Below are 41,924 nucleotides of genomic sequence, written 5' to 3'. Positions count from 1 at the left end.
CACCTCGATTGCACCTGACACACCGCATGCGCAGGTTTTGTTGCCGCTGCGCGCCAAATCGCGAGCAAGCTGCGCTCCTACGGCCTCCGGCCAGAATCAAAAGCGATGCGTGGCGCACAATGCCGCGTCTGCCGCCAGAATCAACGGCGATTCGTTGCGCCGAGATGCTGATCGTTCCCACGCTCCGCGTGGTAATGAATCCCCTGACGCTCCGCGTCATTCACAGGACGCGGAGCGTCCAGACCGGCGCTACCACGCGGAGCGTGGGAGCGATCACTGTGGCCGCCACAATGCCGCTTCTGCCCGGAGGGCGTAGGAGTCCGGCTTGCCGACGATGGGGCGCGAAGCGGCCCTCAAACCAAACACCTCGATTGCACCTGACACACCGCATGCGCAGGTTTTGTTGCCGCTGCGCGCCAAATCGCGAGCAAGCTGCGCTCCTACGGCCTCCGGCCAGAAACCGGCGATGCGTGCCGCTTGGATTTCAAACCACCAACGTCAACCACGCCGACACCAGCAGCAACATAGCCATCACTTGATTGAAGCGCTTCATGCTTGTCGCCGAGCGGCAGAATTTTGCGGCGCCGATGCCCAGGTATGCCCAGGCGGTCATGCACGGGATGGAAATCAGGAAGAACGCCAACGACAGCCACATCACCCGGACCATGCGGTCTGCGTCGGTGCCGGCAAATACGCTGATCACCGCTAACGCCATCATCCAGGTCTTGGGATTGACCAACTGCAAGGCCGCAGCCCCTAATGCCCCCATTCGCGGGCCTTTGGGCCGATTGTTGGGATCAATGGCCTCGGCGGGCGCGCTGAAGATCTGCCACGCCATCCACGTCAGCCACGCGATGCCGATCCATGACATGAGCGTCTGAACCTGGGCATGCCGCGCGAGCACATCGCCAAGTCCGGTGCCCACCAGCAGCACCAGCAACGCAGCGGCAGCACAGGCGCCAAACACAATCGGCAATGTAGTGAGCAGGCCATGCCGCGAGCTGTTGGTCAGCACCAGAATATTGGTCGGGCCGGGGGTGATGGAGGCGACAAAAGCGAACAGCATAAAGGGCAACATCTGGTCCATGAAACGACTCGGCAGTGATTGATCGTGCCCCGATCTTCGCCGCCGCGCGGGCCTCAGTCTGGAAGATTTGAGCAGCGCCTGCGGTAGTCCGCCGGGGTCATGCGATAGGCCCGCTGGAACCACCTGCCCAAATGGCTTTGATCGGCAAACCCCAACGCAGCTGCCACCGACACCGGCCATTCACCTCGGGCCAATAATTGCCGCGCCTTGGCCAGCCGCAACTGAATGAGATACGCGTGTGGGGCGATGCCGAATGCGGCCTTGAACGCCCGTGTCAGGCGGAAGCGATCGACACCGGTTTCCCGCGCCAGATCATCAAGGCCGATGTCCTGAGTCATATGGCTGTGCAAATAATCCCGCGCCCGTTGTGCAACCAGCGGCAAGCGCGGGTCCGGGGTGATCAGCGTGCGCCAGCGCAAATGGCTGGTCAGGCTCGACAGCAGCGTGTCGAGCGCGGTCTGACGCACGATGCGGATCTCCTCATCGTGCAGTGTCTGAAACGCGTTGGCGGTGGCCGTTGCCAGACGCGCATCGTCCGCCAGTGTCGCGGCAAAACTCAATTGCGTGGAAGCCGGTGTCTGTTCGAACAGGCTGCGCAGTTCCCGATCCAGCCAGTGCGGGTCCAGATACAGCGTGCGATAGGTAAAGCCCTCGGCATGGGGCGCGTCGCCGTCATGAATTTCGCCCGGCTCCAGCATGAACACCTTGCCCGGCGTGCTCAGATGTTTGCGCCGGCGACAGTTAAATTGCTGAACGCCTTGTTCAGTGACGCCTACCAGATAACTGTCGTGCCAGTGAGGATCGTAAGCGTGACCCTCAAAATGCGCGCGCATGGTCTCGATGCCAGACAAGGCGTCCTGCTTGAGATCAATCCAGTTTGGGGTCGGCATAGCGTCCTCAATCGAATAACAGCCGGTGCACTTTTGCATACCGTGCTCTGGGAAGAGCCTGACTTTGCGTTTCAGCTTAAAGCCAAGTCTGGAAGATTTGTGCAGTCGCCGACCAGTCGCATCGCCGCGTCATTCGGCCAGATCAAAACCGCAACGACCCAGGCATTGCCCATTGATCAACACATCCACCTCATGCCGACCGGCGTAATGCACGCGGGTGGTGAAGTTGCGAATCTGCTGCTCTCGGGTGATGGTCACCGACTGCCCGGCGGCCAGTTCCAGCGTCTTGAGCTTGAACACCTTGGCGGACGTGCCGCCGGATTTTTTCACGTAGTGGATCGCGTAATCGATGATCAGCCGCTGATGGGTATCGGCCGTCGAGGTCAGGGTGAAGGACAGGCTGATTCGCTCGCCGAGATGGATTGCGTTCGGCGTGACACTCAACCCGTCGATGCGCACTTGGGCCTGCTCGCCAGCACCCATGATCGTCAAGGCGCGGGGATCGCCTTTTTTGATCAGCGAGCGCAGTGCATGGCGGGCGATCCACGCGGTGTGAGGATTATCCAGCGGCCAGGCTTCGATCTGTTCAAGCACCCAGTCTGGGTTGTCCTTGGTGATGTCGTTCAGGTGATTGGCCACCGACTTGCGCACATAAAGGCTGTCGTCGGCTTTGAGGTTGTCGAGAATGTCCAGCACCGGCGAAGGATCGGCGACCAGCTTTTCCAGGCGAAACGACCACGGCAGGCGAGGGCGGCAGCCTTCACTGGCCAGCCGCCGCACGTGCGGGTCGTCGTCCAGCGACCATGCGTGCATCAGCGCCAGTCCTTGATTCAGGTCGTTGCGCAGAAAGTGCCGCACGGCGAACTCCGAGGAGCCGAATGCGGTGAAAAACTTCAGCGCCTGCATCGAGCGCTGAAAGTCGTGTTGCCCGTACAGCGCAACGTATTCGGGGAGGATCAGGGTGACGAATCCGCTGTTCAGGCGCGGTGCCAACTGAAAGAGGATGTTCAGCGCGGCGGTGTAGTCCTGGGGCAAGCCAGCGTGCAGGCTTTGGCTGACGCGGTTCAGGCGCTGCATCAATGACAGGCCGTCCAGGTCTTTAGCGGCGCGGGCCATGAAGGCTTTACTGTCGAACGCCGGATACACGGCCAGGGTTTGTTCGGCGATGTTGCGCAGGCGCTCGCGATTGAAGATTTCCTTCAGGGCGGGTGCTGGCGGGTTGGCGTCGGACATGGAGGGCGGTTCCTGACAGGGTGGGCGGTTGCAGGGTACACCACAGGCTGTAGGAGCGAATGGGCGGGGTCCGGCCTGGCCATAATTCTGTTGGAGCGAGGCTTGTCCGCGAAGCTGAAGATGAGGCGTGTCAGGTTAAACCGGGTGTTAGCTTCGCGGGCAAGCCTCGCTCCAACAGGGTTTTGCTTCGCATCGATGTCTGTGGCGAGTCAGGACCAAAGTGGGAGCAGACCTGTCCGCGAATGCGGTCTTTCAGGCGATAAAAGTTGTGTCAGGTTCAGGGTCCCCTTCGCGGGCAAGCCTCGCTCCAACAGGGTTTTGCTTCGCATCGATGTCTGTGGCGAGTCAGGACCAAAGTGGGAGCGGACCTGTCCGCGAATACGGTCTTTCAGGCGATAAAAGTTGTGTCAGGTGCAGGGTCCCCTTCGCGGGCAAGCCTCGCTCCAACAGGGTTTTGCCTCGCATCGATGTGTGGCGAGTCAGGACCAAAGTGGGAGCGGACCTGTCCGCGAATACGGTCTTTCAGGCGACAAAGTTGTGTCAGGCTCAGGGTCCCCTTCTCGGGCAAGCCTCGCTCCAAAAGGGTTTTGCCTCGCATCGATGTCTGTGGCGAGTCAGGACCAAAGTGGGAGCGGACCTGTCCGCGAATACGGTCTTTCAGGCGACAACGTTGTGTCAGGCTCACTGGCCCCTTCGCGGACAGGTCCGCTCCCACGGGTATCCTGCGTATTTGGACGATCCTTGTTACAAAGGGAATCGTCCTACAGTTGCTCATCCGCCCGGCCTACGCGAACCTAGTTGACCAATCGCCATCCAACACACCAATCGTTACCCAATCTCTTGAGGTAGTAATGAACAGTGTTCTGCGAAGTCTTGCGACCCTGGCCCTCGGCAGTTTGCTGAGTGTCGGCCCAGCCTATGCCGGTGATCCTCCCGTCCCGAATGTCACCTCCGGGCAAGCGGCCTTGACCCTCGCCGCCGCTACTTACCCTAACGGCGCCGCCCGCAACAATACCCCCGACAACGGCGCCATCCGCCGCGCCAATCCCAACAGCCGCCAAGGCACGCAGTCGATCAGCCCACCCGTCAACGGCCCGGCGACTGGCGTTAATCCGCGCCCGCCGACACTGGAAAACGGCGGCATCCGCAACGGCTATCCGACTCGCCAGCAAGCACCGACTCCATCCGGTAGCAGCCAGCGCGGTAATACTCGTTGAGCCGTAAGCGTCAGAAAATTCTTTCCCTCGATAAGGAATCGTCCATGCGCAAAACGACCCTCTGCCACACGATCAGCCGCAAAACCCTGATCGCAACCCTGTGTGCCAGCGTTTGGCTTGGCCTGCCCCTCGGCGCGTCAGCCGCCACCACCACTTACAAATCCGAAGAAGGCACGCTCACCGTCGATGAGGTCGCCGCCGGCCTGCAACACCCGTGGGCGCTGGCGTTTCTGCCGGATAAAAAGGGCATGCTGGTGACCGAGCGGCCGGGCAACCTGCGCATCGTGTCCGCTGACGGCAAGCTGTCGGCCCCTCTGGGCGGCGTGCCGAAAGTCTGGGCGCAAGGGCAGGGTGGACTGCTCGACGTGGTGCTGTCTCCGGACTTCAAAAAAGACCGGATGGTTTACCTGACCTACGCCGAAGACAGCGGCGATGGCAAAACCGGTGGCACCGCAGCAGGCCGGGGTCGGTTGTCAGAAGACATGACGAAGCTGGAAAACTTCACGCGGATCTTCCAGCAGCAACCCAAGCTGTCGGTGGGTAATCACTTCGGTTCGCGCATCGTGTTCGACCGCGACGGTTATCTGTTCATCGCCTTGGGCGAGAACAACAATCGTCCCACCGCGCAGGACCTCGACAAGCTGCAGGGCAAGATCGTGCGCCTGTATCCGGATGGCACCATCCCCAAGGACAACCCCTTCGTAGGGCAGAAAAACGTCCGTCCGGAAATCTGGAGTTTTGGCCACCGCAACCAACAGGGCGCAGCGCTCAATCCGTGGACCGGCACCTTGTGGACCAATGAACATGGGCCTATGGGCGGTGACGAGATCAACATCATCGAACGCGGCGGCAACTACGGCTGGCCGATCGCGACCTTCGGCATCGACTACACCGGGCAGCCGATTTCCGAGGCCAAGGGCAAAGTGGTCGAGGGGATGAAGACGCCTTTCCATGTGTGGCAAAAATCACCGGCCATCAGCGGCATGGCGTTTTACGATTCCAGCACGTTCAAACAGTGGGACCACAACATCTTTATCGGCGCCTTGTCGTCTCAGGATCTGATTCGTCTGGAGCTCAAAGACGACAAAGTGGTGCACGAAGAACGCTTGCTCGGCGACCTGAAATCCCGCATCCGCGACGTGCGCCAAGGCCCTGACGGGTATCTGTATGTGTTGACCGACGAGGATGACGGCAAGTTGTTGAAAGTCGGTTTGGCGCAGTAAATGCGCTCTCTGTAGGAGCCAACTTGTTGGCGAGAGGCACGGCGCGGTGTGCCAGATACGCCGCCTCGCGAACAAGTTCGCTCCCACAGAAGCTCTGCGTCTATGCCGTGTTTTCCGAAAACCTGTAGGAACCAACTTGTTGGCGAGGCTGAGATGGAGGTGTATCAGACACACCGCTTCGCAGCCTCGCGTTGCTCGTCAGCTTTTACAAGGGATGGGTGTCTGGCGTGCGGAATCCGGCACACCAAACACCCCATCAAACCCCCACTGAAACACCAGCGCGTAGACAAAGAAAAACACGAACAGCCCCAGATTGGTCGCCAGCGCCGCCAGCCACGAAATCTCCAGCCACCAGGCAACCAGGGGCAGCAGCAGAATCGTCAGCCCCCCCTCGAACCCCAACGAATGCAGCAACCGCCGCAGCAGCGTGCGGGTGCGTTTGAGCCGGCGCGCTTCCCACCATTCAAAACCTGCGTTGTAGAGCACGTTCCACAAAAGCGCACTGGCCGAAAGCATCACCGACAGCGCGCCGGAATAGCCCAAACTCTCGTCGTACGTCAACGCCAACACCGGCGACAGAAAACAGATCGCGATCGTCTCGTACAAAATCGCTTGAACCACCTTGCGAGCGGTGCCTTGCATGTTGCGCCTCCAATCGATTAACCCGAATTGAAGGCCACGCTACCGGCCGCTCCGCCGTGAGAAAAATGAGATAAATTGAGCGCCACTCAATTCAATTCACCTGGAGCCGCCTTGTGTTTTCCAACCTACCGCTGACGGCCCTGCGCACTTTCGAGGCGGCGGCCAGGCTGGGCAGTTTCAAGGCTGCCGCCGATGAGCTGTCAGTGACGCCGGCTGCGATCTCCCATCAGGTCAAAACCCTGGAAGCATGGCTCGGCGCATTGTTGTTCGACCGTTCGGGGCAGGGCGTGAAGCTGACCGAGGATGGTGAAAAACTCTACCGTCAGACCCACCGCGCGTTGCTGGACATCAGCCAGAGCCTGGAGAGTTTCTGTCCCGAATCGGCTTCGCAAACCCTGACCCTTTCCACAACCCCAGGCTTGGCGGCGTCCTGGTTGATCCCCCGGCTGGGAGGCTTTCATCGCGCCTGGCCGCAGTTCAACGTGCGCATCGACACGCGCAATGAAACCGTCGATCTGCTGCGCGATTCGAGCATCGATCTGGCCATCCGCACCACTCACCGCCATGACCCGAATCTGCTGCATGTCGAGCTGATGCGCGAACATTTTGCCGTTTACGCAGCGCCCGGCCTGGGGGATGTGGATGGTGACAACCTTGAGCTGATCGACCTCAGCTGGCAGATCCCCGGCACCGATGTGGTGAACTGGAAAAGCTGGTGCGCGGCGGCAGGCGAACACTCCTGGCTGGCCAACGCGCGCTTTCGGGAATATGACGACGAGCACTACGCGCTGAGCGCGGCGATTGCCGGTCATGGTCTGGTATTGGCGAGCAATGTGTTGGTGGCCGACAGCGTCGCCAAGGGTTTGCTGGTGGCGTACCGGCCTGACATTACGTTGCCAGGGCCGCGTTATGTGGCGGTATGTACGCCGGGACGCGAGCGGCAATCGCCAGTGAGGGAGTTCCTGGCGTGGCTAGAAAAAGAAGCGTCTGCCACGCCGTTCGGATGATCCGCTATCAAGGGCGACGGGGCAGCAGGCCGGGCACTGCATGCACCAGTGCATTGATGGCGAAGCCGATGAACATCACCCCGCAGATGCGTGTGATGGTCAGTTCGTGACGCTGGTACAGGGTACGCACATGGCGCGCGCCGACCACGCCGACGATGATTGTGTAAGCGAAGATCCCGCCCAGGGTGCTGACCAGAATCAACAGCGGCAGCATCGACCAGTTCAGGAGTTCTGCGCGGCTTGATAGCAACGCGGTGAAGGTCGCGACCGCCACCGGGTAGGCTTTTGGATTGGTCAGGCCAAACACGATGCCGTGCCAGAGCGGGTTGCGCACCGAGACGTTCTGATCGTCGCCGTTGCTGCGTTTGGCGGTGATCGCGCGAAAGCCCAGCCAGAACAAGAACAATCCGCTCATCACCCCGAGAATGTTGAACGTCGTGCTGCCAAACACCTTGGCGCCGATGATTGCGGCCAGGGCTACGCTGCACCAGATCACATCCCCCAGCAGATGCCCGCACAGAAACAGCGCCCCGGCCCGACGCCCCCGCGAGGCGCCAATGCCGAACACCGCCAGCACGCCAGGACCCGGCGATATCCCGTAGATAAAGCCCGAAGCAATTACGGCCATGAACAGCGAAAGGGTCATCGGGACTTCCTTGTGGGGGCTCTATAGGCGCCAATGTGTTGGCGAAAAATGTAACGCAGTGTGCCGAGGTTGTAAAAAACCGGCAACAAACGTAAAAGATGCGCCGCGCTGGTTGGTGTTGAACCCATTGGATTCTTGGCCGGATGCAAGTCCCGTGGGAGCGGACCTGTCCGCGAATGCAGCAGGTCAGGCGCTGAACGTATGTTGGATGTACCGACCACTTCGCGGACGGGTCCGCTCCCACGGTTTCATTCGTCATCCCGGTTTTGGAAACATCTCAGGAGTTTTATCGAAATGCCCACGCCTCGCCGCCCCGCAACCGGCTTCACCCGACGCCTCCTGCCCCTGAGCATCGCCTTCGCTTCGCCGTTGTTCGCAGCCCAAGAGTCGGAGCCGTTGACGCTGGACGCGGTGCGGGTATCGGGCGAGCAGGCGTCGGTGTATCAGGCCAATAGCGCATCGGTGGGAGGTTTCGGTGAAGCGCCATTGCTCGACACCCCTGCCTCGATCAGCGTCTTCAGCAGCGAAATGCTCAAAAACCAGCAATCGAAACTGCTCAGCGACGTGCTGAAAAACGACGCCTCGGTGGGCGACAGCTACGCCCCGGTCGGCTATTACGAAAACTTCGTGGTGCGCGGGTTCTCGCTGAACGCAGCCAGCAGTTATCGCATCAATGGCCGGACCATCACCGGCGAGCAGAACGTTGCGCTGGAAAACAAAGAACAGGTCGAATTGCTCAAGGGGCTGTCCGGCCTGCAAAGCGGCGTATCCGAGCCCGGCGGCCTGATCAATTACAAGACCAAGCGCCCGGAAGACGTGCGCTCGGTGACGGTTTCGACCAACGAGCACGGCGAGCGCTATTTGGCCACTGACGTCGGAGGCTGGTTCGGCAGCGAGAAACAATTCGGCCTGCGGATCAACCTGGCCCACGAGGACATTCGCTCCTATGTTGAGCACGCCGACGGCCAGCGCGACTTCGGCTCCGTGGCGTTTGACTGGAACATCAACGAGCAATCGACCCTGCAACTGGACGTCGAATACCAGAACAAAGAGCAGCGCTCGGTCCCCGGTTACCAATTGCTCAACGGCACAGAACTGCCCCACGACGCCTCGCCGCGCAAACTGTTGGGCTATCAAAGCTGGTCCAATCCGGTGGGCATTCAATCGCTGAACATCAATGGCCGTTACGAATACCGTTTCAGCGACGACTGGAAAGGCAGCTTCAGTGCCTCGCGCAGTCGTGTGGTGATCGATGACTACAGCGCGTTCGCCTACGGTTGCTATTACCAGGCCGCCAACTGCTCGGCCGAACCGCTCACCGGACATTTCGGCTCGGACGGCAATTACGACATCTACGACTTCCGCAGCCCCGACGACACCAAGCGTAACGATGAGGTCGAGGCTGCCATGACCGGGCTGTTCGACACCGGTTGGCTCAAGCATGAGCTGACCTTCGGCACCAGCGTGTTCCGGCGCACGGTGGACACGCGGCCGTATTTCAGCGAATACGTTGGCTCCGGCAACATTCATCAGCCGGTCGAGACGTTTGCGCCGTCCGATCTATCGGTTGGGCATACGGAGCGGCGTCTGGACAGTCGGCAGTACGGGCTGTTCGCCACCGACCGCATCAGCTTCAACGAGCACTGGCAAACCGTCATCGGTGGGCGTCAGGTGCGTCTTGATGAAAAGGCCTACAACGAAGACGGCAGCGACAATCGCCACACCCAGCGCTCGATTTTCCTGCCTCAGGCGGCGCTGATCTACAAGCCGGTGGACAATGTCTCGCTCTACACAAGCTACAGCAAAGGCCTGTCGCTGGGCGGCACGGCGTCGGTGTTCGACAGCAACATCGGTGAGATTCTGGCGCCGACCATCTCCCGTCAGTTGGAGGCCGGGGTCAAGTACGACTGGCGGCGCATGAGTTTTGCGGCGGCGTTGTTCCAGACGCGGCAGGCGTATCAGTATTCCAAACCCAATGACGATGGCTCGCTGACCTACGTGCAACAGGGACAGCAGAAGAACACAGGGATCGAGCTGAGCGCCAACGGCTGGCTGACCTCGCAGTTGCAGATTTCTGCCAGCGCGGCAGCGATTCGTGCGCGGGTCGAAGACAGCGGCACGGCGGCGTACGAAGATCATCAGCCGATCAACGTGCCGAAATTCCGCGCCAGTCTGTATGCCGACTACAGCCTGCCGATCCCGGGCCTGGCGTTGCTCGGCGGCATGCAATACAGCGCCAGCAAATACGCCAACCGCGAAGGGACTCAGAAAGTGGATGACTACGCCGTATTCAACGCCGGCAGCCGATACAGCACGCGGCTGGACGGGTATGACACGGTGTTCCGCTTCACCATCGACAACCTGTTCGACAAACGCTACTGGCGCGATGCCGGGGAATACCTGGGCGACGACTACCTGTTCCTCGGCGCACCGCGCACCGCACGCGTGACCGCGACCGTGAGTTTTTAAAACGGTCGCTTCTGCCAAACGCACTGGGGTCTCGTTTTGGCTTCTGCCGAAGCCCTATGGGGTTAGCTCTTGCTTCTGCCAAATCGCGTATCCGGATTCAGGACTGCTTCGCAGCCCATCGCCTGCAAGCAGGGCTCCTACGCCCCTCGGGCAGAAGCGGATATGCGCTCCGATCAGAGCATTTAGCCCTCCGGCCAGAAGCAACCGAGCCGACCGCGTGAAGGTAGCGGCGAGACGCTTCCCATCGCCAACCGCAAAAGCGCATCCTAGGTGTCTTTGTTTTCCACGTCAGGAGCGCATATCCATGAAAATCGGTTTCGTCGGACTCGGCAACATGGGGCAGGCCATGGCTGCCAATTTGTTGAAAGGAGGACACCAACTGGTGGTCTGGAACCGTTCACCAGATCCGGTGCAAACGCTGGTCGAACAAGGCGCTGTGGCAGCGACCGAACCTGCGCAAGCTTTTGCCGTGGACGTGGTGTTCAGCATGCTCGCCGACGACAAGGCGCTGCGCCAAGTGCTGTTGGAATCCGGCCTGCTGGACAGCCTCAAAGCGCCGCTGATCCACGTCAACATGGCGACCATCGCCGTGGCCTTCGCCGATGACCTGGCGGCTCGGCATCAGGAAAAAGGCGTCCGCTACATTGCCGCTCCGGTGCTCGGCAGGCCCAACGTCGCCGCCACTGGCGATCTGAATATCCTCGCCGCCGGGCCGAGCGATGCCATCGACACCGTACAACCGCTGTTCGACCTGATCGGGCGTAAAACCTGGCGCATGGGCGACAAAGCGTCTCAGGCCAATGTGATGAAAGTGGCGGTCAATTTCATGATCGCCAGCGCCATTGAATCCATGGCCGAAGCGTCGGTACTGGTGGGCGCCTACGGCCTGGAGTCCGGGCAGTTGATCGACCTGATCTCCAACAGCATCTTCCCAGGCCCGGTTTATGCCGGTTACGGCAAAATGATCGCCGAACGCAGCTACGAGCCGGCCGCCTTCAAAGCCTCTCTGGGACTCAAAGACGTCGGGCTGGCGCTGGCGGCTGCAGAACAGGTGCAAGTGCCAATGCCGCTGGGCGATCTGGTACGCGGCAACCTGCTGGACGCCACCGCCCACGACGAAGGGCACATGGACCTTGCAGTATTGGGTCGCGTGGCCGAGCGCAATGCCGGACGCAATTGACACCTTGATGCAGTGCGCGCACAGGGCCGTGCGCGCGTAACGGAGGGAGCAACAACAATATGATCGAACTCAAACCGGCCGTCATTGGCGACATCCCCGCGCTCTGGGCACTGAGAACCCGCGCGGTCAGATTAACGTGCGCCAGTCATTATTCGGCCGAACAGATCGAAGTCTGGAGCGCATCGCCTGCGCCAGAATCCTACCTGCGCCTGATCGTCACCCAAGGCGCGTTGATGGCGCAGGAAGACGGCCAGTTGCTGGGCTACGGGATTCTGGATCGCCAGACCGGTGAAGTGATCGCCGTCTTCGTCGAGCCCGGGCAGGACGGCAAAGGCATCGGCAAGCTGTTGATGCAGGGCCTTGAGGCGATAGCGGCTCAAGAACATTTCACCCGCTTGCACCTGTTCTCGTCGCTCAATGCGGCGGACTTCTATCGCGCGATGGGCTTTGCCGCCATTCGGGACGAAGCGTACGAGCACTCAAGCGGGATCACGCTGCGCAGTCTTTACATGGAGAAGGGGTTGGCGGGGCGTGAATTGCATTGAAGCCATCGCAACCCTGTAGGAGCGAATTTATTCGCGAGGCGGCGGACCTGACCCATCGCACCGTCTGGCTCGCCAACAAGTTGGCTCCTACAGAGGTCGCACGCATTGCTTTGTTACGCCTTGGCGCGCTAACGTCGAGCCGCCACCCAACAGGGAAATCGGGCCATGCCAGGACAGTACGCGCTCCAACGCCGCATTCAAGACGGCCGCCCGTTACTGGTTCAAACCGGTGCCTTGAGCCATCGCAATGAAGACAGCCTGCACGCCCACCGCGAAGGTCAGCTCTGGGCGGTCGAACAAGGCGTGATCACCGCCGAACTCGACGGCGGCAGTTGGGTAGTCCCGCCCCGGCGTATCGGTTGGATTCCACCGGGCGTTGCGCATGCGGCAAGGGTGCACGCGGCCACCACTGGATGGATGATGTACCTGCGCCCCGATCAAGGTCCGCTGTTCCCTACCGTGCCGACCGTGTTCGATTTGACGAGCCTGTCCCGATCATTGCTTGAGCGCATTGGCGCCTGGAACACCAATGGCGCTGAACTTGCGCCCGAGCAGGATCGCATGCTGCAAGTGCTGTTCGACGAACTAAAGGTGTCCCCGGCAACGCCTCTGTTTCTGCCGATGCCCAGCAGCCCGCATCTGGTGGGCATGACCCTGACCATCGTCGCCGACCCCTCCAACAAACTGACCCTGGACGATTGGGCGCGGCGGGTCGGCATGTCCAAGCGCGGCCTCACGCGGCACTTTCGACTGGAAACCGGCATGTCGCTGGTGCAATGGCGCATCGTTGCCCGCATGAAGCGCGCACTGGAATTGCTCGCCCAGGGCGACAACGTCGGACGGGTCGCCACGACCTTGGGCTACGACAGCGTCAGCACCTTCATCTCTGCCTTCAGCGCCCAGTTTGGAGAAACGCCCGGCGCGTATGCCGTGTGATTGTAGGAGCGCCATTGCAGTAGAAATCCTGCCCTGCAGGCCAGGAGATTGTGGGAGGGAGCTTGTTCGCGATGGGATGTCTGGACTCAATAAAAGGTGGCGGATGTGCCAGCCTCATCGCGAGCAAGCTTCCTCCCACAAATACCTTCTACCGATAGTAGTCAGCCCGACCGTTGAAGAGCGTGCACTACTACCGGTGCAAACCGATCGTCTTCTCGCCTGTTTCTGCAGCCCAGCTTTGCTATTCTTCGCGCCCTGCGACCTGGGGTCGCACTTTAACTGCCGATTTACTCGCGACTTGGGGTCTCCCATGACAGCCATTCTTCGACCACGTCCTCAGCCGATCACCCGCGCTGACTACAAGACCTTGGGCCTTGCGGCACTGGGCGGGGCGCTGGAAATCTACGACTTCATCATCTTCGTCTTCTTCGCGCTGACCCTCAGCCAATTGTTCTTCCCCCCCGAAATGCCGGAATGGCTGCGCCTGCTGCAAAGCTTCGGGATCTTCGTTACCGGTTATCTGGCCCGCCCACTGGGCGGCATTCTGATGGCGCACTTCGCCGACAAACTGGGTCGAAAACGCGTATTCAGCCTCAGCATTCTGATGATGGCGCTGCCGTGCCTGTTGATTGGCGTGATGCCGACCTACGCCGACATCGGCTACTGGGCGCCGCTGATCCTGCTGGCGCTGCGCATTCTGCAAGGCGCGGCGGTGGGCGGTGAAGTGCCCAGCGCCTGGGTCTTCGTTGCCGAACACGCGCCCAAAGGCCATCGCGGCTATGCCTTGGGCGTGCTGCAAGCGGGTCTGACCTTCGGCTATCTGATTGGCGCGCTGACCGCGACCTGGCTGGCGAGCGTGTTCAGCCATGCCGAAATCCTCGACTTTGCCTGGCGTATCCCGTTTCTGCTGGGCGGCGTGTTTGGCGTGATCGGCGTCTGGCTGCGTCGCTGGTTGAGCGAAACCCCTGTTTTCATGGCGCTGCATGCGCAGCGTGAACAGATGACCGAACTGCCGCTGCGCACCGTACTGCGTGAACATCGCCAGTCGCTGCTGCCGGCTGCATTGCTGACCTGCGTCCTGACTTCTGCGGTGGTGGTGTTGGTGGTGATCACGCCAACGGTCATGCAACAACGTTTCGGCATGAGCCCCAGCGACACCTTCGCCCTGAGCAGCATCGGCATCGTCTTCCTCAACATCGGCTGCGTGTTGGCCGGCATGCTGGTGGATCGTATCGGCGCATGGCGCGGGGTCGTGCTGTACAGCCTGCTGCTGCCAATCGGCATCGCGGTGTTGTACGCCAGTCTGGTCGTTCAATGGCTGCCAACGGGCGTTGCCTACGCCATCGCCGGACTTGCCTGTGGGATTGTCGGCGTCGTGCCGTCGGTCATGATCGGACTGTTCCCGGCGAACATTCGGGTGTCGGGCATCTCCTTTACCTACAACATCAGCTATGCGCTGTGGGCGAGTACCACGCCGTTGATCCTGATCGCCCTGATGCCATGGAGCCCGTGGGTGTGCGTCGGCTACTGCGTGATCATGGGCAGCGTCGGCCTGCTGACAGCGATGTTTTTCGGCGTGCGGCGCGGCATGCAGGTTGACGACACCGGTACGGCGCCCGCCTGCCGCTAACAGCCGGGCGTCGTTGAGCGACGCCCGATCACCGACTACGCTTAATTGACAGCTGTTCCTCCAGCCATGCGAGGGCGTAGTCATGGGCGACAACCACAGTAAGAACACTCCAGGCGATCCCCCGATCAGCCCCGCCCAAGCGCAAATCCGCGTTTTGCTGACAGGGTGGTCCGTCGCCGTCCGGGAAAAAAACCTCGATCAACTGATGGCGTATTACGCACCGGACATCGTCGCTTACGACGCCATCATGCAGCTGCAATTCAAGGGCGCCGATGCCTACCGCAAGCACTGGGAGTTTTGCCTGGGGCTATGCGAGAGCGGCATGCTGTTCGAGCAGCACGAAGTGACGGTGTATGCCGACGAGCACATGGCATTCGCCCACTGGCTCAATCGCTGCGGCGCAACCGATGACCAAGGCCAAGTCAACGCATCCTGGATGCGTGCCAGCGCCGGATATCGCAACACCGACGAAGGTTGGAAGGCAGTCCATGAGCATTTTTCGGCGCCTTTCGACATGGCCACCGCCAAGGCCTTGCTGGACCTGCAACCCTGACCGCGCGCTGTCTTGATCGTTAACAACCAGCACCGAAAGGAGCACCCTCATGAGCGTTAAAACAATTCCGGACGGTCAGCACAGCCTGACGGTCTACATGGGCGTCTCGCCCGCCGCCCAAGCCATCGAGTTCTACAAAGCAGCCTTCGGCGCCATTGAGATGTTTCGCCTCGACGCGCCGGACGGACGTGTGGGGCACGCCGAACTGCAAATCGGCGACTCACGGCTGATGCTTGCCGAGCCCTGCGAAATGGGCGGTTTCGCAAGCCCCGTAAGCGGGCAGAAAACCTCGTTCGGCATGCACCTGTACGTCAACGACGTCGATGCCCAATTCGCTCGCGCCATTGATGCCGGCGCGACGGTGGTAGACGAGGTCAAAGATCAGTTTTACGGCGACCGCACGGGCAGCCTCAAAGACCCGTTCGGACATTTGTGGTTCGTCGCCACCCACAAGGAAGACCTGAGCCCCGAGCAGATCCGCCAGCGCGCCATGGAGATGTTTGCCAAGGCCCCGGCTTGAAAAATGCACCCCCGGCATGGACGTTGATGCGACCTGCACGCAGTGGAGCGTAGGTCGCCTCGCAACCAAAATTCAGACAAAAAATAAATAACGAACATCGAGTTGATGATTTGTAACAACTGATTGTAAATCGCCGTCATCACGTTTATCTTGCCTGTCTATACAACCTCTACTTGAAAATAATGCTGCTGCAGGACTTTATCGTCTGCGGCGTTTTTTTTGTGTGGTTTTGTGGGCGTTGTATTTGGATTAAACGGAAGTCTCTCTTTTGAATGTAGGACGTTTCACATCTAAGGTGCGGATATTCGTTATTTGATGTGATCGTTTTTAAACCGTTATTTCTTCACGGTGACAGCTAAAAAAACGGTTGTTGCTGCCGATGCTGGTATTGCAGTTAGCAATGATAAATATAAAAAGGATCTGGATATTCATGTTGGAGTCACAGGGCAAAAAGCTGCGGGCAGCAAGGCTTACCCAGCGAGAGCGTGAGGTGTTGCAGCTGGTTATTCAGGGTTGTACCAACAAGGATATCGCCCAGCGCCTGGGCATCAGCGACTATACGTCACGGGATCATGTGTCGGCGCTGCTGCGAAAAACCGGGGTAAAGAACCGCGCTCAACTGATAGCCACTTACCTGCCTGCACCGCGCAAGAATCTGAAAATCTGATCCCCTACATCTGACGGATTGTATTGTTGGAAGAGTGGTTGATAATGGCGTTATTCATTCATCTGATAGATGAGACTTGCGATCAAAAGACCGTATTGCGTTTGCCGGTATAAATGTTGGCGTGCATCGGGATGTGTCATGGATGAGCATAAAAATAATGAAAAAAATAATGGGCGCCCAGTCGTCCGACTTGATTGTCATGCGCGGTGTTTGTCAGCGTTACTTCAAAAGTGGCCAAAATATAAGTGTACTCACCGACGTAAGCTTTATTTTGCGCCGTGGGAGCACTTGCGCAATTGTCGGTGGCTCTGGGTCAGGCAAAAGCACGCTGCTTAATATCTTGGGGCTGTTGGAGCGTCCTGCCTGTGGGGGGCTGAATCCGCCGATGCTTTTCAATAAAACAACTAAAAAGGACGCTAGATGACCACGAACACGCGCTGGACTGAATACTCGTTTCGCCTGCTCAACGCGCTCTCGGCGCACCGGGTAGAGGCAGGTATTCAGGTCAAATTTCTCAATCTGGCCGAACAACAAACAGCGCTGTCCAGTGATCGGCTCTATCAGCGTCAAAATGAGCTGTTCGGTCCTGATGGACTCTTTGCCAGCTTTTCCACACAGGTCGCCCGCGAAGGACGGCAGGCAGCGGTGTTCAACGATGTTTCACAGATCCAAGACCAACATCGTCTGACGGTCGTTGAGCAGGCAGTGGGTTTTGCGTTGTCCAGGCACGATCGGTGCGGTGCAGTTGCCAACCCCTTTCGAGATAAACCCAGAGAAGCCCTGTGCTGCATGGTCTGCGACGAAACCACATTATTCACAATGGCGGAGCGTTACGCGGCGTATGAGGCAATTCGTCAGCTGGACAGCACTTTTTTTACCAAGCTCATCGCCACAACACGCGGCGTTGTCGAGCGGCGCATCGTGTTTCACGGGCTGCTTGAGCACTTCGACCGTCTGCTGCCCGTCGAGCAAAGCATTTATCCAGATAACTATCGCGCTGTTCAACAACGTCATCTGGATCGGGAGGAAGCGCTCTACGGCACGCTGGAACTGAACAAGCCGCTCAGCGAACTGCTCAGGGAAATGTCCCCCTTGCTGCTGCTTGAAAAAATACAGGGCCAGACGAGTTTGGCTGAATGATGTTGACCAGGAGCATTGCCAGCCAGCGCCGAACTTTTCTTGAAGAAAATGGCTATCGACCTTGGCACGCCGGCTATGCGACAGCCTTTCAGGAGATTTGATCATGCGCGTGGATCACACATCGAATACTCGTCCTGCTAACGACATCCCTGCAGTAAAGCCTGCCAAGACCGAGGAACTAACGGACGTTCCTGTAGAGCGCGCTACCCCTGCATCCACCTTGGCTATCAACGGCCAAACGCTGCTCAGGCAACGGCTGTTTTTCAGTGCTCCGGATGTTGAGCCAACCATGGTGCGGGATAAAAAGCTGATGAATGTATCTACTCCGGCTGCACTTTTTCTGACCTCGGATGATAGGCAACTGCTTGGCGATATTTACGAGTTTGCTCAGGCTGAAGGTATTGATCTGGTTTACGCAGATAGACTGGGGCATTCCTTGGCAGACTACCGTCATGCCGACGAAGGAAAGCTTATATTGCCGCACAATCGAGGTAAGGCGTATGACGTAGAAGGGCACCGCGTGTCATACAGCTTCACCGACGCCAATGCAGCCATCGCCAAACGAATCAGGGAAAGCCCGTCATTACCAACCACGCGGCTGGATAAAGGCTTCATCGCTTTCGAAACGGATCACGATTACTCCGTGTTGTCCCACAGTCACTTTGGCTTTCTCGAATTGGTGGTCAACAAATTCTCTGCCTCCACCAATTCCCTGACTATCAACGACAGTTTCAAGCAGCATCACTACGTCAAGAAAGATTACGTAGAACACCTTTCAAAAGAGATTTACGACGTCGGCATCAGCAAGAAGAATAAGGGCGCGGCTCCAAGTGCCGAGGCTAAAAGCAAGGGCTCTGACAGTGCCCCGCGGCCTGATGATCTGCAAACTGCCTTGCGCAAAATCATGGCCAAATACCTGGAAAAAAGCGGGCTCCCCACCCTTTTTGAAACCATTGCCAGATTGCGCCGGTAACTCATTGAGCACTCGCCGATTCAAACAGCTTTGATCCGGGCACCGCCGAAGTAACGCGGTTGCGCCCGGTGGATTTGGCATCGTAAAGCGCCATGTCCGCTTCGTGCAGCCACATGCTGGCGTCGGGCAAATGCGGGCCATATGCGGCGATGCCGATACTCAAACTGAGTTTCATGCCGGGCAGACGAGCGTCGTAGTGTTCGTTGACGGTGCAGCGCAGGCGCTCGAGGATTTCCGTGGCCTGGGCGAGGGTGGCGTCAGGCAGGATCACGCAGAACTCATCACCGCCGTAGCGTCCTGCGATGTCGGTCTCCCGCAGGCTTGATATAAGCGTGCTGCTCAATTGCTTGAGCACGCTGTCGCCAATGATGTGGCCGTAGGTGTCATTGATGGTCTTGAAGTGATCGATATCAATCAGCGCCACACTGGTCATGCGGTGCGAGGCATGTGAGCGATCGAACTCGACCTGCAACAGGTCTTTCCATCCGCCGTGGTTCATCAGCCCGGTGAGGCTGTCGGTGGTGCTGAGCTTTTGCAGCGCCTTCTTGTGGCGGGATAGCTGCACCGCTACCCGATAGCACACCAGTCCGATGGCCATCGGGTAAATGACCAGCATCGGTAAGCAGGCGTACACCTGAATCTGCGTGATCGCCGGGAACAGCGTCGGCAGGAAAATCCAGTAACCGAGTAACCCGCCCGCCACCTGTGCCAACGTCCCCAGCAAGAACAGCTTGGGGCCGCCTGCTGCGATGTTGTTCATCGCCATCATCGACAGCGTCGTGACGGTTGGCAGAGGGTTGAGCCCCATCGCGCCAGCCCAGAAGCCGCCAGCGATGGAGTCATAAATGAGATTGCGGCGCTCTGCGCGATAGGGCTGTTTGGACGATCGGGCCAGTTGATAGGCCGCGTGGGACCAGCCGAAACCATTGAAAATCATCAGCGCCCACGCCCAGGCGGGCAGGTTGGTGGGGTACAGCGCGGCGGCAATACAAAAAAAGCCGACCCCTAGCCCGACGCTGCGGGGCAGATACATGCGCTTGGCGAATGACAGGCCTTTACCGGAGGGGGTGTTCATACGCTTCACCGGGTAATTACGCACAATCGGGCCGAACCATCAGCCACGACCAACGCTTCAGAGTGTCGCCTGCCCGTCATCCGCTGGGAAGAGCGCTTTGCCACTATTTGGCGTTATTAAATGCCGACCGTCGCGCCGAAAAGTTGCGCTCATCACTGTGATGATTCTTTCGCGCTTGCGCCATTCAAATGGATTCTCTGGGGCGCGGTCTTCGTGAGGTTGTACGCAGGTGGGGCGGCAATGGATGCAGGGGTCTGCAATTATCGAGGGAGGGGTTGTGAGTTCCTGCTTTTAAGGCTGCAAGCGCTGCCTAAAAAGCAGCGACTATCACTTCGAGCCTGTAATCCCTTTCATCAAAACGCTATGGGCTTTGGTGTCTTTCTCCAGAGAAATGACGTTGACCATCGCCGTGCGTTTCCCGTTTGCAGCCGCTACCGTCGAGCTGATCACCCGACCACCTTCCACATCGCCAGCGATGTCCAATTGCCGAATGCCCAGGCCTTTGCGCACCATGCTTTTCTCGCCGAGCTTCTTGAAGTTCTTGTAGCTGGTTTTCTGCTGCTCGAGAGTGTCGGCGATGATGCCGTCCAGGGTTTTCTTGTCGTTGGGCGCGACTTTGGTGTCCGAGGCGAGCGGCGTTTCGGTGACGATCACCACGCGCTTGGCCGGCTTGTTCATGTACAACGACCCCGTGACGCCCGCCGCTTTGGCTTTGGCATCGATCTCCGGCATCGGGCTCTTCTCGTATTCCTTGGGCAGATAGAACACGAACTTGCCGCCCAGCATCGAGACCTTCTGGCCCGCGGGGGCTTTTTTGGCGGGGGCGTGTGCGGGCGCATGCTTGGTCGCCGCGTATAGATTTGCGTTGGTCAGCCCAAGGGAGAGCGTCGAGAGGAGCAGAACGGTTTTGAGGTTGAAAAACCGCATGAGGATTCCTTTGAGCTGCAGGTACGAAGTGTAATAAAACTGAGGGGGAGTGATCCCGAAACAGTCACGCATTCTGCCTTAAAGCCTCAGCATCTGTAGGAAAGAGTTACCAGAAATGTAGGATCTCGTTCCCGTCACGCAGTCATCCTTCTCACAATCGCGGTTTTGGCCAGAATTGGTCGGATCGACAGAAGGATTCTGTCCTGCCGTTCAACTTTCAGCGGCTCTGCCGATAAAAGGAATACCAGCTTTTCGCTGACCCTTTGCCGCCTGGAATGTCATGTCCGAAAACGCCCCATCCATCATCAACCGCTCCAGTGTGTCGCTGGCTCGGGCCTCACTCTTTAAGTTTGCGGGTCTGTTGGCATCGGTATTCGTTCTCGCCATCGGTTTGCTGTTGTACTTGGCGCATGATCTCAATCGCACCGAGGGGCTAGAGGCCGACTTCTACACCAGGAAGGCTGTGCATTCACTGGAAAAAACCGTCGGCTCAACCCTCAAGGACTACGCCTTCTGGGGCGATGCCTATCAGCATCTGCACACCCGGGTGGACACTGACTGGGCTTTCGAGCAGCAGAACCTTGGCCCGACGCTTTACGCCGATTTTGGTTTCCAAGGGGTTTTTGTCATCGATCCCGAGGGCCGTACGGTGTACTCGGTCATCAAGGGCGAAATGGCCAGCGTTTCAGCTGAAGAGTGGCTCGGGCAGCCCCTCGACAGCCTGATCAAAAAGGCCCGGGAAGCGGCAGACAGACAAGCCCCGGTAACCTCCTTCGTCAGCTTCGCCGGGCAACCGGCCTTGCTGGCGGCAGCGGCGATAACACCAGGCATGGATCCGACCGTTGTACGGGATGAAGGGCCGTCATCGGTATTGATCTTCGTCGATGCACTGGACAGTGCCCGTCTGGAGGCGATCGGCGCCGATTATGGCATCGAAGGGCTGCATGTTTCCGCCGTCAGTGATGGCCATCATTCCTCTTCCTATCCGCTTGGCGAGAACGGCGCAGCAGGTGAACTGCACTGGCAGGCGGAACGGCCAGGCGCTCAATTGCTAGGGCTGATACTGCCGTTGATTGGTGTCGCCGGGCTGCTGGTGTGGCTGATGACCTGGGCCATTCTGCGTCGGACAACCGCAGCTGCTCAGGCGCTCGATGCAAGCTTCGCCTCGCTGAAGTCGAGTCAGGCCGCGTTGGCGACCAGCGAAGCGCGGTTTCGTGATGTTGTCGAAGCCAGCTCCGACTGGATCTGGGAAATCGACCGCGAAGGCCGCTTCACGTATCTGTCCGAGCGCTTTCAAAATGTCACCGGACTGAGCAAGGATCAGTGGCTGGGCGCGCGGATGGACGACTTGCTGTGCACCGAGCTTGGCAGCTTGTCCCAGTGGTTGAGCATCCCCAATCGGCGCAGCAACATCAGTGTGCAATGCCGGTACGTCGACAACAGCGGCCAGGCGCGAATAACCCGATTGTCAGCCCGCGAGATAGACGGGTTAGGATTTCGCGGCACCGCGACCGACATTACTGAGGAGGTCGCAGCGCGTCGGCGTATCGAGTACCTGTCTCAGCACGATGCCCTGACCGGCTTGCCGAACAGGACTAGGTTGCAGGAATTTCTCGACGGCAAACTCAAGGCTGCGCCTACCGCCGATCAGCCGCTGGTCATGCTCAGCGTGGACCTTGATCGCTTCAAGCCGGTCAACGATCTGCTCGGTCACGCGGCCGGTGATCGAGTGCTCAATGAGGTGTCGCGGCGCTTGGGTGAGTGCATTCGCAGCGGCGATCTGGTTGCGCGCATCGGCGGCGACGAGTTCGTGCTGATTCTCACCGACGTCAGCTCCCAGGAGGAGGTCGAAGCGCTCTGCCGCCGGTTGATCGATTCGATCGAGCTGCCCATGCAGATCGATGACCAACAAGTATTTGTCAGCGCCAGCATCGGCATTGCGATGGCGCCCAACGATGCCAGCGAAGCGGCTGAACTGCTGCGCTACGCGGACATGGCGCTATACGAAGCCAAAGCCGGAGGACGTAACACCTGGCGCTTCTATGCCGGCGATATGAACGCCAGGATCATCGAGCGCCGCCGCCTGGAAAGCGACCTGCGATTTGCTATCAAGCACGGCGAGCTGCGCCTGCATTTTCAGCCCCGCTTCCGGATTGCCGACGGCAAGATGGTCGGCGCCGAAGCGTTGGTCCGTTGGCAGCACCCGGTACGCGGCCTGATATCGCCGGACACCTTCATCCCGATCGCTGAAGAGACCGGCCTGATCCTGCCCCTGAGCAACTGGGTCCTCAACGCCGCCTGCGAAAGTGCCGCGCACTGGCCCAAGCAGCTGTTTGTGTCGGTCAACCTGTCCTCGACCGAGTTCCAGCGCGGCAATCTGGTGGAGCGCGTTGAGCGGACACTGACCGAGCACCGTTTCGCTCCCGAGCGCCTTGAACTGGAAATCACCGAAAGCGTGATGCTCGAAGACGCCGTCGTCGCCCTCGACATCATGCGCTCGCTCAAACGCCTGGGCGTGCGCCTGTCCATGGACGACTTCGGCACGGGTTATTCCTCGCTGAGCTATCTGCGCTCGTTCCCGTTCGATGGATTGAAAATCGACCGCAGCTTCGTCAACCGGCTGAGCGAGAGCGAGGACGACCAGTCGATCATTCAAGCCATCGTCGGGTTGGGGCGTGCGCTGTCGCTGACCGTCACGGCCGAAGGCATCGAAACCAACGAACAGCTTGAATTGTTGAACGCGGTGCACTGTGACGAAGGGCAGGGCTATTTGTTGAGCCGCCCGCTGCACAGCGACGCCTTCAACGCCTTGATCGGGGCGCAAAGGGCAGAGGTGATGCAGTAACAACGGCGGGTGCCAGTCAGGAACTTTGGAAGAAAGCTTGCTCAACACTGGATACGGCATACGCGCAAACATGCGTTGAATATGCCGGCGCAAACCCTGTAGGAGCTGCCGAAGGCTGCGATGCTACTGGGGGCTGGTGCGTCCTTTATTTCACCTGCATCGGGGCAAAAATGGCCCGGATGCCCCGACACTTGGGATAGTTAGAGCAGCCCCAGAAGTTACCGCCCGCGTTCGCACCCGTGCGGGCTACGCGTATCACCATCGGCTTGCGACAGTGCGGGCAGGCGGGCGCTTCTGGCGCAGCGACAGGTTTCGGAATCGGCGGTGGAGACGGGGCTTTTACCGGCTCGGGCACAGGCTGGAAAACCGGCTCGACTCGCGCCTCAACCACAGGGCTTGACGGGTTTGGCACCGGTTTACGAGTCAGCGCGATCCACTGATTCAACGCCGCGCCATCGATCAGTTGCACGTTGCGGCCTGACGCAAAATCCCGCGCCGGTTTGGAAAATTGCCCACTGGTAATCACGAAACCGCCGACCGCCCCCTCAGCCGCCATCGCCCCATACAGCTCACGCACCACCGGCACGCCGACCTGCATCGAACGCCACTGCTTGCACTGCACCAGATACTTCTCGCCATCTTTGCGCGCGACCAGATCAACGCCGCCGTCCGGCCCGTTTCCGCCAGTCTCCTGCACCGCAAAACCTTGCCGTCTCAGCGCCTCACCCACCAGCAACTCAAACTCCCGCCACGAAATGCTTGCCAGCGTATTGCCGCCTGGGGTCGTGATTGAAGTAAGAAGATTGCGCCGTTTGCGCCGGGCCAGAATCGAGAGCAGGGCTCCGAGGCCGAAGATCGTGGGGAGGATGAATTGGCCGAACGAGGCGAACGTCTTGAACAACGTCCCGAGCATCATCGACTGAAGCTGCTGCACCCCGGAATAAATGGGCAACGGCGCACTCGCCACCGAATGCAGATAAATCCCCGAGCCCAACGCAATGGCCAGGCTGACCCACCACGGGAGTTTGGAGGCGAGGAAAAGAAGATCGTCAAAGCCAGAAGTTTTTTTGGCCATGTCCATTGCTTTGCTGAAAGGAATCGGAGGCATCCACTGCCGCCGCCATGGTCAGGTAAGCAGCACACGGAAGTAAACTTTTTTTGCCGATCGTTCCTCACGCTCCGCGTGGGAATGCATCCCCGGACGCTCCGCGTCCCCCTCAATACCACCGCTGAACCGGGACCAGCCCACAAACCCCTTCATAATCCCGCGCACTCGAATATCGCCAATGCGCCCCAACATCCACATACCCTCGCTTCACCGGATTGTGATGAATGTAATCAAGCTTCTGCCGCATCACCGCCTCACTGAAAACAACCTCAGCGTGAGTCCCCTCCTGCCAGACCTGATACACCCGATCAACCTTATGCGCGCGCTTCGCAAACCGTAGCCGCTTGAGCGTGTTCTCGGCGTTAACGCTTTCCAGATAGTCAATGATGGATCGGGCAGTAAAAGACTTGAAACCAGCCACACACTTCACCAAATCCGGCGCCTGAGCCAGAAAGTGCAGATGATTCTCCAGCACTACGTAACCGTACAATCGAAGCCCCTGATGGGCCTGCTGGAAACGCCAGGCGTTGAGCACAATCTCCACAAGAGCAGGACGAGTGAACAGCGGCAACCACTCGACCACCGTGCACGTCATAAAATGCGGCAGCGCAGGATCAGTAATCGTGTAGCGACTTCGGGCCATGGATTCATCCTTGAATCATCGTCAGCGTGGACGCGGAGCGTCGAAGGCTACATTCCCACGCAGAGCGTTGGAACGATCAGGGTGTCACTACATGTGAACACCGCCCCAGACGTTCTGCGTCCCCGCCGCAAACGCCTCAGAATGACCGCGCACTGATCGTTCCTCACGCTCCGCGTGGGAATGCATCCCCGGACGTTCCGCGTCCCGCGAAGGTGACAAATTCGTAGGACGCATCCTATCCGACAGTAATCCACATCCCTTTCGCACAAACCCTATTTCATTAGCCTCGCACCCAAGTAACCCTTCGCGCTGATTTCAGTTAGGAGCTTTGCCTGTGAAACAAGAAACCAGCCAACACATGGGGCACTTCGGTGTGTTTTTCAGGGTCACGACCTTTACCGTCATGCCTTCCGACCGCCCGAACCTTCGGACACTGCACTTCTGCGCGTCAAAGGGGGAGTCCTGGAAAGTGAGCAATTTCGTCACCGACATTTACGACCGAATGCTGGCGCAAGGGCGACCGTGCGAAATGATGGTGGCGATATCGAATCCACTGACGCGCAAGCCAGCGGAGTTGTTCAATGATCAGAACGATGCCATAACGGTCGCAATAACAGCAGTTGCGGCCGCTGCAGTTCCATCGTCGAACAAGTGGGCCAAAGCGACATCCGGTTTCTTCGGAGGGGCTTCTGCTTTTTTTGGGTTGGATTCGCGACACGCTGGAGACGTTGTGGTGTCGGTTCAGGCTTGGGTAAACGGCGGCATCGGCCCTCAACACACCTCTACGGCAATGCTGATCAAAAACCAGGGTGGCTCCAGATGACCATACCCATGATCATGGGCGTTGGCATGACGATTAGCTGCTTGCTCTTCTACAAGCTCAAGTCTCGCGCTCGGAGGAAATGGCTAGGTTTGGCGATGATGGTCTTTGGTTGCGTTGCGATCTCCACAGTTTCAGGAATGAAAAGTGAGCTTTTCATCATCGTCCTGATGACTACCACTACGGGCTATTCGTTGTTCTCCGACCGCGACCAGCTCACCAAGGACGAGGAATAACCCATGCTCTTCATCCTCGCCGTATGCCTTTCCTGCACCGCCTACTACCTGCTAAACCACAAGATCAAATACCGCCAGAAAAGAAAAGGGTCCGGCCTGGCTCTGATAGTCGTGGGCGTAGCAGCAACCTTCACACTCGACACCGTCATCAAAGAACCCTACCTCTACGCCTTCACGGTCATCTGGTGCATCGGCCTGGAATTGTTCTTCAACTGCGACAAATACCGCGATGAATACTGAAAGCAAAAAGGCCAGAAACCCGCGCCTCTGGCCCCTCACTCACCTCACCCAAAAAACCGACGCGCTGCCCGCCACCAAGCCCCCCGAACCTGCCCCGACCCCGAATCCACTTGCAACTCAGCATGCGGCAACAGCCTCGGCATATCCCGCAGCCTGATCCACGGCTCGCTCTGCCAATGCAACATACTCACCGACAACCCCGGCCATTGCAGAAAACTCAAACACGGACTGCTGTGCGTCGGCGGCAACTGCTCATCGCGCAACGCCGGCACCACCTCATTCGTGACCCACTGCCGCAGACCGCGATTCTCCGCGTGATGGTGATGCACCAGCATCGTGTACAACCCCGACTCACTCAGCAGCAACTCACTCACCAGCCCGTAATGCGTCGTCAGCGTCACCACACGACGCTGGTCAGCATCGAGCTTGCGCGTAGTGCGCTCATCCAGCGGCCAACCGATCATGCGGCTGATATCGCGGGCGCAGAACCAGACTTGGGATTCGAGGAGGAGGGCGCGGAGCTGGCGGTTGTGGCGTAGGAAGCTGGTGGGTTGGAGCGGGGCGGGTGAGGGTTGCCTGGGATGGCTTGGTGCGTCGAGGTTGAGCATTCTTGTTATCTCTGCATTTTTAGCTTTGTAGGGCTAAGGCGTCGGGAGTTAAGAAACCTCCAATGCAGAAAAGGCCGGACTTATTCCCCTTTCGGGTCTTGTATTGGTCCACTCCCGACATAGCAAAGATCTTACGACGCGCAGCCGAAGGCCGCAGGCACGTAAGCCACATTCTTTCGGGAGCGGGCAGGCCGCTGCATTAGGGTTTCTGTTGTGCGTTTCTTAGGCGCGGTGAAAGGGTAGGGCGCTCTGAGAAAGTGAGCAAGATGCAAAGCTGTAGGGCGATTCTGAAATTCAGCAGCTGATTTTGTGCTGATGGACAGGATCAGAATTCTCCCTATACTGTTTTTTTGTACAGTATTTATCGGGCAGTCCTTATCCCTTGCTGTGACACTGGTTTTCTCTCAGAGAGGAAATGAAGAATTTACAATTTGCAACGTAGGGATAGAATGGTGATCGCTCGTCACAGATTTGACCCAGAGGAAAGCTAGGTCCATGAACCTTTTTGAAGCCACAACGCCCGATTCATCTTCACTGGACCAATCTACCTATTCCCCTGATCCCCATCCTGCAGAAGATATGGCGCTCCTTCGCCAGCTGTTGGAGATCTATGACCAAGGGCAGCTCGCGGCGAAATTGAATGAGATAGGGTCGTCTCATTGTCGTGAGACCGTTAACCGCTGGGTGAAAGGGAAAGCTTCGCCTCGTCTGACACATCAGGAATACGAGCATCTGAAGTCGTTGCTTCCAAAGCGGCCAACCACGAAGTCTTCTTTTACTTTTATCGATTTGTTTGCTGGCATCGGCGGTATACGCAAAGGATTTGAAGCAATCGGTGGAGAGTGCGTATTCACCTCCGAGTGGAACGAATTCGCTGTAAGAACCTATAAAGCGAACCACTATTGCGATCCGGCCCGGCATCGATTCAACCAAGACATTCGGACGGTCACCCTGTCAGACAAGCTCGAAGTGAGTGACGAGGAAGCGTATCGGAACATTGATCGCGAAATCCCGGATCACGATGTGCTGCTTGCCGGATTTCCTTGCCAGCCATTTTCCTTGGCCGGTGTATCCAAGAAAAACTCTCTGGGCCGCAAACATGGCTTTGAATGCGAAACCCAAGGAACTCTGTTTTTCGACGTCGCCAGGATCATCGCGGCCAAGCGCCCGGCTGCTTTTCTTCTCGAAAACGTCAAAAACCTGAAGAGCCACGACAAGGGCAATACGTTCCGAATCATTTGCGAAGCTCTTGATGAGCTCGGCTATGAAGTGGCGGACGTGAATGCTCCCAAGGGTTCAGATCCTAAAGTGATCGATGCAAAGCATTTCGTCCCTCAGCATCGTGAACGAATCGTATTGGTAGGCTTTCGGCGGGATTTGAACGTCCACGGCGGTTTTACGTTGCGTGACATAGACAAGCTGATTCCCAAGCAGCGTCCTAGCTTCGGTGACGTACTGGATAAAGATGTAGATCCCAAATACATCCTCACTCCGAAGCTCTGGGACTATCTCTATCGATATGCTGAAAAACACCGTCAAAAGGGTAATGGCTTCGGCTTCGGCTTGACCGGGCCAAATGACGTCGCACGGACCCTTTCTGCGAGATACCACAAGGATGGTTCCGAAATTCTGGTGGATCGCGGATTCGTCGAACACCTCGATTTCCACAGTGAGCTGAATCAACTCAACCGTCCTCGTAGGCTTACTCCGCATGAGTGCTCGCGTCTGATGGGCTTCGACCGACCAGGAGAAAGCAAATTTGTGATACCTGTCTCCGACACTCAGGCGTACAGGCAGTTTGGCAACTCTGTAGCGGTCCCAGTTTTCGAGGCCGTGGCTCGATTGATGAAAGACCGGATTTTGGCTGCTAAATCTAAAACCGCTGAGGCCCAGCCTCAGTTGGAATTTGCGCTGCCTGCCTGAGTCGAAGCAACTTCTGTATAGCCCAAGGCGCATTCGCGCCTTGGTACGGAGGTCTCCTTGGTCGACGTCGTCGATGCCGCAACCCGCTCCAGAATGATGTCCGGTATTCAGGGCAAAAACACATCTCCGGAGCTCCTCATCCGTAAAGCCCTGCATGCGCGGGGCTTTCGCTTTCGTATCCACGCCAAGGATCTCCCTGGCAAACCTGATTTGCTCTTACCTAAGTACAGGGCCGCTGTATTCATTCATGGCTGCTTTTGGCATGGACATGCATGCAGGTACTTCAAGGTGCCCAAGACTCGACCTGAGTTCTGGTTAGAAAAAATCGGGAAAAATCAGATTCGCGACGAACTTCAGGAAGCTACTCTCAAGGCATTGGGCTGGAGAGTTCTCGTCGTGTGGGAGTGCGCAGTGCGTTCGATGAAAAAAGAAAAATCCCCAAAGCTGGTTGACCTGATAGCGGACTGGCTGATAAATGGATCCGAATATTTCCAGATCGACGAAACCTCATTGGAACCAGGATGTTCACAGACCGCATTAGCGACTATTTCGAAGGCGTAGCTGCAAAATATTTGAGCGCAGTTGATGCAGACCCCGGGCGCTCTCACCAGCATGAGATAGGCGGATTACCTGCCGCTGGCTTTAAACAGTTTCTTGGCACCCCTGGAAAGGACCAAGAGTATCGATTTAAAGCGAAGCAGATCTATATCACAGACGATGCTATCGCCCCGGAGGTTGTCGACGGCTACGTCACTTGGTACGACTGTAGGCGGAAGCAGGCGCACCGTGGACCGGAGTTTCGCTTGTATTACTTCGACAATGCAGTGACTGAGTTGCTGAGGCAGGGGGATTTTCTTCTCGTCGCAAAAATGCGTGACGACTCACTATTGATAATTTTTACACCAGCAGGAAGCACAGTAGAGAATCAGCTAAGAGTTCTGTTCGGTTTGGATCACATTGATCAAAGATTTACAGCTGGCATATTAGATTCTATGAGGCTGCTTCTTCCTCTGCGGTTGATGCTCGAAGATCTAGGTATTGAAATTAATCGAGTGGAAACTGGGGATGATATCTGGCTAGACAGACTAATAAAGAAATTTGGTGGTTCGGGATTTCCTACGACATCTGAATTCTCAACATTTTCTCGGCTCTCAGTTGAAAATGATATGGATCCACTCACACGGCCGGACGAAACAATTGTTGGCTGGATGGAGCATGAGGAAAAACTTTTTCGAATTTATGAACGCCACTTGGTGCAGCAGCGACTTTGTAAAGGTTTCGGCGCTAATGGTGAGGATGTGGATGCTTTCATTAGTTTTTCGCTAAGCGTGCAGAATAGACGTAAATCCCGAGTCGGCCACGCTTTTGAAGGGCATTTGCGTGAGATATTCAACTGCCAAGGTATATATTATGAGCAGGGTGGAGGAAAAGGATTTACTACAGAAAATAATTCTAAGCCAGATTTCATTTTCCCCGGTTTTTCATCTTATCGAGACCCGGCTTTTCAGTCCGAAAAATTATATATGTTGGGTGCCAAGACTACCTGTAAAGATAGATGGCGGCAGGTGCTGAGCGAGGCTGGCAGGGTTAGAATTAAGCATCTAATTACTTTGGAGGCAGCTATTAGTGAGCGGCAAACTTCTGAGATGCAGGCTCATAATTTGCAGCTGGTTTTGCCTATTGCTATACATTCAACATATACATCCCATCAAACCAAGTGGCTATTAAGTTTGTCTGAGTTCATCGCTATGGTTAAACTATCTCAATAGTATGATATTGATTATGGTTAAGTAGGACTGAGTCGTTGCTGTGTAGTTCTTGATACTTCTGAGCCTTATGATATTTTTCGGTGGCTTAATACTTTCGCCCTAAAATCTATTTGGGTTTGCGTTTGCCCGTATACCGAATTTTTTCTCGGTGCCATTGTAAAGCTCTAGGGTCTGGTTTGAATTTTGGATCGGTAGGGATAGAAATGGGATTTGTGTCAAGTTTAGTAATGTCGAAGTTTTTCTCGATTGCTCCCACTTCTTTGGGTACGTGCATAAAGCCCTTTTCATCAATCCAAAAAAGTCCTCTATCGAAAGCCCAGTGGTGTAGTTTGCAAAGTGCTATTCCATTCCGTGCGTCATTGGCTCCAGCGTACCTTCTAGGTATGATGTGCGCCGCGTCAACTTCTACTAATCCTGTTGGGCAGTGCGCCCCTTTTTGGCATGCTGCGCATTCGTGATTGTAAAGTTCAAGTATTCTCTTACGAAAACTCTTATCCCGGCAGTATTGAAAGATAACATTAGTGGATTTTATAGCATTGCTCTCTATAGGCTCGAAAGCTTCGGCTTCCTTTTGCATCTGTAGTTGTTTAGCTTCGTCAGCTAAGTCTCTGAACGATTCCGGTGGGAATGCCTCGTAGATAGGACCTGCAGACCTATTTTCTGTTATATCTAAAAGTTCTTTAAATTTGGGATCGCTTTTATTTATCAATGTTAGGCGGTAATCGGTCGCAGATTTTTGACTCCGTTGAATAATCATGAAATCTTTAGCTGAAGACTCAGCAAATAGTTTACGCAGATTCTTAGTTAGCCTTTTTTCTTGTTTGAATTCACCATTTCTTTTAGAGGGCTTGTTTGGCCAAGATTGTATCTGATATCTAATAGGTACTTTGCCCAAGTTTATTTTCCCATTCCACAGTTCTGCGGTTAAGGGGATAGAGACGGCTGGTCTCAGGACTGTGGGCTTATCGAATATTGTGGGGAGAAATTCTTGGATTTCTTTGTTGATTAGCGGTCCAGATTGGTGATTATTGTGACCGGTATCATTTTCTGAAATTCGCTTAAAGAAGCCATAATCCCAATCCTCGGTAGCTTCAAACATATTTATCCTTGGCGTTGAAGAGGGGCAGTTGCGACACACGGATATTGACCGTGGCGGTATGACTACCGCCACGATTCAAATTCAATCCCAGCTAAGCGCCCCACCAGTCTGATACTCAATAACCCGCGTCTCAAAGAAATTCTTCTCTTTCTTCAAGTCCATGATCTCGCTCATCCATGGGAACGGGTTAGTCGTACCTGGGTACTCTTCCTTCAAACCAATCTGGCTCAAACGACGGTTCGCGATGAATTTGAGGTAGTCCTCCATCATCGCGGCGTTCATGCCCAACACGCCGCGGGGCATGGTGTCGCGGGCGTATTCGATTTCCAGTTGGGTCCCTTGGAGGATCATCTGGGTTGCTTCTTCCTTCATTTCAGCGTCCCACAGGTGTGGGTTTTCGATTTTGATCTGGTTGATCACGTCGATGCCGAAGTTCAGGTGCATGGATTCGTCGCGCAGGATGTATTGGAACTGTTCTGCGACGCCGGTCATTTTGTTGCGGCGACCCATGGAGAGGATCTGGGTGAAGCCGCAATAGAAGAAGATGCCTTCCAGGACGCAGTAGTAAGCGATCAGGTTGCGCAGCAGTTCTTTGTCGGTTTCGACGGTGCCGGTTTCGAACTTCGGATCGGAGATCGAACGGGTGTATTTGAGGCCCCAGGCTGCCTTTTTGGCGACCGATGGGATCTCGTGGTACATGTTGAAGATCTCGCCTTCGTCCATGCCCAGCGATTCGATGCAGTACTGGTAGGCGTGGGTGTGGATCGCTTCCTCGAAGGCTTGGCGCAGGATGTACTGGCGGCACTCGGGGTTGGTGATCAGGCGGTATACGGCCAGTACGAGGTTGTTGGCAACCAGGGAGTCGGCGGTGGAGAAGAAGCCCAGGTTGCGCATGACGATGCGTCGTTCGTCGTCGGTCAGGCCCAGCGGATCACGCCATACGGCGATGTCGGCGGTCATGTTGACTTCTTGCGGCATCCAGTGGTTTGCGCAGCCGTCGAGGTATTTCTGCCAGGCCCAGTCGTACTTGAAAGGCACGAGCTGGTTGAGGTCGGCGCGGCAGTTGATCATCATTTTTTCGTCGACGGCTACGCGTGCGCTGGCGCCTTCGAGTTCAGCCAGGCCTTCTGCAACGTCGAGTTTATCCAGTGCTGCCTTGGCGCGTTTGATCGCGGCGGAGTCACTGGCGGTGACGGCGCGCGCTTCTTGTGCGGCCTGGCCACCGGCGCTGTCGAGTTTGTCCATTGCGGCTTCCGAGGCATGGCCTGCATTAGCGCCTTTGGCGGGTTCGGCGGCGTCTTCTTTGTCGAATTCGTCCCAGCTCAGCATGGTGATGAGGCTCCTGCTTGAGGACCGTTTTTGGCGGTCTGATCGGATTTTAAGATGTAGGTCGCCAGCGTTGCGTTGAGCGGAGCTGGCAACGAAATTTGGTTAGGTATTCTTGAAGGTCTTAGGTTGATTGATCTACAAAGCCAGCACACGTTGCTTCGGATCGATCGGTATGCGAGTCAACAGGGGAAAATTTCAGAGTGCCAGCTTTGCGCGTGCAAATGGTCATTTTGAGTACCCTGGATGAGCGCGGGATTATACAGATTTTGCCCGGCGCGGGTTCGTCCGTGACGGAAATTGAATGCTGATAAGCCTTCATTTTCCTTTGCGTTTTACGTCATTCCATGCATCGACGAAATGTGTCGGAATGTGCCGCTAATCGCGTATGTTGTGTTTCTAAAAGGCGCGAGACGCACTATATAGTGTGAGCTGGTCACTCGCAATCTGCTGGGAAGGCTTGAGTAGTGTCATTCCGAGCGCCCCGATTTGGGTCATGGCATTCAACTGCTCGCGGGATTGCGGATTCACAGGTGTGTAGACGTCTGGGCAAAAATATTAGGGCCTAGCTGCAGCAAAAATAATTTGCAAAAATATGACGAAATCGACGGGCGGCCAACCGGATTGGATATTGGACCGTTAGAAAATACCTAAGATTTATCCACCAATCGCATCCCCCACACACCGCTCAAACACCCGTACCAACCCCGAATAATCACACCCCACCGCATCAATATTCGCCTGCACCCACTCCCGCGCGTCCACTGGCCACCAACTGATTTCATACCCGGCGTTCACAATGATGTGCTCAAACAGAATCCGCTGCGCCCGGCCGTTGCCTTCGCGGAAGGGATGCACCACGTTGAGGTCGCCAAACAGTTCTGCGCTGGCGTGGATCAAGGCTGTGCGGTCCAAGTCCAGAAACCAGTTGGCGTCGGCCAGTGTTTTGAACAGCTTGTTGGCTTCGGGCTCGATGCGGTGCGTGACGCAGAAGTGGGTTTCGTCTTTGGAGATATCGACGGTGCGCAGTTCGCCGGCCCAGTCATAGAGATCGGAAAACAGCTGGCGGTGGATGTTTTGCAGGTAAGGAAGGTCGTAGGGCGGCAGAGCGAAATCGAGGGATTGTGCGGCGACTTCGGACAGGTCGCGCTCGGCTTGGGCCAGGGTTTTGTCGTCGGTCAGGTCCAGGCGATTGCGCAGGGTCCCGGTGCCGGGAAGGCAGTAGGGGTCTTGGCCAACGCCATATTTGTCGACCATCAGGCCGATTTTTTGCGGTAGGTGTTCAGCAGTTCTTCACGGGAGGGGAGGCGGCGTTCGGCGTCGAGCGGGGTGCTCTCGAAACCTTCCAGGCGCAGGCTGGCTGCGTAGTTGGAGCGGCGGGTTTTTTGGCAGTAGGCTTTTTTTACATCTAGCGAGGGAGCTGGCATTGGGCGTTCTCCTGGCTTCAAAGAAAGTGAGTGTAGCTGAAACGCGAACCGGGAGCATTAGGGCTCCCGGTTGGCGGTGTTGCCGTAAAAGCTATCGCGGGTAAGCGCGCTCCTGCATGGGAACGCGCTTGCTAGCGGGTGTTACTGGCAAGCCTCGCAGTCTGGCTCGTCAATGGCGCAGGCCTTCGGCACCGGTGCTGGACCTGGCGAAGCTTCGGCTGGCGTTGGTGCTGCCAGTGAGGTTTCGTCCGGGCCGTGGCCGCCGCTCGATACTGCGTTGAGCTTGCTGGTGCTGATGGTCGATTTCTCGGTGCTGGTCGCAGCCAGGGCACGGAGGTAGTAAGTGGTTTTCAGACCACGGTACCAGGCCATGCGGTAGGTCACGTCCAGCTTCTTGCCCGAGGCGCCGGCGATGTACAGGTTCAGCGACTGAGCCTGGTCGATCCACTTCTGACGGCGGCTCGCGGCATCGACGATCCACTTGGTGTCGACTTCGAACGCAGTGGCGTACAGGTCTTTCAATTCCTGCGGGATGCGTTCGATCTGCTGCACCGAACCGTCGTAGTACTTCAGGTCGTTGATCATGACCGAGTCCCACAGGCCGCGCGCTTTGAGGTCGCGAACCAGGTACGGGTTGATCACGGTGAACTCGCCGGAGAGGTTCGATTTCACGTACAGGTTTTGATAAGTCGGTTCGATCGACTGCGACACGCCCGTGATGTTGGCGATGGTGGCGGTCGGTGCGATGGCCATGATGTTGGAGTTACGAATGCCTTTCTGAACACGGGCGCGAACCGGTGCCCAATCCAGGGATTCGTTCAGGTCCACATCGATGTACTTCTGGCCACGTTGCTCGATCAGGATCTGTTGCGAATCCAGCGGCAGAATGCCTTTGGACCACAGCGAACCCTGGAACGTCTCGTAAGCGCCGCGCTCGTCGGCCAGATCACACGAAGCCTGGATCGCAAAATAGCTGACCGCTTCCATGGATTTGTCGGCGAACTCAACTGCTGCGTCTGAACCGTAAGCAATGTGCTGCAGGTACAAAGCGTCCTGGAAGCCCATGATGCCCAAGCCCACTGGACGGTGGCGGAAGTTGGAGTTCTTCGCTTGCGGCACCGAGTAGTAGTTGATGTCGATCACGTTATCGAGCATGCGCACGGCGGTGTCGATGGTGCGCTTGAGCTTGGTGGTGTCCAGCTTGCCGTCGACGATGTGGTTCGGCAGGTTGATCGAGCCCAGGTTGCAGACCGCGATTTCGTCCTTGTTGGTGTTCAGGGTGATCTCGGTGCACAGGTTCGAGCTGTGAACCACGCCCACGTGCTGCTGCGGGCTGCGCAGGTTGCATGGGTCTTTGAACGTCAGCCAAGGGTGGCCTGTTTCGAACAGCATCGACAGCATCTTGCGCCACAGGTCTTTGGCCTGCAGGGTCTTGAACAGTTTGACCTTGCCTGGGTACTCGGTCAGCGCTTCGTAGTACTCGTAACGCTCTTCGAATGCTTTACCGGTCAGGTCGTGCAGGTCCGGGACTTCGGATGGCGAGAACAAGGTCCATTTGCCGTCATCGAAGACACGCTTCATGAACAGGTCAGGGATCCAGTTGGCGGTGTTCATGTCGTGGGTACGACGACGATCATCACCGGTGTTCTTGCGCAGCTCGATGAACTCTTCGATGTCCATGTGCCAGGTTTCCAGGTACGCACAGACAGCGCCTTTGCGCTTGCCGCCCTGGTTGACTGCCACTGCGGTGTCGTTGACCACTTTCAGGAAAGGCACGACGCCCTGGGATTTGCCGTTGGTGCCCTTGATGTAAGAGCCCAGCGCGCGAACCGGTGTCCAGTCGTTGCCCAGACCGCCTGCGAATTTGGACAGCATGGCGTTGTCGTGGATGGCGTGGTAAATGCCCGACAGGTCATCCGGAACGGTGGTCAGGTAGCAGCTCGACAGCTGTGGACGCAGGGTGCCGGCGTTGAACAGTGTCGGGGTCGAGGCCATGTAGTCGAAGGACGACAACAGGTTGTAGAACTCGATGGCGCGATCTTCGCGGGCTTTCTCTTCGATCGCCAGGCCCATGGCCACGCGCATGAAGAAGATCTGCGGCAGTTCGAAGCGGATGCCGTCCTTATGGATGAAGTAACGGTCGTACAGGGTTTGCAGGCCCAGGTACGTGAACTGTTGGTCGCGCTCGTGGTTGATCGCCTTGCCCAGTTTTTCCAGGTCGAAGGTGGCCAGAATCGGGTTCAGCAGTTCGTACTGAATGCCTTTGGCGATGTAGGAAGGCAGCGCTTTGGCGTACAGGTCGACCATTTCGTGGTGAGTCGCGCTTTCGGCAACTTCCAGAAAGCCCAGGCCTTCGGCACGCAGGGTGTCCATCAGCAGGCGAGCGGTCACGAACGAGTAGTTCGGCTCACGTTCAACCAGGGTACGGGCGGTCATCACCAGCGCGGTGTTGACGTCTTTCAGAGCAACGCCGTCGTACAGGTTTTTCAGGGTTTCGTTCTGGATCAGGTCGGCATCGACCTCGGCCAGACCTTCGCACGCTTCGGTGACGATGGTGTTCAGACGACCCATGTCCAGCGGCGCCATGCTGCCGTCGGCGCGAGTGATGCGGATCGATGGGTGGGCCTGAACAGGCTCTTCACCGACACGATGAGCACGCTCTTTGGAGCGGTCGTTGCGATAGATCACGTAGTCGCGAGCCACTTTTTGCTCGCCGGCGCGCATCAGCGCCAGTTCTACCTGATCCTGGATTTCTTCGATGTGGATCGTGCCGCCCGAAGGCATGCGACGCTTGAAGGTCGCGGTCACTTGTTCGGTCAGACGGGCAACGGTGTCGTGGATGCGCGACGACGCGGCGGCGGTACCGCCTTCAACTGCAAGAAACGCTTTGGTGATGGCAACGGTGATCTTGTCATCGGTGTAGCCGACGACGGTGCCGTTACGCTTGATCACACGCAATTGACCCGGCGCGGTGGCGGACAGGTCCTGCTGGGTCTCACCTGTCTGCGGCGCTTTGGCCTGCGGATTCTCGCGAGTTGTGTCTGTTTGCATGGGTGTCTCCACGTTCTTTAAGTTTGTTTGGCCACTGCGAGCACAGCGTTCCGTCTTGAAGCAGTCGATCGACAAATGCCGATCACAAAGACTTCAAAATGGAAGGGGAAGGGGTAATGGCCGCTTCCCTGGCTTTGAAGTCCAAAGGGCTACCGACAAGCGGCGGTAGCCCTGAAAAATCGATTGCAGAATGCTGTTTATAGGTTGCAAAGGTGGTGCCGGTGACGCTCCGTGACGCGCAGATTACAAGGTGTGCGTATCTGCCATTCGCGTGCGCGGTGTGGCGGTAGAAACTGTCGCGGTTTGCGCCTGTTTTGCCCAACAAAAATGCTTGAAAACTCAAGCTGACTTGTGGTTGGCTTTTGGAGCAAAACCCTACATGTAGGGTCTGTCCCCGCTAAGCGCTACAAGATAATGCGTTTTGGACACTAATTGCAACGTGTCGCCTGTGGATAAACGTGTGTGTAATTTGTGTGTGAAAGCGGGAAAACCCGTGTAGGCCGCAGCAGGCCTGCATTGCACCGTTGGTCACCCTTTTTCGATGTTTTTTATCCGGCGGCACGGTTTTTTGAGGGCGCGAACGCTATCACAAAATGGCGCGCGAGCAAGGTCGATTTTGGTGCGATTTGGATGTCGTGTGACATGCTCGGTGCGTTGCTACAATCGCTGGCCGCACACCCTTCGAAACTGGCGCCGCCCTGTAGGAGCCAACTTGTTGGCGAGACGGTTTAGCGTGGTGTCAGGCCCACCGGCTCGCGAATAAATTCGCTCCTACCGAAACGGCTCCTTCTATTAATAAGAACAACACCCGGAGACACGCCCCGTGCAGCAAGAACCCTGGCAGGTGCTGATCGTCGAGGATGACCAGCGATTGGCCGAGCTGACTCGCGATTACCTTGAGAGTCATGGCCTGCGGGTCGGTCTGGAGGGCGACGGAGCCAAAGCTTCCGCGCGGATCATCGACGAGCAGCCGGACCTGGTAATCCTCGACCTGATGCTGCCCGGCGAAGACGGCCTGAGCATCTGCCGCAACGTGCGCAGCCGCTACGACGGCCCGATCCTGATGCTCACCGCGCGCACCGACGACACCGATCAAATTCAGGGCCTGGACATGGGCGCCGACGATTTCGTCTGCAAACCGGTCCACCCCCGCGTACTGCTGGCGCGCATTCACGCGCTATTAAGGCGCAGCGAGGTGCCCGAAGCATCGACCCAAGAGCAACGGCGTCTTGTGTTTGGCCCGCTGGTGGTGGACAACGCCCTGCGCGAGGCCTGGCTCAACGAACACAGCATCGACCTGACCAGCGCCGAATTCGACCTTTTGTGGCTGTTGGTGGCCAACGCCGGACGCATCCTGTCCCGCGAAGAAATCTTCACGGCCCTGCGCGGCGTAGGTTACGACGGCCAGGACCGCTCCATCGACGTGCGCATTTCACGCATCCGCCCGCGCATTGGCGACGATCCCATCCACCCGCGCCTGATCAAGACCATTCGCAGCAAGGGCTATCTATTCGTGCCCGAAGCCGCGCGGGACATGAACAATTTCATGCTTAACGGCTGACCCATGAATTCCATCTTCCTGCGGATCTACGGCGGCATGTTGGGCGTGCTGGTATTAGTGGCCCTCCTTGGCGTGCTCACGCTGCATCTGGTGAACAAGGTGCGCGCCGAGCAATACCGCGAGCAACTGGCCCACGGCACCTTCACCCTGATGGCCGACAACCTCAAGCCCATGAACGCCATCGATCGCGGTCGCGCGCTGTCGGTGTGGGAGCGTTTGCTGGGGATTCCACTGAAGCTGGAAACCGCCGATCAAGCGCATCTGGACGGAGGCAGTCGCAATCGCCTGAGCCGCGGGCAAGTGGTGGTCGAGCAAACGGGGCCCCACGCCGCTCGTGTGTTTCGTCAGGTCGAAGACGCGCTGCCCGGCGCATCCGGCGCGCTGTTGCTGACCGGCGAAGTGCAGCAGATCAGCGAGCAACTGGCCCGCGCGACGATTTATTTGCTGATGGACGAACTGGTGCGCACGCCTGTGGATGAGCAGCCGGCGCGCCTGGAAACCCTGCGCCTGAGCAAAGGTTTTGGTTTTGACATGCACCTGCTCAAGCTCGATCAGCTGGATGTCGATGATGATCAGCGGCGACGCATCGACGAAGGCGACACGGTGTTGGCGTTGGGCAAGGGCGGAGATTCGATCCGCGTGCTGTCGGGTGTGGGCGAGACGCCCTGGGTGCTGGAGATCGGCCCGCTGTACCAGATGAATCCCTATCCGCCGGAGCTGTTGATATTGATCGCCTTGCTGGGCCTGTGCTTCATCGGCCTGGTGGTTTATCTGTTGGTGCGCCGGCTCGAACACCGTTTGCGCGTGCTGGAAGCGGCCGCCACGCAGATCGCCCAAGGCAGTCTCGACACCCGCGTTCCGCCTGCGGGCAGCGATTCGGTTGGGCGGCTGGCGACAGCGTTCAACGGCATGGCCGAGCATTTGCAGCGTTCGCTCATGATTCAGCGCGAACTGGTGCGGGCGGTGTCCCACGAACTGCGCACGCCGGTGGCGCGCTTGCGCTTCGGGCTGGAGATGATCGGCGACGCCGCCACGCCCGAGGCGCGGGAGAAATACCGGATCGGTATGGACAACGATATTCAGGATCTCGACAAGCTGGTGGACGAGATGCTGACCTACGCCCGGCTTGAGCAAGGCGCGCCGAATCTGAATTTCCAGCGAGTCGATCTGGAAGCGTTGATCGACCAAGTGATCGGCGAGCTGGCGCCGCTGCGGGCCAATGTTCGGGTGTCGCGCGGGGAGTCGGTTCAGGTCATGGCGTTCGAGATTGATCCCGGCAGCGAAGAGGCGTGGGTGGACGCCGAGCCGCGCTATCTGCATCGGGCGCTGCAGAATCTGGTCAGTAACGCCATGCGTCACGCGCAATCGCAGGTTCGCATCAGTTATCACCTGGGGGCCGAGCGCTGTCGGATCGATGTCGAGGACGATGGCCCCGGCGTACCTGAGAGCGCCTGGGAGCGGATTTTCACGCCGTTCATGCGCCTGGATGACAGCCGAACCCGGGCGTCGGGCGGGCATGGATTGGGGCTGTCGATTGTGCGGCGCATCATTTATTGGCACGACGGGCGGGCGCTGATCGGTCGCAGTGAAACGCTGGGCGGTGCATGTTTTAGCCTGGCTTGGCCGCGTCGGCAGGGTAACGCGTGAGGCCTGAGTTGTTGGTGGGTGATTTGGCACGTTTTAGTGAATCGCTGCTGGCGGACGATGATCCGAGGCCGGTAATTGCCGTGCCGGAACTGTTGCTGCCCGAAACGCTGGACCGGTTGCTGCTGCGCGTCTATGGCTCGGAACTGATGCCGAGCCAGTTGCCGGTGCTGGTGTCGCAGTGGTCCAAGTATTACTTCATGCAGATTATTCCGCCGCTAGTTGTAGCGGGTCTGGTGCAGGGTTGGCGTGGCTCGCTGGAGCTGGATCAGGTTGTGTTTGCGCTGGATGAGCGCGGAGTACTGGACGGCGTAAGGTTTTTGGATGCTGGCGGTTGTCGCGTGGGCGAGTGGGGCGATCCATTTGAGCGATTCGATTTTTTGCTCGATCACTTGCAACAGGTGATTGCGATGTTGAGCACCTATGGCGGTGTCGCGCCAAGCGTGTTGTGGGGCAATGCAGGGGATTATCTGGAAACCTGCCTGACCCAATTGGCGCAGGTAAGCGATGTGCCCTTGGATGCGGGCCTTGTGCTGTTGCATGAGCGGATACGACCCGATGGACGACGTAATCCTCTGTTCAAGGCAATTACCTATATAGAAGGTCCGAACGGTTTGCGGCGCCAGCGGCGCAGTTGTTGTTTGAGTCACCGGGTGGCGTGGGTGGGGCGGTGTGAGCATTGCCCGTTGATTGAATAAAGACGCATCGTTTTCGCCGGGGCCGCTTCGCAGCCCATCGCCTGCAAGCAAGGCTCCTACGCCTTCGGCAGAAGCGGGACTGCGGGGGGCGACATGTCGTTTTGACTCTGCCTGGGATGCGGCGCGCAACGTGGCTTTTGATTCTGCCTGGGATGCGGCGCGCAACGTGGCTTTTGATTCTGCCTGGGATGCGGCACGCAACGTGGCTTTTGATTCTGCCCGGAGGGCGTAGGAGCGCAGCTTGCTCGCGATCTGCCGGGCACCGGCAGTAGAACTTGAGCGTGCGGTGTGTCAGACAAACCGAGGTGGCCGGTTTGGGGCCGCTTCGCAGCCCATCGCCTGCAAGCAAGGCTCCTACGCCTTCGG

38 protein-coding genes and 1 pseudogene are annotated in these 41,924 nt (G+C 57.6%); 24 read left to right on the top strand and 15 right to left on the bottom strand.

Annotated features, from left to right (window positions below; genetic code table 11):
- Positions 1-484: 484 nt before the first annotated feature.
- The 3 genes from ACWKWM_RS04790 to ACWKWM_RS04780 all read right to left on the bottom strand — a co-directional run bounded on the left by ACWKWM_RS04790 (position 485) and on the right by ACWKWM_RS04780 (position 3,210).
- Positions 485-1,087: a LysE family translocator gene (locus ACWKWM_RS04790; RefSeq protein ID WP_483845033.1), complete on the bottom strand. Its 603-nt coding sequence runs from the start codon at positions 1,085-1,087 to the stop codon at positions 485-487.
- Positions 1,088-1,140: 53 nt separating this feature from the next.
- Positions 1,141-1,977 (bottom strand): helix-turn-helix domain-containing protein, encoded by an 837-nt coding sequence (locus ACWKWM_RS04785; RefSeq protein ID WP_483845032.1) that lies wholly within the window; start codon positions 1,975-1,977, stop codon positions 1,141-1,143.
- A 129-nt stretch (positions 1,978-2,106) separates the two neighbouring features.
- Positions 2,107-3,210, bottom strand: a complete 1,104-nt coding sequence (locus ACWKWM_RS04780) for a DNA alkylation repair protein (protein WP_483845031.1) — start codon at positions 3,208-3,210, stop codon at positions 2,107-2,109.
- 851 nt (positions 3,211-4,061) lie between these two features.
- Here ACWKWM_RS04780 and ACWKWM_RS04775 point away from each other — a divergent pair.
- Both ACWKWM_RS04775 and ACWKWM_RS04770 read left to right on the top strand, forming a co-directional pair.
- On the top strand, positions 4,062-4,427 hold the full coding sequence (locus tag ACWKWM_RS04775) for a hypothetical protein (RefSeq protein WP_483845030.1): 366 nt from the start codon (positions 4,062-4,064) through the stop codon (positions 4,425-4,427).
- A 71-nt stretch (positions 4,428-4,498) separates the two neighbouring features.
- Positions 4,499-5,650 carry a PQQ-dependent sugar dehydrogenase gene (locus ACWKWM_RS04770; protein WP_483845361.1) on the top strand — a complete coding sequence of 384 codons (1,152 nt, stop codon included), beginning with the start codon at positions 4,499-4,501 and terminating at the stop codon, positions 5,648-5,650.
- Between the two features lie 198 nt (positions 5,651-5,848).
- On the opposite strand, the gene ACWKWM_RS04765 is transcribed toward ACWKWM_RS04770, so the two are convergent.
- Positions 5,849-6,292, bottom strand: coding sequence for a PACE efflux transporter (locus ACWKWM_RS04765; RefSeq protein ID WP_483845029.1), 444 nt, complete (start codon positions 6,290-6,292; stop codon positions 5,849-5,851).
- Positions 6,293-6,405: 113 nt separating this feature from the next.
- Here ACWKWM_RS04765 and ACWKWM_RS04760 point away from each other — a divergent pair, with 113 nt between their 5' ends.
- Positions 6,406-7,299, top strand: coding sequence for a LysR substrate-binding domain-containing protein (locus ACWKWM_RS04760; protein ID WP_483845028.1), 894 nt, complete (start codon positions 6,406-6,408; stop codon positions 7,297-7,299).
- Positions 7,300-7,306: 7 nt separating this feature from the next.
- Here the strand turns inward: ACWKWM_RS04760 and ACWKWM_RS04755 are convergent, their stop codons facing one another.
- Positions 7,307-7,945, bottom strand: a complete 639-nt coding sequence (locus tag ACWKWM_RS04755; RefSeq protein WP_483845027.1) for a LysE family translocator — start codon at positions 7,943-7,945, stop codon at positions 7,307-7,309.
- 294 nt (positions 7,946-8,239) lie between these two features.
- On the opposite strand from ACWKWM_RS04755, the gene ACWKWM_RS04750 reads away from it, so the two are divergent.
- From ACWKWM_RS04750 to ACWKWM_RS04700, 11 genes and pseudogenes are all read left to right on the top strand, one after another.
- Positions 8,240-10,414, top strand: a complete 2,175-nt coding sequence (locus ACWKWM_RS04750) for a TonB-dependent siderophore receptor (protein ID WP_483845026.1) — start codon at positions 8,240-8,242, stop codon at positions 10,412-10,414.
- Positions 10,415-10,718: 304 nt separating this feature from the next.
- A complete protein-coding gene (locus ACWKWM_RS04745) occupies positions 10,719-11,594 on the top strand; it encodes an NAD(P)-dependent oxidoreductase (protein ID WP_483845025.1) in 876 nt (291 codons plus the stop codon).
- 59 nt (positions 11,595-11,653) lie between these two features.
- A complete protein-coding gene (locus tag ACWKWM_RS04740) occupies positions 11,654-12,139 on the top strand; it encodes an N-acetyltransferase family protein (protein WP_483845024.1) in 486 nt (161 codons plus the stop codon).
- A 165-nt stretch (positions 12,140-12,304) separates the two neighbouring features.
- Positions 12,305-13,075, top strand: coding sequence for an AraC family transcriptional regulator (locus tag ACWKWM_RS04735; protein ID WP_483845023.1), 771 nt, complete (start codon positions 12,305-12,307; stop codon positions 13,073-13,075).
- Positions 13,076-13,385: 310 nt separating this feature from the next.
- A complete protein-coding gene (locus tag ACWKWM_RS04730) occupies positions 13,386-14,705 on the top strand; it encodes an MFS transporter (protein WP_483845022.1) in 1,320 nt (439 codons plus the stop codon).
- An 82-nt stretch (positions 14,706-14,787) separates the two neighbouring features.
- Complete coding sequence (locus tag ACWKWM_RS04725) at positions 14,788-15,258, top strand: YybH family protein (protein ID WP_483845021.1); 471 nt, start codon at positions 14,788-14,790, stop codon at positions 15,256-15,258.
- Between the two features lie 49 nt (positions 15,259-15,307).
- Positions 15,308-15,778, top strand: a complete 471-nt coding sequence (locus tag ACWKWM_RS04720; protein WP_483845020.1) for a VOC family protein — start codon at positions 15,308-15,310, stop codon at positions 15,776-15,778.
- A gap of 430 nt (positions 15,779-16,208) precedes the next feature.
- Positions 16,209-16,445 carry a helix-turn-helix domain-containing protein gene (locus ACWKWM_RS04715; RefSeq protein ID WP_483845019.1) on the top strand — a complete coding sequence of 79 codons (237 nt, stop codon included), beginning with the start codon at positions 16,209-16,211 and terminating at the stop codon, positions 16,443-16,445.
- Positions 16,446-16,587: 142 nt separating this feature from the next.
- Positions 16,588-16,815: pseudogene (locus ACWKWM_RS04710) on the top strand (ATP-binding cassette domain-containing protein); the annotation flags it as partial.
- 50 nt (positions 16,816-16,865) lie between these two features.
- Entirely contained in the window at positions 16,866-17,585 is a 720-nt protein-coding gene (locus tag ACWKWM_RS04705; protein WP_483845018.1) for a hypothetical protein, read from the top strand.
- A 103-nt stretch (positions 17,586-17,688) separates the two neighbouring features.
- Positions 17,689-18,558, top strand: a complete 870-nt coding sequence (locus tag ACWKWM_RS04700) for a hypothetical protein (protein WP_483845017.1) — start codon at positions 17,689-17,691, stop codon at positions 18,556-18,558.
- A 1-nt stretch (position 18,559) separates the two neighbouring features.
- Here ACWKWM_RS04700 and ACWKWM_RS04695 read toward each other — a convergent pair whose 3' ends face one another.
- Positions 18,560-19,633 (bottom strand): diguanylate cyclase, encoded by a 1,074-nt coding sequence (locus ACWKWM_RS04695; protein WP_483845016.1) that lies wholly within the window; start codon positions 19,631-19,633, stop codon positions 18,560-18,562.
- Between the two features lie 327 nt (positions 19,634-19,960).
- Positions 19,961-20,560 carry a DcrB/PsbP domain-containing protein gene (locus tag ACWKWM_RS04690; protein WP_483845015.1) on the bottom strand — a complete coding sequence of 200 codons (600 nt, stop codon included), beginning with the start codon at positions 20,558-20,560 and terminating at the stop codon, positions 19,961-19,963.
- A 280-nt stretch (positions 20,561-20,840) separates the two neighbouring features.
- On the opposite strand from ACWKWM_RS04690, the gene ACWKWM_RS04685 reads away from it, so the two are divergent.
- Positions 20,841-23,405, top strand: a complete 2,565-nt coding sequence (locus ACWKWM_RS04685) for a bifunctional diguanylate cyclase/phosphodiesterase (protein WP_483845014.1) — start codon at positions 20,841-20,843, stop codon at positions 23,403-23,405.
- 145 nt (positions 23,406-23,550) lie between these two features.
- On the opposite strand, the gene ACWKWM_RS04680 is transcribed toward ACWKWM_RS04685, so the two are convergent.
- A complete protein-coding gene (locus ACWKWM_RS04680) occupies positions 23,551-24,480 on the bottom strand; it encodes a restriction endonuclease (RefSeq protein ID WP_483845013.1) in 930 nt (309 codons plus the stop codon).
- A 142-nt stretch (positions 24,481-24,622) separates the two neighbouring features.
- The gene (locus ACWKWM_RS04675) at positions 24,623-25,156 is read right to left on the bottom strand and encodes an REP-associated tyrosine transposase (protein WP_483845012.1); all 534 of its coding nucleotides are present in this window, start codon (positions 25,154-25,156) and stop codon (positions 24,623-24,625) included.
- A gap of 334 nt (positions 25,157-25,490) precedes the next feature.
- Between ACWKWM_RS04675 and ACWKWM_RS04670 the strand changes: the two genes are divergently transcribed.
- From ACWKWM_RS04670 to ACWKWM_RS04660, 3 genes are read left to right on the top strand one after another with little or no spacing between them, the layout of a single operon-like run.
- The gene (locus tag ACWKWM_RS04670) at positions 25,491-25,979 is read left to right on the top strand and encodes a hypothetical protein (protein WP_483845011.1); all 489 of its coding nucleotides are present in this window, start codon (positions 25,491-25,493) and stop codon (positions 25,977-25,979) included.
- Complete coding sequence (locus tag ACWKWM_RS04665) at positions 25,976-26,212, top strand: hypothetical protein (protein ID WP_483845010.1); 237 nt, start codon at positions 25,976-25,978, stop codon at positions 26,210-26,212. The genes ACWKWM_RS04670 and ACWKWM_RS04665 overlap by 4 nt, the downstream gene beginning before the upstream one ends.
- Positions 26,213-26,215: 3 nt before the next feature.
- Positions 26,216-26,452: a hypothetical protein gene (locus ACWKWM_RS04660; protein WP_483845009.1), complete on the top strand. Its 237-nt coding sequence runs from the start codon at positions 26,216-26,218 to the stop codon at positions 26,450-26,452.
- A gap of 44 nt (positions 26,453-26,496) precedes the next feature.
- Here the strand turns inward: ACWKWM_RS04660 and ACWKWM_RS04655 are convergent, their stop codons facing one another.
- Entirely contained in the window at positions 26,497-27,060 is a 564-nt protein-coding gene (locus ACWKWM_RS04655; protein WP_483845008.1) for a BRO-N domain-containing protein, read from the bottom strand.
- 495 nt (positions 27,061-27,555) lie between these two features.
- Here ACWKWM_RS04655 and dcm point away from each other — a divergent pair, with 495 nt between their 5' ends.
- From dcm to ACWKWM_RS04640, 3 genes are read left to right on the top strand one after another with little or no spacing between them, the layout of a single operon-like run.
- A complete protein-coding gene (gene dcm, locus ACWKWM_RS04650) occupies positions 27,556-28,983 on the top strand; it encodes a DNA (cytosine-5-)-methyltransferase (protein ID WP_483845007.1) in 1,428 nt (475 codons plus the stop codon).
- A gap of 57 nt (positions 28,984-29,040) precedes the next feature.
- Positions 29,041-29,544: a very short patch repair endonuclease gene (locus tag ACWKWM_RS04645; protein ID WP_483845006.1), complete on the top strand. Its 504-nt coding sequence runs from the start codon at positions 29,041-29,043 to the stop codon at positions 29,542-29,544.
- On the top strand, positions 29,505-30,752 hold the full coding sequence (locus ACWKWM_RS04640) for a type II restriction endonuclease (protein WP_483845005.1): 1,248 nt from the start codon (positions 29,505-29,507) through the stop codon (positions 30,750-30,752). Before ACWKWM_RS04645 ends, ACWKWM_RS04640 begins: the two co-directional genes overlap by 40 nt.
- A 106-nt stretch (positions 30,753-30,858) precedes the next feature.
- Here ACWKWM_RS04640 and ACWKWM_RS04635 read toward each other — a convergent pair whose 3' ends face one another.
- The 5 genes from ACWKWM_RS04635 to ACWKWM_RS04615 all read right to left on the bottom strand — a co-directional run bounded on the left by ACWKWM_RS04635 (position 30,859) and on the right by ACWKWM_RS04615 (position 37,655).
- A complete protein-coding gene (locus ACWKWM_RS04635; protein ID WP_483845004.1) occupies positions 30,859-31,851 on the bottom strand; it encodes an HNH endonuclease in 993 nt (330 codons plus the stop codon).
- An 81-nt stretch (positions 31,852-31,932) separates the two neighbouring features.
- Positions 31,933-33,180 carry a ribonucleotide-diphosphate reductase subunit beta gene (locus ACWKWM_RS04630; protein ID WP_483834478.1) on the bottom strand — a complete coding sequence of 416 codons (1,248 nt, stop codon included), beginning with the start codon at positions 33,178-33,180 and terminating at the stop codon, positions 31,933-31,935.
- A 654-nt stretch (positions 33,181-33,834) separates the two neighbouring features.
- On the bottom strand, positions 33,835-34,434 hold the full coding sequence (locus tag ACWKWM_RS04625) for a putative adenosine monophosphate-protein transferase Fic (RefSeq protein ID WP_483845003.1): 600 nt from the start codon (positions 34,432-34,434) through the stop codon (positions 33,835-33,837).
- Positions 34,434-34,604: a YhfG family protein gene (locus ACWKWM_RS04620; protein WP_483845002.1), complete on the bottom strand. Its 171-nt coding sequence runs from the start codon at positions 34,602-34,604 to the stop codon at positions 34,434-34,436. Before ACWKWM_RS04620 ends, ACWKWM_RS04625 begins: the two co-directional genes overlap by 1 nt.
- A 141-nt stretch (positions 34,605-34,745) precedes the next feature.
- Positions 34,746-37,655: a ribonucleoside-diphosphate reductase subunit alpha gene (locus tag ACWKWM_RS04615; protein WP_483845001.1), complete on the bottom strand. Its 2,910-nt coding sequence runs from the start codon at positions 37,653-37,655 to the stop codon at positions 34,746-34,748.
- Between the two features lie 823 nt (positions 37,656-38,478).
- Between ACWKWM_RS04615 and ACWKWM_RS04610 the strand changes: the two genes are divergently transcribed.
- Genes ACWKWM_RS04610 through fhuF form a run of 3 tightly spaced genes read left to right on the top strand, consistent with a single transcriptional unit; the run spans position 38,479 to position 41,558 of the window.
- Positions 38,479-39,216 (top strand): response regulator, encoded by a 738-nt coding sequence (locus ACWKWM_RS04610; protein WP_483845000.1) that lies wholly within the window; start codon positions 38,479-38,481, stop codon positions 39,214-39,216.
- 3 nt (positions 39,217-39,219) lie between these two features.
- Positions 39,220-40,863, top strand: a complete 1,644-nt coding sequence (locus ACWKWM_RS04605) for an ATP-binding protein (RefSeq protein WP_483844999.1) — start codon at positions 39,220-39,222, stop codon at positions 40,861-40,863.
- The gene (gene fhuF, locus ACWKWM_RS04600; protein WP_483844998.1) at positions 40,860-41,558 is read left to right on the top strand and encodes a siderophore-iron reductase FhuF; all 699 of its coding nucleotides are present in this window, start codon (positions 40,860-40,862) and stop codon (positions 41,556-41,558) included. Before ACWKWM_RS04605 ends, fhuF begins: the two co-directional genes overlap by 4 nt.
- Positions 41,559-41,924 lie beyond the last annotated feature (366 nt).

This window comes from Pseudomonas rosaeacicularis (assembly GCF_057128745.1).
The sequence above is the reverse complement of the archived record's forward strand: the minus strand, read 5'-3'. Positions and strand labels throughout refer to the sequence as shown.

Coding starts and splice junctions, on each gene's coding strand:
- ACWKWM_RS04790 (WP_483845033.1), bottom strand. CDS start 1,087: ATGGACCAGATGTTGCCCTTTATGCTGTTCGCTTTTGTCGCCTCCATC.
- ACWKWM_RS04785 (WP_483845032.1), bottom strand. CDS start 1,977: ATGCCGACCCCAAACTGGATTGATCTCAAGCAGGACGCCTTGTCTGGC.
- ACWKWM_RS04780 (WP_483845031.1), bottom strand. CDS start 3,210: ATGTCCGACGCCAACCCGCCAGCACCCGCCCTGAAGGAAATCTTCAAT.
- ACWKWM_RS04775 (WP_483845030.1), top strand. CDS start 4,062: ATGAACAGTGTTCTGCGAAGTCTTGCGACCCTGGCCCTCGGCAGTTTG.
- ACWKWM_RS04765 (WP_483845029.1), bottom strand. CDS start 6,292: ATGCAAGGCACCGCTCGCAAGGTGGTTCAAGCGATTTTGTACGAGACG.
- ACWKWM_RS04755 (WP_483845027.1), bottom strand. CDS start 7,945: ATGACCCTTTCGCTGTTCATGGCCGTAATTGCTTCGGGCTTTATCTAC.
- ACWKWM_RS04750 (WP_483845026.1), top strand. CDS start 8,240: ATGCCCACGCCTCGCCGCCCCGCAACCGGCTTCACCCGACGCCTCCTG.
- ACWKWM_RS04745 (WP_483845025.1), top strand. CDS start 10,719: ATGAAAATCGGTTTCGTCGGACTCGGCAACATGGGGCAGGCCATGGCT.
- ACWKWM_RS04740 (WP_483845024.1), top strand. CDS start 11,654: ATGATCGAACTCAAACCGGCCGTCATTGGCGACATCCCCGCGCTCTGG.
- ACWKWM_RS04735 (WP_483845023.1), top strand. CDS start 12,305: ATGCCAGGACAGTACGCGCTCCAACGCCGCATTCAAGACGGCCGCCCG.
- ACWKWM_RS04730 (WP_483845022.1), top strand. CDS start 13,386: ATGACAGCCATTCTTCGACCACGTCCTCAGCCGATCACCCGCGCTGAC.
- ACWKWM_RS04725 (WP_483845021.1), top strand. CDS start 14,788: ATGGGCGACAACCACAGTAAGAACACTCCAGGCGATCCCCCGATCAGC.
- ACWKWM_RS04720 (WP_483845020.1), top strand. CDS start 15,308: ATGAGCGTTAAAACAATTCCGGACGGTCAGCACAGCCTGACGGTCTAC.
- ACWKWM_RS04715 (WP_483845019.1), top strand. CDS start 16,209: ATGTTGGAGTCACAGGGCAAAAAGCTGCGGGCAGCAAGGCTTACCCAG.
- ACWKWM_RS04705 (WP_483845018.1), top strand. CDS start 16,866: ATGACCACGAACACGCGCTGGACTGAATACTCGTTTCGCCTGCTCAAC.
- ACWKWM_RS04700 (WP_483845017.1), top strand. CDS start 17,689: ATGCGCGTGGATCACACATCGAATACTCGTCCTGCTAACGACATCCCT.
- ACWKWM_RS04695 (WP_483845016.1), bottom strand. CDS start 19,633: ATGAACACCCCCTCCGGTAAAGGCCTGTCATTCGCCAAGCGCATGTAT.
- ACWKWM_RS04690 (WP_483845015.1), bottom strand. CDS start 20,560: ATGCGGTTTTTCAACCTCAAAACCGTTCTGCTCCTCTCGACGCTCTCC.
- ACWKWM_RS04685 (WP_483845014.1), top strand. CDS start 20,841: ATGTCCGAAAACGCCCCATCCATCATCAACCGCTCCAGTGTGTCGCTG.
- ACWKWM_RS04680 (WP_483845013.1), bottom strand. CDS start 24,480: ATGGCCAAAAAAACTTCTGGCTTTGACGATCTTCTTTTCCTCGCCTCC.
- ACWKWM_RS04675 (WP_483845012.1), bottom strand. CDS start 25,156: ATGGCCCGAAGTCGCTACACGATTACTGATCCTGCGCTGCCGCATTTT.
- ACWKWM_RS04665 (WP_483845010.1), top strand. CDS start 25,976: ATGACCATACCCATGATCATGGGCGTTGGCATGACGATTAGCTGCTTG.
- ACWKWM_RS04660 (WP_483845009.1), top strand. CDS start 26,216: ATGCTCTTCATCCTCGCCGTATGCCTTTCCTGCACCGCCTACTACCTG.
- ACWKWM_RS04655 (WP_483845008.1), bottom strand. CDS start 27,060: ATGCTCAACCTCGACGCACCAAGCCATCCCAGGCAACCCTCACCCGCC.
- dcm (WP_483845007.1), top strand. CDS start 27,556: ATGAACCTTTTTGAAGCCACAACGCCCGATTCATCTTCACTGGACCAA.
- ACWKWM_RS04640 (WP_483845005.1), top strand. CDS start 29,505: ATGTTCACAGACCGCATTAGCGACTATTTCGAAGGCGTAGCTGCAAAA.
- ACWKWM_RS04635 (WP_483845004.1), bottom strand. CDS start 31,851: ATGTTTGAAGCTACCGAGGATTGGGATTATGGCTTCTTTAAGCGAATT.
- ACWKWM_RS04630 (WP_483834478.1), bottom strand. CDS start 33,180: ATGCTGAGCTGGGACGAATTCGACAAAGAAGACGCCGCCGAACCCGCC.
- ACWKWM_RS04625 (WP_483845003.1), bottom strand. CDS start 34,434: ATGGTCGACAAATATGGCGTTGGCCAAGACCCCTACTGCCTTCCCGGC.
- ACWKWM_RS04620 (WP_483845002.1), bottom strand. CDS start 34,604: ATGCCAGCTCCCTCGCTAGATGTAAAAAAAGCCTACTGCCAAAAAACC.
- ACWKWM_RS04615 (WP_483845001.1), bottom strand. CDS start 37,655: ATGCAAACAGACACAACTCGCGAGAATCCGCAGGCCAAAGCGCCGCAG.
- ACWKWM_RS04605 (WP_483844999.1), top strand. CDS start 39,220: ATGAATTCCATCTTCCTGCGGATCTACGGCGGCATGTTGGGCGTGCTG.